Source organism: Pseudomonas sp. 14P5.3.2 (genome assembly GCF_057799175.1).
Genome location: NZ_JBYOKU010000011.1, coordinates 1 through 57671, shown reverse-complemented (window position 1 = coordinate 57671; position 57671 = coordinate 1). Strand labels below are relative to the sequence as shown.

General features: G+C 60.7%; 48 protein-coding genes, 4 tRNA genes and 1 pseudogene. 21 read left to right on the top strand and 32 right to left on the bottom strand.

Features of this window, described 5'->3' with window-relative positions; all coding sequences use genetic code 11:
* Positions 1-414 precede the first annotated feature (414 nt).
* Positions 415-2112, bottom strand: a complete 1698-nt coding sequence (locus AC27VU_RS11530; RefSeq protein WP_488724104.1) for an AMP-binding protein — start codon at positions 2110-2112, stop codon at positions 415-417.
* Between the two features lie 208 nt (positions 2113-2320).
* On the opposite strand from AC27VU_RS11530, the gene AC27VU_RS11525 reads away from it, so the two are divergent.
* The 4 genes from AC27VU_RS11525 (at position 2321) to AC27VU_RS11510 (ending at position 7989) form a co-directional block, all read left to right on the top strand.
* Positions 2321-3484, top strand: a complete 1164-nt coding sequence (locus AC27VU_RS11525; protein ID WP_003223703.1) for an isovaleryl-CoA dehydrogenase — start codon at positions 2321-2323, stop codon at positions 3482-3484.
* Positions 3485-3497: 13 nt separating this feature from the next.
* Positions 3498-5105 carry a carboxyl transferase domain-containing protein gene (locus AC27VU_RS11520; protein ID WP_103520333.1) on the top strand — a complete coding sequence of 536 codons (1608 nt, stop codon included), beginning with the start codon at positions 3498-3500 and terminating at the stop codon, positions 5103-5105.
* Positions 5106-5224: 119 nt separating this feature from the next.
* Positions 5225-6040 (top strand): gamma-carboxygeranoyl-CoA hydratase, encoded by an 816-nt coding sequence (locus AC27VU_RS11515; RefSeq protein WP_488724103.1) that lies wholly within the window; start codon positions 5225-5227, stop codon positions 6038-6040.
* Positions 6040-7989: an acetyl/propionyl/methylcrotonyl-CoA carboxylase subunit alpha gene (locus AC27VU_RS11510; RefSeq protein ID WP_488724102.1), complete on the top strand. Its 1950-nt coding sequence runs from the start codon at positions 6040-6042 to the stop codon at positions 7987-7989. The genes AC27VU_RS11515 and AC27VU_RS11510 overlap by 1 nt, the downstream gene beginning before the upstream one ends.
* 39 nt (positions 7990-8028) lie before the next feature.
* Here the strand turns inward: AC27VU_RS11510 and AC27VU_RS11505 are convergent, their stop codons facing one another.
* Positions 8029-8688 carry a LexA family protein gene (locus AC27VU_RS11505; RefSeq protein WP_488724101.1) on the bottom strand — a complete coding sequence of 220 codons (660 nt, stop codon included), beginning with the start codon at positions 8686-8688 and terminating at the stop codon, positions 8029-8031.
* A gap of 131 nt (positions 8689-8819) precedes the next feature.
* Between AC27VU_RS11505 and AC27VU_RS11500 the strand changes: the two genes are divergently transcribed.
* Positions 8820-9158 carry a DUF6124 family protein gene (locus tag AC27VU_RS11500; protein WP_003223691.1) on the top strand — a complete coding sequence of 113 codons (339 nt, stop codon included), beginning with the start codon at positions 8820-8822 and terminating at the stop codon, positions 9156-9158.
* 220 nt (positions 9159-9378) lie between these two features.
* Here the strand turns inward: AC27VU_RS11500 and AC27VU_RS11495 are convergent, their stop codons facing one another.
* A complete protein-coding gene (locus AC27VU_RS11495; protein WP_157160359.1) occupies positions 9379-9543 on the bottom strand; it encodes a hypothetical protein in 165 nt (54 codons plus the stop codon).
* A 96-nt stretch (positions 9544-9639) separates the two neighbouring features.
* Here AC27VU_RS11495 and AC27VU_RS11490 point away from each other — a divergent pair, with 96 nt between their 5' ends.
* Both AC27VU_RS11490 and AC27VU_RS11485 read left to right on the top strand, forming a co-directional pair.
* Positions 9640-10791: a M14 family metallopeptidase gene (locus tag AC27VU_RS11490; RefSeq protein WP_003223690.1), complete on the top strand. Its 1152-nt coding sequence runs from the start codon at positions 9640-9642 to the stop codon at positions 10789-10791.
* Positions 10792-10940: 149 nt separating this feature from the next.
* The gene (locus AC27VU_RS11485) at positions 10941-12140 is read left to right on the top strand and encodes an MFS transporter (RefSeq protein ID WP_488724100.1); all 1200 of its coding nucleotides are present in this window, start codon (positions 10941-10943) and stop codon (positions 12138-12140) included.
* On the opposite strand, the gene AC27VU_RS11480 is transcribed toward AC27VU_RS11485, so the two are convergent.
* Both AC27VU_RS11480 and AC27VU_RS11475 read right to left on the bottom strand, forming a co-directional pair.
* On the bottom strand, positions 12137-12682 hold the full coding sequence (locus tag AC27VU_RS11480) for a cytochrome b (protein ID WP_003223686.1): 546 nt from the start codon (positions 12680-12682) through the stop codon (positions 12137-12139). The genes AC27VU_RS11485 and AC27VU_RS11480 overlap by 4 nt on opposite strands.
* Positions 12679-13773, bottom strand: coding sequence for a catalase family peroxidase (locus tag AC27VU_RS11475; protein ID WP_488724099.1), 1095 nt, complete (start codon positions 13771-13773; stop codon positions 12679-12681). The genes AC27VU_RS11480 and AC27VU_RS11475 overlap by 4 nt, the downstream gene beginning before the upstream one ends.
* Positions 13774-13930: 157 nt before the next feature.
* On the opposite strand from AC27VU_RS11475, the gene AC27VU_RS11470 reads away from it, so the two are divergent.
* Both AC27VU_RS11470 and AC27VU_RS11465 read left to right on the top strand, forming a co-directional pair.
* Positions 13931-14437: an RNA polymerase sigma factor gene (locus tag AC27VU_RS11470; RefSeq protein ID WP_400496205.1), complete on the top strand. Its 507-nt coding sequence runs from the start codon at positions 13931-13933 to the stop codon at positions 14435-14437.
* Positions 14434-15189 (top strand): anti-sigma factor family protein, encoded by a 756-nt coding sequence (locus AC27VU_RS11465; RefSeq protein WP_488724098.1) that lies wholly within the window; start codon positions 14434-14436, stop codon positions 15187-15189. The genes AC27VU_RS11470 and AC27VU_RS11465 overlap by 4 nt, the downstream gene beginning before the upstream one ends.
* Positions 15190-15312: 123 nt before the next feature.
* Here AC27VU_RS11465 and AC27VU_RS11460 read toward each other — a convergent pair whose 3' ends face one another.
* The 7 genes from AC27VU_RS11460 to AC27VU_RS11430 all read right to left on the bottom strand — a co-directional run bounded on the left by AC27VU_RS11460 (position 15313) and on the right by AC27VU_RS11430 (position 21942).
* Positions 15313-16284, bottom strand: coding sequence for a Csu type fimbrial protein (locus tag AC27VU_RS11460; RefSeq protein ID WP_488724097.1), 972 nt, complete (start codon positions 16282-16284; stop codon positions 15313-15315).
* Positions 16281-18638, bottom strand: coding sequence for a fimbria/pilus outer membrane usher protein (locus tag AC27VU_RS11455; protein WP_488724096.1), 2358 nt, complete (start codon positions 18636-18638; stop codon positions 16281-16283). The genes AC27VU_RS11460 and AC27VU_RS11455 overlap by 4 nt, the downstream gene beginning before the upstream one ends.
* 259 nt (positions 18639-18897) lie before the next feature.
* Positions 18898-19686 (bottom strand): fimbrial biogenesis chaperone, encoded by a 789-nt coding sequence (locus AC27VU_RS11450; RefSeq protein ID WP_488724095.1) that lies wholly within the window; start codon positions 19684-19686, stop codon positions 18898-18900.
* 34 nt (positions 19687-19720) lie between these two features.
* Positions 19721-20221 carry a Csu type fimbrial protein gene (locus AC27VU_RS11445; RefSeq protein WP_003223672.1) on the bottom strand — a complete coding sequence of 167 codons (501 nt, stop codon included), beginning with the start codon at positions 20219-20221 and terminating at the stop codon, positions 19721-19723.
* 4 nt (positions 20222-20225) lie between these two features.
* On the bottom strand, positions 20226-20762 hold the full coding sequence (locus AC27VU_RS11440) for a Csu type fimbrial protein (protein ID WP_003223669.1): 537 nt from the start codon (positions 20760-20762) through the stop codon (positions 20226-20228).
* 20 nt (positions 20763-20782) lie between these two features.
* Positions 20783-21316: a Csu type fimbrial protein gene (locus AC27VU_RS11435; protein WP_488724094.1), complete on the bottom strand. Its 534-nt coding sequence runs from the start codon at positions 21314-21316 to the stop codon at positions 20783-20785.
* Between the two features lie 104 nt (positions 21317-21420).
* Complete coding sequence (locus AC27VU_RS11430) at positions 21421-21942, bottom strand: Csu type fimbrial protein (protein ID WP_473019285.1); 522 nt, start codon at positions 21940-21942, stop codon at positions 21421-21423.
* A 286-nt stretch (positions 21943-22228) separates the two neighbouring features.
* Between AC27VU_RS11430 and zapE the strand changes: the two genes are divergently transcribed.
* Both zapE and AC27VU_RS11420 read left to right on the top strand, forming a co-directional pair.
* Positions 22229-23350: a cell division protein ZapE gene (zapE, locus tag AC27VU_RS11425; RefSeq protein ID WP_003223664.1), complete on the top strand. Its 1122-nt coding sequence runs from the start codon at positions 22229-22231 to the stop codon at positions 23348-23350.
* A gap of 204 nt (positions 23351-23554) precedes the next feature.
* Positions 23555-24868 (top strand): protein kinase, encoded by a 1314-nt coding sequence (locus tag AC27VU_RS11420; RefSeq protein ID WP_488724093.1) that lies wholly within the window; start codon positions 23555-23557, stop codon positions 24866-24868.
* 123 nt (positions 24869-24991) lie between these two features.
* Here the strand turns inward: AC27VU_RS11420 and AC27VU_RS11415 are convergent, their stop codons facing one another.
* The gene (locus tag AC27VU_RS11415) at positions 24992-25696 is read right to left on the bottom strand and encodes a YebC/PmpR family DNA-binding transcriptional regulator (RefSeq protein WP_003223660.1); all 705 of its coding nucleotides are present in this window, start codon (positions 25694-25696) and stop codon (positions 24992-24994) included.
* 221 nt (positions 25697-25917) lie between these two features.
* Here AC27VU_RS11415 and AC27VU_RS11410 point away from each other — a divergent pair, with 221 nt between their 5' ends.
* Positions 25918-27303 (top strand): type VI secretion system Vgr family protein, encoded by a 1386-nt coding sequence (locus AC27VU_RS11410; protein ID WP_488724092.1) that lies wholly within the window; start codon positions 25918-25920, stop codon positions 27301-27303.
* Between the two features lie 538 nt (positions 27304-27841).
* Here AC27VU_RS11410 and AC27VU_RS11405 read toward each other — a convergent pair.
* The gene (locus AC27VU_RS11405) at positions 27842-29233 is read right to left on the bottom strand and encodes an FAD-dependent oxidoreductase (protein WP_488724091.1); all 1392 of its coding nucleotides are present in this window, start codon (positions 29231-29233) and stop codon (positions 27842-27844) included.
* 70 nt (positions 29234-29303) lie between these two features.
* Positions 29304-30629 (bottom strand): MFS transporter, encoded by a 1326-nt coding sequence (locus tag AC27VU_RS11400; protein WP_003223657.1) that lies wholly within the window; start codon positions 30627-30629, stop codon positions 29304-29306.
* Positions 30630-30898: 269 nt separating this feature from the next.
* Here AC27VU_RS11400 and AC27VU_RS11395 point away from each other — a divergent pair, with 269 nt between their 5' ends.
* Positions 30899-31771 carry a LysR family transcriptional regulator gene (locus tag AC27VU_RS11395; RefSeq protein ID WP_201138171.1) on the top strand — a complete coding sequence of 291 codons (873 nt, stop codon included), beginning with the start codon at positions 30899-30901 and terminating at the stop codon, positions 31769-31771.
* A gap of 121 nt (positions 31772-31892) precedes the next feature.
* On the opposite strand, the gene AC27VU_RS11390 is transcribed toward AC27VU_RS11395, so the two are convergent.
* Positions 31893-32753, bottom strand: a complete 861-nt coding sequence (locus AC27VU_RS11390; protein WP_338801383.1) for a LysR substrate-binding domain-containing protein — start codon at positions 32751-32753, stop codon at positions 31893-31895.
* Between the two features lie 113 nt (positions 32754-32866).
* Between AC27VU_RS11390 and AC27VU_RS11385 the strand changes: the two genes are divergently transcribed.
* From AC27VU_RS11385 to AC27VU_RS11375, 3 genes are all read left to right on the top strand, one after another.
* Positions 32867-33976, top strand: coding sequence for a 2-aminoethylphosphonate--pyruvate transaminase (locus AC27VU_RS11385; RefSeq protein ID WP_488724090.1), 1110 nt, complete (start codon positions 32867-32869; stop codon positions 33974-33976).
* Between the two features lie 145 nt (positions 33977-34121).
* A complete protein-coding gene (gene phnX, locus AC27VU_RS11380; protein ID WP_103486577.1) occupies positions 34122-34949 on the top strand; it encodes a phosphonoacetaldehyde hydrolase in 828 nt (275 codons plus the stop codon).
* Between the two features lie 197 nt (positions 34950-35146).
* Positions 35147-35695, top strand: a complete 549-nt coding sequence (locus AC27VU_RS11375) for a cytochrome b (RefSeq protein ID WP_103486576.1) — start codon at positions 35147-35149, stop codon at positions 35693-35695.
* A gap of 160 nt (positions 35696-35855) precedes the next feature.
* Here AC27VU_RS11375 and AC27VU_RS11370 read toward each other — a convergent pair whose 3' ends face one another.
* Both AC27VU_RS11370 and AC27VU_RS11365 read right to left on the bottom strand, forming a co-directional pair.
* Complete coding sequence (locus tag AC27VU_RS11370; protein ID WP_488724089.1) at positions 35856-36782, bottom strand: 1-aminocyclopropane-1-carboxylate deaminase/D-cysteine desulfhydrase; 927 nt, start codon at positions 36780-36782, stop codon at positions 35856-35858.
* A 227-nt stretch (positions 36783-37009) separates the two neighbouring features.
* A complete protein-coding gene (locus AC27VU_RS11365; RefSeq protein WP_488724088.1) occupies positions 37010-39049 on the bottom strand; it encodes an oxidoreductase in 2040 nt (679 codons plus the stop codon).
* A gap of 206 nt (positions 39050-39255) precedes the next feature.
* Between AC27VU_RS11365 and AC27VU_RS11360 the strand changes: the two genes are divergently transcribed.
* Together AC27VU_RS11360 and AC27VU_RS11355 are read left to right on the top strand one after the other, a co-directional pair.
* Positions 39256-40386 carry a nitrilase-related carbon-nitrogen hydrolase gene (locus AC27VU_RS11360; protein ID WP_488724087.1) on the top strand — a complete coding sequence of 377 codons (1131 nt, stop codon included), beginning with the start codon at positions 39256-39258 and terminating at the stop codon, positions 40384-40386.
* Positions 40387-40389: 3 nt separating this feature from the next.
* Positions 40390-41430 (top strand): AraC family transcriptional regulator, encoded by a 1041-nt coding sequence (locus tag AC27VU_RS11355; RefSeq protein ID WP_488724086.1) that lies wholly within the window; start codon positions 40390-40392, stop codon positions 41428-41430.
* Between the two features lie 387 nt (positions 41431-41817).
* Here the strand turns inward: AC27VU_RS11355 and AC27VU_RS11350 are convergent, their stop codons facing one another.
* Complete coding sequence (locus AC27VU_RS11350; protein ID WP_488724085.1) at positions 41818-42714, bottom strand: DUF2242 domain-containing protein; 897 nt, start codon at positions 42712-42714, stop codon at positions 41818-41820.
* Positions 42715-42806: 92 nt separating this feature from the next.
* The gene (locus AC27VU_RS11345) at positions 42807-43706 is read right to left on the bottom strand and encodes a LysR family transcriptional regulator (protein WP_262141573.1); all 900 of its coding nucleotides are present in this window, start codon (positions 43704-43706) and stop codon (positions 42807-42809) included.
* A gap of 120 nt (positions 43707-43826) precedes the next feature.
* Here AC27VU_RS11345 and AC27VU_RS11340 point away from each other — a divergent pair, with 120 nt between their 5' ends.
* The gene (locus AC27VU_RS11340; protein WP_488724084.1) at positions 43827-45023 is read left to right on the top strand and encodes an MFS transporter; all 1197 of its coding nucleotides are present in this window, start codon (positions 43827-43829) and stop codon (positions 45021-45023) included.
* Positions 45024-45583: 560 nt separating this feature from the next.
* Here the strand turns inward: AC27VU_RS11340 and AC27VU_RS11335 are convergent.
* The 10 genes from AC27VU_RS11335 to AC27VU_RS11290 all read right to left on the bottom strand — a co-directional run bounded on the left by AC27VU_RS11335 (position 45584) and on the right by AC27VU_RS11290 (position 54983).
* Positions 45584-47455, bottom strand: coding sequence for a SurA N-terminal domain-containing protein (locus tag AC27VU_RS11335; protein WP_488724083.1), 1872 nt, complete (start codon positions 47453-47455; stop codon positions 45584-45586).
* A 236-nt stretch (positions 47456-47691) separates the two neighbouring features.
* On the bottom strand, positions 47692-47964 hold the full coding sequence (locus AC27VU_RS11330) for an HU family DNA-binding protein (RefSeq protein WP_008077714.1): 273 nt from the start codon (positions 47962-47964) through the stop codon (positions 47692-47694).
* 147 nt (positions 47965-48111) lie between these two features.
* A complete protein-coding gene (lon, locus tag AC27VU_RS11325) occupies positions 48112-50508 on the bottom strand; it encodes an endopeptidase La (protein WP_003223634.1) in 2397 nt (798 codons plus the stop codon).
* A 162-nt stretch (positions 50509-50670) separates the two neighbouring features.
* Positions 50671-51954 carry an ATP-dependent Clp protease ATP-binding subunit ClpX gene (clpX, locus tag AC27VU_RS11320; protein ID WP_003223632.1) on the bottom strand — a complete coding sequence of 428 codons (1284 nt, stop codon included), beginning with the start codon at positions 51952-51954 and terminating at the stop codon, positions 50671-50673.
* 112 nt (positions 51955-52066) lie between these two features.
* On the bottom strand, positions 52067-52702 hold the full coding sequence (gene clpP, locus AC27VU_RS11315) for an ATP-dependent Clp endopeptidase proteolytic subunit ClpP (RefSeq protein ID WP_003223631.1): 636 nt from the start codon (positions 52700-52702) through the stop codon (positions 52067-52069).
* A gap of 92 nt (positions 52703-52794) precedes the next feature.
* Entirely contained in the window at positions 52795-54105 is a 1311-nt protein-coding gene (tig, locus tag AC27VU_RS11310; RefSeq protein WP_003223629.1) for a trigger factor, read from the bottom strand.
* Positions 54106-54503: 398 nt separating this feature from the next.
* Positions 54504-54579, bottom strand: a tRNA-His gene (locus AC27VU_RS11305).
* A 76-nt stretch (positions 54580-54655) separates the two neighbouring features.
* Positions 54656-54740 (bottom strand) — tRNA-Leu (locus AC27VU_RS11300).
* A gap of 58 nt (positions 54741-54798) precedes the next feature.
* Positions 54799-54874 (bottom strand) — tRNA-His (locus tag AC27VU_RS11295).
* Positions 54875-54906: 32 nt separating this feature from the next.
* A tRNA-Arg gene (locus AC27VU_RS11290) sits at positions 54907-54983 on the bottom strand.
* A 275-nt stretch (positions 54984-55258) separates the two neighbouring features.
* Between AC27VU_RS11290 and folD the strand changes: the two genes are divergently transcribed.
* Together folD and AC27VU_RS11280 are read left to right on the top strand one after the other, a co-directional pair.
* Positions 55259-56113, top strand: coding sequence for a bifunctional methylenetetrahydrofolate dehydrogenase/methenyltetrahydrofolate cyclohydrolase FolD (gene folD, locus AC27VU_RS11285; protein ID WP_003223627.1), 855 nt, complete (start codon positions 55259-55261; stop codon positions 56111-56113).
* Between the two features lie 414 nt (positions 56114-56527).
* A complete protein-coding gene (locus tag AC27VU_RS11280; RefSeq protein ID WP_488724082.1) occupies positions 56528-56908 on the top strand; it encodes a hypothetical protein in 381 nt (126 codons plus the stop codon).
* A gap of 7 nt (positions 56909-56915) precedes the next feature.
* Here the strand turns inward: AC27VU_RS11280 and AC27VU_RS11275 are convergent, their stop codons facing one another.
* Positions 56916-57434 carry a lysis system i-spanin subunit Rz gene (locus AC27VU_RS11275; protein WP_488724137.1) on the bottom strand — a complete coding sequence of 173 codons (519 nt, stop codon included), beginning with the start codon at positions 57432-57434 and terminating at the stop codon, positions 56916-56918.
* Positions 57434-57671, bottom strand: a pseudogene (locus AC27VU_RS11270) (glycoside hydrolase family 19 protein); the annotation flags it as partial. The gene AC27VU_RS11275 and the pseudogene AC27VU_RS11270, both read right to left, overlap by 1 nt.

Below are 57671 nucleotides of genomic sequence, written 5' to 3'. Positions count from 1 at the left end.
TTTTTGGAGAAGGTGTGCTTTTCAGGGTGCTCTCAGGAGTGACCCGCAACCGGGCAGAGAACAATAAAACTACCTTCAGGTAGCTCCCGAATCGGTTGGATCGTTTAACGAGAAAGCAGATCAGCGCTCAAAAAAATACGTTTGCTCTTGACCCCGGATGGGGGTCGCCAAAAACAGCGGTAAAGGGCCACGGTTGCCAAAAACAACAACAGACCGCCCCTCAATAATAAGAAAGAGCACGCGACGACAAAATTAAAGGGGAGCTTCGGCTCCCCTTTGTGCTGTCTGTGATTCCTGAAAATACTCTATCTCCATTGTGGGAGCGGGCTTGCTCGCGAATGCGGTGTATCAGGTACAAATTTGTCGCCTGACACTCCGCATTCGCGAGCAAGCCCGCTCCCACAGGGGTGGTGGTTACCGTTCGATTGTTTTTAACTCCTCGATACTGATCTCACGCATCCGAAATTTCTGGATCTTCCCCGTCACCGTCATCGGAAACTCTTCGACGAACTTGAAGTGCCGTGGCGTCTTGAAGTGCGCGATGCGCTCCTTGCACCAGGCTTGCAACTCCAGTTCGGAAGCATTGTGGCCGGGGTGGAATTTGATCCAGGCGACAATTTCCTCACCGTAACGCGAGCACGGAATGCCGATCACCTGCACATCCGCCACCGCCGGGTGGGTGAAGAAAAACTCCTCCAGCTCACGCGGATAAATGTTCTCGCCACCCCGGATGATCATGTCCTTATTGCGCCCGGCGATGTTCACGTACCCCTCATCGTTCATGCTCGCCAGGTCGCCGGTGTGCATCCAGCCTGCCTCATCGATGGCTTCGGCCGTGGCTTGCGAGTTGTTCCAGTAACCGAGCATCACGCTGTAACCGCGGGTGCAGAGCTCACCGATGGTGCCGCGCGGCACCAGGTTGCCGGCCTCGTCGATGATCTTGCTTTCCAGTTGCGGCTGGGTACGGCCGACGGTGGTCACGCGCAATTCCAGTTCGTCGTTTGGTCCGGTCTGCAGCGACACCGGGCTGGTTTCGGTCATGCCGTAGGCGATCTGCACTTCGCTCATGTGCATCTCGCTGATGACCCGACGCATGACTTCGATCGGGCAAGTCGCGCCAGCCATGATCCCGGTGCGCAGGCTCGACAGATCGAATTCGCCACGCAGCGGTTGATCGAGCATGGCGATGAACATGGTCGGCACGCCGTACAGGCCGGTGGCTTGTTCTTCGGCGACGGTTTGCAGGGTCAGTAACGGGTCGAACGCGTCGTTGGGATAAATCATGGTGCTGGCGTGGGTGATACAGCCGAGGTTGCCCATGACCATGCCGAAGCAGTGGTAGAGCGGCACCGGGATCACCAGGCGGTCGCTCGGGGTCAGGCCGATGCTTTCACCGACCATGTAACCGTTGTTGAGGATGTTGTAGTGACTGAGGGTCGCGCCCTTGGGGAAACCGGTGGTGCCGGAGGTGTACTGGATGTTCACCGGCTGATCGAAGTGCAGGCTGTCACTGCGTTCGCGCAACTGCTCGGGCGAAACACTGCTCGCCAGATCGGCCAGTTGCGACCACGGCAGGAAGCCTGATGGAGGCTGCGCATCGAGGCTGATCACCCTGCGCAAATCCGGCAGGCGTTCGCTACGCAACTGGCCGATGGATTGCTCTGCGAGTTCCGGCACCAGCCCTTGCAGCATGGCGTGGTAGTTGGAGGATTTGAAAGCGCCGGCGCAGACCAGCCACTGGCAACCGGACTGCTTGAGCACGTATTCCAGTTCGGAGCTGCGGTAGGCCGGATTGATGTTGACCAGAATCACGCCGATCTTCGCCGTGGCGATTTGCGTGATGCACCACTGCGCACAGTTCGGCGCCCAGATACCGAGCCGATCCCCCGCCTGCAAACCCAGCGCCAGCATGGCCCTGGCGTGCAGATCGACGCTATCGGCCAATTGCTGCCAGGAGTAGCGCAACTGCTGATGACGCACCACCAGCGCCTCGCCGTGGGGGTGTTGCGCGACAGTCTGGTCGAACTTCTGCCCGATGGTCATCGCCAGCAAGGCTTTGTCCTGGGAACCACGGGTGTAGCTGCGCTGCGGGTTTGCACTGGGTTGATCCATGACGACCCCTATTGTCTTTATTAGTGGGTTTACCGGAGCTCACTTCAACAAGTCTGTCCGCTTTCAATCTTGAACTGCCCCTACTCTCGCTCAAGTTGACGTTAACGTAAAGGGTGATTGACAGCCATTCACCACAGGCTTACGTTAACGTAAAGGTGAGAGCCATTGACCGCCCTCCCCACCCTACAAAAAAGCCAAAAGGTGACCCATGAGCTACCCATCCCTGAACTTCGCCCTCGGTGAAACCATCGACATGCTGCGCGATCAGGTTCAGTCCTTCGTCGCCGATCAGATCGCCCCACGCGCTGCGCAGATCGACCGCGACAACCTGTTCCCCGCCGACATGTGGCGCAAATTCGGTGACATGGGCCTGCTGGGTATCACCGTGCCGGAAGAGTACGGCGGTGCGGGTCTGGGTTACCTGGCGCATGTGGTGGCGATGGAAGAAATCAGCCGTGGCTCGGCGTCAGTGGCACTGTCCTACGGCGCGCACTCCAACCTCTGCGTCAACCAGATCAACCGCAACGGCAACCACGAACAGAAAAGCCAATACCTGCCGAAGCTGATCAGCGGCGAACACGTCGGCGCCCTCGCCATGAGCGAGCCGAACGCCGGTTCCGACGTGGTCTCGATGAAATTGCGCGCTGACAAGCGCGGCGACCGCTTCGTCCTCAACGGCAGCAAGACCTGGATCACCAACGGCCCTGACGCCAACACCTACGTGATCTACGCCAAGACCGACCTGGAAAAAGGCCCGCACGGCATCACCGCGTTCATCGTCGAACGCGACTGGAAAGGCTTCAGCCGCAGCAACAAGTTCGACAAGCTCGGCATGCGCGGCTCCAACACTTGCGAGCTGTTCTTCGATGACGTCGAAGTGCCGGAAGAAAACATCCTCGGCGTGCTCAACGGCGGCGTGAAGGTGTTGATGAGCGGCCTCGACTACGAGCGCGTCGTGCTCTCCGGCGGCCCGACCGGGATCATGCAGTCGTGCATGGACCTGATCGTGCCGTACATCCACGACCGCAAGCAGTTCGGCCAGAGCATCGGCGAATTCCAGCTGATCCAGGGCAAGGTCGCCGACATGTACACCCAGCTCAACGCCAGCCGCGCCTACCTGTATGCAGTCGCTCAGGCCTGCGAGCGTGGCGAAACCACGCGCAAGGACGCCGCCGGGGTGATCCTCTACACCGCCGAGCGCGCCACGCAAATGGCCCTCGACGCGATCCAGATTCTCGGCGGTAACGGCTACATCAACGAATTCCCGGCCGGGCGTCTGCTGCGTGACGCCAAGTTGTACGAAATCGGCGCGGGCACCAGTGAGATCCGGCGCATGCTGATCGGCCGCGAACTGTTCAACGAAACCCGCTAAAACGGAGCTGCACATGGCTATCCTGCATACCCAGCTCAATCCCCGTTCAGCGGAGTTCGCCGCCAACAGCGCGGCGATGCTTGAACAGGTCGACGCGCTGCACACCCTGCTCGCCCAAGTGGCGCAGGGCGGCGGCGCGAAAGCCCAGGAACGTCACACCTCGCGGGGCAAGTTGCTCCCGCGCGAACGCATCAACCGCCTGCTCGATCCGGGCTCGCCGTTTCTCGAGATCAGCCAGCTCGCCGCGCACGCGGTGTATGGCGAAGACGTTCCCGCCGCGGGCGTGATTGCCGGGATCGGCCGGGTCGAAGGTGTCGAGTGCATGATCGTCGCCAACGACGCGACGGTGAAAGGTGGCTCGTACTACCCGCTGACCGTGAAAAAACACCTGCGCGCGCAGACCATCGCCCAGCAGAACCGCCTGCCGTGCATCTATCTGGTGGACTCGGGCGGCGCCAACCTGCCGCGTCAGGACGAGGTGTTCCCGGATCGCGAGCACTTTGGCCGGATCTTCTTCAACCAGGCCAACATGAGCGCCATGGGCATTCCGCAGATCGCCGTGGTCATGGGCTCCTGCACCGCGGGCGGCGCGTATGTGCCGGCGATGGCTGACGAAGCGATCATGGTGCGCAATCAGGCAACGATTTTCCTCGCCGGCCCACCGCTGGTGAAAGCCGCGACCGGTGAGGTGGTCAGCGCTGAAGATCTTGGCGGTGCCGACGTGCACTGCAAGATTTCCGGGGTCGCCGATCATTACGCCGAGAGCGACGAGCACGCCCTCGCCCTCGCCCGCCGCAGCGTCGCCAACCTCAATTGGCGCAAGCTCGGCGAGGTGCAGCAGCGCACGCCGATTGCGCCGCTGTATGCCAGCGACGAGTTGTACGGTGTGGTTTCGGCCGATGCCAAGCAACCGTTCGATGTGCGCGAAGTGATTGCACGACTGGTCGACGGTTCGGTGTTTGATGAATTCAAGGCGCTGTTCGGCACCACGCTGGTCTGCGGTTTTGCGCACTTGCATGGCTACCCGATCGCGATCCTCGCCAACAACGGCATCCTCTTCGCCGAAGCCGCGCAGAAAGGCGCGCACTTCATCGAACTGGCCTGCCAGCGCGGCATTCCGCTGCTGTTCCTGCAGAACATCACCGGGTTCATGGTCGGCCAGAAGTACGAGGCCGGCGGCATCGCCAAGCACGGCGCGAAACTGGTGACCGCCGTGGCCTGCGCCAAAGTGCCGAAATTCACCGTGATCATCGGCGGTAGCTTCGGCGCCGGTAACTACGGCATGTGCGGGCGCGCTTACGATCCGCGTTTCCTGTGGATGTGGCCGAATGCGCGCATCGGCGTGATGGGCGCCGAGCAGGCCGCGGGCGTGTTGGTGCAAGTCAAGCGCGAGCAGGCCGAACGCAGCGGCCAGACCTTCAGCGCCGCGCAGGAAGCCGAGATCAAGCAACCGATCCTCGATCAGTACGAAGAGCAGGGTCACCCCTACTACTCCAGCGCACGGCTGTGGGACGACGGCGTTATCGACCCGGCGCAGACCCGCGACGTGCTGGGCCTGGCTTTGTCCGCGTCGTTGAACGCACCTATCGAACCGAGCCGCTTCGGCGTGTTCCGGATGTGATGCTTTTTTGTGGGAGCGAGCTCGCTCGCGAAAGCGGTGTATCAGTCGACGTATCCGCAACTGACAGACCGTCTTCGCGAGCAAGCCCGCTCCCACAGAAACCGTGGAGACGGATGAATATGAGCGACTTCAACACCCTCGAACTGCACAAAGATCCACGGGGTTTCGCCACCCTGTGGCTCAATCGTGCGGAAAAGAACAACGGGTTCAACGCCGAAATGATCCGCGAACTGATCCTCGCACTGGACAAGGTTGCCAGCGACGCCAGCCTGCGTTTCCTTCTGCTGCGCGGGCGTGGCCGGCACTTCAGCGCCGGCGCCGACCTGGCGTGGATGCAGCAATCGGCTGAACTCGATTACCACACCAATCTGGACGACGCCCGCGAGCTGGCGGAGCTGATGTACAACCTCGCCAAGCTGAAAATCCCGACCCTGGCCGTGGTGCAGGGTGCGGCGTTCGGCGGTGCGCTGGGGCTGATCAGTTGCTGCGACATGGCGATCGGCGCCGACGATGCGCAATTCTGTCTGTCGGAAGTGCGCATTGGTCTGGCGCCGGCGGTGATCAGTCCGTTCGTGGTGCAGGCCATCGGCGAACGCGCGGCGCGACGTTATGCCCTGACCGCCGAGCGTTTTGGCGGGCAGCGGGCGCGGGAAATCGGTTTGTTGTCCGAAAGCTACCCGGCCGCCGAGCTTGATCAAGCCGTCGAACAATGGATCGACAACCTGCTGCTCAACAGCCCCGCCGCGATGCGCGCCAGTAAAGATCTGCTGCGCGAAGTGGGCAACGGCGCGCTGACCCCGGCCCTGCGCCGTTACACCGAAAACGCCATCGCCCGGATCCGCGTCAGCCCCGAAGGCCAGGAAGGCCTGCGCGCCTTTCTGCAAAAACGTGCGCCGAGCTGGCAAGCCGCAACCACCACCAAGGAGCCGCGTTGATGAGCGCACCTGTTCTCACCACCCTGCTGGTGGCCAACCGTGGCGAAATCGCTTGCCGGGTCATGCGTACCGCCAAGGCGCTGGGCCTGACCACCGTCGCCGTGCACAGCGCCACCGACCGCGAAGCGCGGCACAGCCGCGAAGCGGATATCCGCGTTGATCTCGGCGGCAGCAAAGCCGCCGACAGCTACCTGCAAATCGACAAACTGATCGCGGCGGCCAAGGCCAGCGGCGCGCAGGCGATTCACCCGGGTTACGGCTTTCTGTCGGAGAACGCCGGATTTGCCCGCGCCATTGAACAGGCCGGGCTGATTTTCCTCGGCCCGCCCGCCTCGGCCATCGACGCGATGGGCAGTAAATCCGCGGCCAAAGCGCTGATGGAAACCGCCGGTGTACCGCTGGTGCCGGGCTATCACGGCGAGGCGCAGGATCTCGAAACCTTCCGCGAGGCCTGCGCACGCATTGGTTATCCGGTGCTGCTCAAGGCCACGGCCGGTGGCGGCGGCAAAGGCATGAAAGTCGTCGAGGACGTCAGCCAACTGGCCGAAGCCCTGGCCTCGGCACAGCGTGAAGCGCAGTCGTCGTTCGGCGATTCGCGGATGCTGGTGGAGAAATACCTGCTCAAGCCGCGTCACGTGGAAATCCAGGTGTTCGCTGACCAGCACGGCAACTGCCTGTACCTCAACGAACGTGATTGCTCGATCCAGCGCCGGCACCAGAAAGTCGTCGAAGAAGCCCCGGCCCCGGGCCTGACTTCGGAGCTGCGCCGGGCCATGGGCGAAGCGGCCGTGCGTTCGGCGCAGGCAATCGGTTATGTCGGTGCCGGCACCGTTGAATTTCTGCTCGATGCACGCGGCGAATTCTTCTTCATGGAGATGAACACGCGTCTGCAGGTCGAGCACCCGGTCACCGAAGCGATCACTGGCCTCGATCTGGTGGCGTGGCAGATTCGTGTGGCGCGTGGTGAAGCGTTGCCGATCACGCAGGATCAGGTGCCGCTCAATGGCCATGCGATTGAAGTGCGGCTGTATGCAGAGGATCCGTCGAATGATTTCCTGCCCGCCACCGGGCGTCTGGAGCTTTACCGCGAATCGGCTGCAGGGCCGGGGCGGCGGGTTGATAGCGGGGTTGAAGAAGGTGACGAGATTTCGCCATTCTACGACCCGATGCTCGGCAAGCTGATTGCCTGGGGCGAGGATCGCGAGCAGGCGCGGCTGCGCCTGTTGAGCATGCTCGATGAGTTCGCGATTGGCGGTTTGAAGACCAACATCAACTTCCTGCGGCGGATCATTGCGCATCCGGCATTTGCCGCTGCGGAGTTGGATACCGGGTTTATTCCGCGTTATCAGGAAACGCTGCTGCCGGCTCCGGGTGAACTGAGTGATGGGTTCTGGAATACGGCAGCGCAGGCTTTCGCGCAGAGTTTGCCGGGCACAGTTCGGGCGGATGATCCGGGATCGCCGTGGGCCTTGAACAGTGGTTTGCGCGCTGGTCTGCCGGCAGAAGTCACTTTGCATTTGAGCTGCGAGGGCCAGGATCGGGCGCTGACGCTGAATAGCTCAGGCAACGCCACACTGTCCGGTGAAGCACTGGAGGTCGAGCACGACGGCGTACGCCGTGTCCTGCGGGCAATTCGTCAGGGCGATTCGCTGTACCTGCAATGGGACGGCGAGTTGCGGCGCATTCAGGCGTATGACCCGATCAGCGCCGTCGACGCCAGCCACAGCCATCAGGGCGGTCTGACCGCGCCAATGAACGGCAGCATCGTGCGGGTATTGGTGGAGGCCGGGCAGTCGGTCGAAGCCGGTGCACAACTGGTGGTGCTGGAAGCGATGAAGATGGAGCACAGCATCCGCGCGCCGCATGCGGGAGTGGTCAAAGCGCTGTATTGCCAGGAAGGTGAAATGGTCGGCGAAGGCAGCGCTTTGGTTGAATTGGAAGCCGTGTAAATGGGAGATCGATCCTACGCAAAACGAGGATCGATCTGACTAGAAACGCGCCGTAGCCTGAACCACCACGCCGATGATTCGACACTCGTCGGTCAACAGGGCTTTGGGCCAGGTCGGATTGAGCGGTACCAGGTAACGCTGGCCGCCCTCTTCGTCCAGTTTGCGAAAGATCGCTTCATCGCAGCCTTGCCACTGGGCAATCACCAGTTTGCCGGGCACCGCTTCCACTTCCGGATCGATCAGGATCAACATGCCTTCGGCGATGCTCTGGCCCGAAGGTGCGGTCATCGAATTCCCCGTCACTGTCAGCCAGAACGCCGCGCCACGGGCGTGATAATCCGTCAGTTCGAAACGCTGCTTGTCAGGCGTCGCGGCGTAAGTCGTGGATGCACCCTCACGCACTTCGCACGGGGTGTGCCAGTCGCTGACCGGATAGCGGAAATACGGGTTGTACTTCTGCGCCAGTGGCATCTCGTCATCGTCGACTTCCTGCGGTTCGCGAATCACCAGCACCACTTCCAGGAAGTCCATGCCCAGCGCCTGCAACACGCGGTTCATTTCCGTGATGCCCGGCTCGCGACGTTTGTTCAGCCAATGGCCGATCCCGCCCTGGGACATGCCGACGCGCTCTCCGAGCTCTGTTTGAGTGATTTTGAGTTCACTCATCTTGGCCTTGACCAACTCAATCCATTTATCCATGTGCGGCACCTTACTCGGCCCGCCTTCGGCCGGCAAAACACATATTGTAGTATTTAAATTCTGGTCACAACTACGCATCGTACTATGCTGAAAGCACGGACTTTCAATCGAACAAGGAGTGACCCCTCACCATGAATATCAGCAGTAAAGACTTGCCCGACCTGCAAATGGACACCACGTTCACCTCCCCTCAGGGCAACGCAGCAGCGCAGCGAGCACTGGACTATTACTTGAAACCAGCTGTGTCAGAACCCGAAGTCGACGAGCGTTTTTTCGATGTGAAACGCCACCTCAGTGGCGAAGAGGCTCTGGTGCACGCCTCGGATCTGCTGCGCTGCGCAGCCGCCACCGCCTTCAAGGCAGCCGAAAACCTGCAAGGCGCAAGCCGTGACCTGGCATTTTCGGTGGTGCATATGGTGGATATGGCGCGAGCGATGGTCGACCATTCAATTGATGGCGAGCAGCTCTGACGAACACGGAAAAAGGAACGGACAGGAAAGAATTTTCCAATCGCGCAGATAAAAACATTTGACTTGCAAATGATAATGATTATTATTGCATGCAACTGGTCGCGAGATCAGTCGATGGAACAGAGACCTTAGGTCGGTCTCTGAACTATCTCCTCATCAGGCTAATCACGGTTTTTGACCCGGCTTTTTGCCGGGTCTTTTTTTTGCCCGTTTTTCGGGCTTATGGCTTCAGGCTAATGAAGTCTTTGGATGCTGCAAATTCGATGGCGCGGATAATATCAAAAGAATATCGCTTGGCAAGCTCAGCCCGGCCAGATTGGGGCAAACCAATGACAATTAGCACTTGAGAATCAATTGCACAGTCTCTAAGCTGCTTGCGCGTCATGGAAGACGCCCCCCACCGCAAGCCGCAATTTCCCTCGGTTTCCCTCCAGTCTTGCGTGTAAAGTAGCCGCCATAAAAATCATATTCAGGAATCGATATGACCGTGGCCAAATCTTCGTTCGACATCAGCGCCAATTTCGACAGCGGCAACATCCAAGTCATCGACATCTCCAATCCGCTCAACCCGGTTCTGGCCATTCGCCCCGATACCCGCAGCGCGCATTTTCAGTGGTTCCACTTCAAGGCCAGCGGCCTGCATGTTCATCAGGAACACTGGTTTCGCCTGGTCAACGCCAGCCAGTCCTCCTACAACAAAGCCTGGACCGGCTATCAGGCCGTCGCTTCCTACGATCACGTCAACTGGTTCCGCATTCCCACCAGTTTTGAAGGCGACAGCCTGCGCTTTTGCCTCGAAGCCGAGCAAACCCATGCCTGGTTCGCCTACTTCGAACCCTACAGCCGCGGTCGTCATGACTGGCTGATCGAGCAGGCGCTGACCAAGGCCGGCACCGAACTGCTGGCCACCGGCAAGAGCGTCGAGGGTCGTGACATTCAACTGCTACGCAAGGGCAGCGGTGCCGAAGGTCAGCGCAAAGTCTGGATCATCGCGCAACAGCACCCGGGCGAGCACATGGCCGAATGGTTCATGGAAGGCGTGATCGAGCGCCTGGAACGCCACGACGATCCCGTGCTGAACACGCTGCTCGCCAGTGCCGATCTGTATCTGGTGCCGAACATGAACCCGGACGGCGCCTTCCACGGTCACCTGCGCACCAACGCCATGGGCCAGGACTTGAACCGCGCCTGGCAGAGCGCCAGTCAGGACGTCAGCCCCGAAGTACTTTTCGTACAGCAGCAAATGGAAAAGTACGGCGTCGATCTGTTCCTCGACGTACACGGTGATGAGGAAATCCCCCACGTGTTCACCGCCGGTTGCGAAGGCAACCCGGGGTACACGCCGCGCATCGAGAAGCTCGAAGAGCATTTCCGCACCCACCTCAAACACACCACCAAAGATTTCCAGACCAAGTACGGCTACACCCGCGACGAACCGGGCCAGGCCAACATGACCCTGGCCTGCAACGCTGTCGGCCAGAAATACGACTGCCTGTCGCTGACCCTGGAAATGCCGTTCAAGGATCACGATGACCATCCGAACAAAGAAACGGGCTGGTCCGGCAAGCGCTCGAAACAGTTGGGCAAGGACGTGCTGACCACCATCGCCGACATGGTCGACACCCTGCGCTGATCCCTCCCCTGCTCCACCCAAAGATCGCAGCTTTGTCTGCGATCTTTTTTTTGCGCAATCAAACGCCACGACCAACAAGGTTGCAAATTAAAACCAGAATCCTTACCGTGATTCTGGTTTTAATTTGAAACCCAAAAAGGAATCAGGGCATGCAACCTCAACCCCTCAAAAGCAGCGTTGTGCTGCTGTTCGCCATCGCCTGTGGACTGGCCGTGGGCAACGTGTATTTCGCGCAGCCGCTGCTGGACGCCATGGCCGAGGCCTTCGCCATGTCGCCGGCAACCATCGGCATCGTCATCACTCTGACGCAGATCGGCTATGGCATCGGTCTGGTGTTGCTGGTGCCGCTCGGCGACCTGCTCAACCGACGGCGGCTGATCGTCACCCAGACCCTGCTCTCGGCCGCCGCGCTGTTGATGATCGCGCTGGCGCCCAGCAGCGCGTGGTTGTTGCTCGGCATGACCCTGACCGGTTTGCTCGCGGTGGTGACGCAAGTGCTGGTGGCGTACGCCGCGACACTGGCGATCCCGGCGCAGCGCGGTCGCGTGGTCGGCGTGGTCACCAGTGGCATCGTCGTCGGCATTCTGCTTGCTCGCACGATTGCCGGGGCCATGGCTGATCTGGCGGGTTGGCGCGCGATCTATCTGCTGTCTGCGGGTCTGACGCTGCTGATGGCGCTGCTGCTGTTGCGCGTATTGCCCAAGGATGAAGCCGCACAGCCCGCGAGCCGTTACGGCGCGCTGATCGCTTCGGTGTTCAGCCTGTTCCGGCAAGAACCGGTGCTGCGCCAACGGGCAATTCTCGCGTTGCTGACCTTCGCCAGCGCCATGGTCCTGTGGACGCCGATGGTACTGCCGCTGGCAGCCCCGCCGCTGTCGTTGTCGCACAGTGAAATCGGCCTGTTCGGCTTGGCCGGCGCCGCCGGTGCACTCGCCGCCGCGCGTGCCGGACATCTGGCTGATCGCGGCCTCGGCCAATGGGTCAGTGGTCTGTCGCTGCTGCTGATGCTCGCTTCGTGGCTGCCGATCGCCCTCACCCAGTCCTCGTTGTGGGCGCTGTTGCTGGGGGTGATCACCCTCGATCTGGGCTTGCAGGCCGTGCACGTCACCAGCCAGAGCATGATCTACAGCGTACGTCCCGAAGCGCAAAGCCGCCTCACCGCCGGCTACATGCTGTTCTATTCGATCGGCAGCGCATTGGGTTCGATTACCTCGACGGCGATGTACGCCTGGGCTGGATGGACCGGCGTGTGTCTGCTTGGCGCCGCTATCAATGCAGTGGCGCTGGGTTATTGGTGGCTGACCCTGAAAAGTGGCGCACCCCAGCGGTGCGCCACACAAGCGGGTTAATCGCGATCGCGACCGCGCAACATGCTGTCGAGCACCTCGTCGCGGCGCACCCAACCGTGGAACAGCGCCGCCGCCAGGTGCAACAGCACCGTCAGGAACAACAGGTACGCCAGATAGCCATGCGCCTTGCGCAGCAGGGCAAACACTTGCGCATCGGCCGGCAGGATCGACGGCAATTGCAGGGTATTGCTGAGCATCACCGGCTCACCCGACGCACTGATCATCGCCCAACCGAGCACCGGCAGCACCAGCATCAACGCGTACAACAACACATGCGAAGCCTTGGCCGCCATCACCTGCCAGCCCGGCAGATCGGCCGGCAGCGGCGGCTGTCGGGTAGAAAACCGTACCAACAGGCGCACGACCACCAGCAGCAGAATTGCGATCCCCAGCGGTTTATGCAGATGAATCAGCCATTCATGCCGCTGTGAAACCGAAGTGACCATGCCGGCGCCAATGAACAACATGGCGATGATCATCAGCGCCATCAGCCAGTGCAGCAGCCGCGCCAACAGCGCGAAATGAGTCGGTTGCGTGCTCATGGGCGAGCCTCCTGACGGGCGGCGGGCAATTGGCTGACTTCGCTGGTTCGCCGCAGATAGGAATCGGCGTAACCGGCGGAACGCGCGGCGAGCAGCGGGTCGTCAGAGCCTTCGATACCAGCCGGCAGCACCAGCGGATCGTAGTTGATGTCGCGGCATTCGCCGCTGAGCTGCGGCTGAGTCTTCTCCAGCACCAGCGTGCCGGCGTTGATCACCTTGCGGCCCTCGGGCCAGGCTTTGCTGGCATCGTTCACCGGATCACCGGGGTTGGCCAGGGTGATATTCAACTGCCAGCGCAACGGCCCTTCGGCCAGACGTTGCACCAGATCCTTCTCGAGAAAATCCGCACCCTCCGGCGCCGCTGCGCCAGCGGCATCACGCGCCAGTGGCGTGACACTCCAGCGCACCGCCTGCTTCTGCCCGCTGGCGTTGACCAGATAGAACGCATTCACACTGTTGTAGGTTTCAGTGGCATAGCTGGCCGACGGTTTGGCGGTCTTCACCCACGTCAGAAACGGCACGGCTTCCGGGTGGGCGGCGAAGAATGCCGGCACTTTCGACGGATCCGGTTTACCTGTGGCCGGATCCGGCGACTGTGCCTGCTGCAATTGGTAGAACGCCTCGGGAGTGCCGACCGGGAACACCGGCATGCTGTTCATCCCGGTGCGCCATTGCTGACCGTTGGCCTGGGTGAATCGCAACGCCAGACTGCGGATTGGCACACTGCTGTCCGGGGCGTAGGGATTCCCCGCCGGCAAGGCGAAGCGCCCGACTACCGGGGTCTGCGCCTCGTTGAACACATGCGCGACAGAAAACGCCCGCGCCTCGCCACTGCTCTCGAAATGCCCGATCACGCACACGCCCTTGGCGTGGTTGCGCCGAAACCCGGGATGCACACCGTTGTTTTTCTCCAGCACATCAACCAGCGCCTTGGGCGTCAGACGTTGTGGGTCAAGATTACCGTGCACGTAGGCAAACGCCCCGGCGACAGCGGCAACGACCACGGCAATCGCCGTCAGGCGCAACACTGTGCTCGCGGCACTTAAGGGCGGGCGCGGCGGCCTGCCCGGCGGTGAAGTGCGATCAACCATGAATAACTCCAGGGCCATCGGCCACAAGTAGGAAGAATCAGCAAGACGCACCCCATCGGGATTTATTCCATGGCCCGGTATTTATTTTTCCGAACGTGGAATAACCTCGAACGGCAGACGTCTCCCTAGTCCACAGCGTAGTGACTAGCAGAAATTCATGAGCGAATTCGACGAACAGTTGAGAGAAATCATTCCCAGATTGCGCCGCTTTGCCGTGTCACTGACCCGCAACAGCAGCAGCGCCGACGATCTGGTGCAGGCCAGCCTCGAGCGGGCCCTGTCCGGCTGGGGCGCAAAACGCGCCGAGGGTGACGTGCGCGCATGGCTGTTCGCGATCCTCTATCGGCAGTTTCTCGACGCCCACCGACGCTCCCGCCGTTATGCGCGGATGCTCGAATTCTTCACTGGTCGCGACGACGCCGAGCCCTCGACTGAACGCACAGTCCTCGCCCAATCCACCTTGCGAGCCTTCGATCATCTGCCCACCGAGCAACGCGCTTTGTTGCTGATGGTCTCGGTCGAAGGCCTGAGCTACAAGGAAGTCGCCGAAATCCTTAACGTCCCCACTGGCACCGTGATGTCGCGCCTGTCCCGCGCCCGCCAGGCCTTGCGCCAGCTCAGCGATGGCGAAATCAGCAGCCCTTCTTTGCGGATACTCAAATGATCAGCATGCCCCCCAGCGAGCGTGATCTGCACGCTTACGTCGACCATCAACTCAACGAGGCCGACCGACGGGTACTCGACGCCTGGCTGGTCAATCATCCGGAAGAGGCGGCGCAGGTTCGCGCCTGGCAGCACGACGCCCAGCTACTGCGCGCGGCACTCGGTGGTGCATTGCAGCAACCGGCCAATCCGGCGCTTGAACCGGCGCTGATCCGCCAGCGTCTCAAGCGTCAGTCGCGACGTCATCTGGCCAGCGCGGCGGTGTTGCTGATCGCGGTCGGCATCGGCGGTTTCAGTGGCTGGCAGGCGCGGGAAATGACCCTCGTACGCTCTTCCACGCTACCGATGACCGATGCCTTGCAGGCCTATCGATTGATTGCCCAGCAGGGAATTCTGCCAGCGGACTTCAAGGTTGCCAGTGACGGCGACATGCAGCATTGGCTCGACCGCTATTTCACCCGGGCCAGTCGCTTGCCGGATCTGAAATCCGCCGGCTTCGAGCCGGTCAGCGGTCGTCTGCTCAGCACCGATGAAGGCCCGGCGGCGATGGTGGTGTATGAGGATCGCAGCGGCAACAAGATCAGTTTCTACGTGCGACCACCGGGACCTGAAAACACCTTCCTGCCACGCGGCAGCCGCAGCGACGGCGATCTGCAGGCCGATTACTGGTCCGGTGGCGGATACAACTATGCGCTGGTCAGCCCGACGGACTCGCCGGCGGCGCAGGTGCTCAAGCAATCACAACCCTTCTGAATCTACTGCATACCCCTGTGGGAGCGGGCTTGCTCGCGAAAGCGGTGTGTCATCCAACAATGTTGTCGACTGATCTGCCGCTTTCGCGAGCAAGCCCGCTCCCACAGGGGGTCGTCGTATGATTCAGAAGCCTACATCGAGCACCACATTATCCAGATACGTCCCCGCCGGCGGCGTGGTCTGGTCGGTGTAGATCTTGGCGTTGTAATTGAAGATCTGACTTCCCGTGCCCAAGCCATTCCCCGGATTGACCTCGGCATCGGTACTGGAGCGGCGCGCACTGCCGACACTGCCCCAACGAGTGGTGCCGGCGCTTTTGAAGATGTCGTAGGCCAGATAATTGCTCCCGGAAATCATCCGTCGTCGCCCGCCGACACTGAGCGGATTCTGCCCGTCGCTCAAACCGACCGTGTAGGCACTGCCCTTGGTACAGGCCAGATTGATCGTCTGCCCGGTCACCGGGGTAAAGGCGCTGATCACCGGTGCGCTGCCGAAGGCAATGTTCGGCGCGGTAATCGTACAGTCGTTGGACACGGTCAGGTTCACGGTCAAGGTCGCGGTACCACTATTGATGTCGCGCCCCAGACAAACACTGCCGATACCGATCCCGGAGCAGTAATTCCAGTTCCAGAAAATGCTCAGGGTTTCCGTATAGACCCCGGCGGCGACATTGCTGCCAATGGTCGTACCCAGATACAGCGGCACGGTTTTTGGGGTCGTGCCAGTGAGCAGTCCCAAGGCGTCAATGATGCCGTTGCGCGCGAAGTCATAGGCGGTGCCGCGAGTCACCGGATAACTGGTGCTGTTGTTGGCGTAGATCGTGTAGCCGATGACGTCGCCGGTCGGCCCGAGCAAGCCGCTCTGGGTCGAAGTGATGGTGGCGTAGAAATGATCGTTGCTGGTCAGCAATGACAGCAGCGAACCGGTACAACTCAACCCGGCGTTGAGCGTGGAACTGGGCTGCGTCGTGGTGCGCACGGCAATCGAGCTGATCGAACCGAACGCTGCCGGCGTGGTGCTGACCACCGAGCACAGGGCCTGCGCCGCCCCCGGCAGCAGCAACGCCAGACAAAGGCAGACTCGGGCACCGATCATTGGCACACCAGCGGGCCGATCAGCGGCACTTGGCTTTGCTGGGTATCCACGTCGAATCGGGCCTTGCAGGTCTTGCCGTCGGCCAATGTCACCTGCAACGAATTCTGTGCCTGCAGGTTTTCCAGATAGACCAGACCATCCCAGCCCACCACCGTGCGCGTACCGCTCTGTTCGTGCAGCACACCCGCCCCCAAAGGCAGTTCGCGTTGCTGCGCATCCACCAGCACGATGCTCGCGGCAACCACCCGCGTCAGTGGAAACTCCAACAGATAGCCGCTGCCACGGCGAACGGCAATGCGCTGTTCGACATTGGGGCTGCGCACGTTGGCGGGCAAATTCAGCGGATCGATTTCGTATTTGCCACGGTAGTAGGCGCTACTCCACGGCACCAGCAAGTGACCGTTTTTATCGGTCTGACCGACCTGCTGGTTTTCGTAGCGCACCGGAATATCGGCGAAACCGTCGGTGCTGACCACTACAAACGCGTCATCGATGCGATTGGCGGCGAACACTTGCCGGTCCATCCACACCAGCGAGCCACTGGCGTCGGCCCAGCGGGTTTCAGCCTCAGAAGTGCCATAGACACCGGCCTGCAATTGCACCGATTGCAGACGCCAGGTCACGTCGGCCTGACGATAATCCGCGCCATCACCCTTGGCGTAACCCAGATTGAAGCCGACTCCGCCCTCAGTCGGCACCGAGCGGCTGTAGTTGACCCGCTGCTGACTCTGCCCGGTCTTGCTGCGCTCGCTGCTGATCGCCAGGCTGCCGCGCAGATCGAACGGAATCACCAGTTGCGCCTGCACCGCCCAATTGCTGTCGCCAATCTCGCGGTTGGCCGACAGATAGACGCTGCTGTTGCGCCACAGTGCTTTGCTCCAGCTCAGGTTGAGCAACCGCGTGCGTGAATCGTCCGCCGCGCGCACATCGAAATAACCGGCGCCCAGGCTCCCCCAGCGGTCGAGACTGACACTCAGGGTCGCCTGCTCGCTGCGCCGACTGAGGCTGATGTAAGGGCTGTCGATCACGCTCAGGTCGGCGTATTGGTCGCGACGTTGCAGGCGTTGATAGGAAAAGCTGTAGCGTTGGCTGCTGTACTGATAACCGAGGCTCAATTGCTGGCCGCCGTCGCCGTCGAAGCGGCTTTGGCTGACCGCGCTGTTGAGTACACCGAAATTGCCCAGGCGCAAGTTGCCGCCAATCCCGCCGAGGGTCAGCGAGTCAGCCGCTTCGGCGTGGCTTTCCAGGGTGAAGCTGTCACTGACGCCGTAACGCAGGCTGCCGGAAGATACCCCGGTGCCGTAGCTGAAATCTTTCAAGCCGTAGTCGCGGCGCAAGGTACCGGCGGCCACCGAGAAATCGCTCAGGCCTTTTTGCAGCAGGCTGCTGGTGACGTAGAACGGCACCGTGGTCGAGACCTGCCGACCCAGCGCGTCGGTGGTCACCACCACAGCTTCGCCGGCACCGTTGATGAACGGAATGTTGGTCAACGTGTACGGCCCCGGTTGCAGATCGGTACTGCTGGACTTGTAGCCGTTGATGAAAAGGTCCACGGAGGATGGCACCGCCGCTTCACCGGCAAATTGCGGCAGCGGATAGGTCACCAGGTCCGGGCGCACGGCAAAATCCCGGGAAAACTGCACACCACCCAGACGCACCGAATTGCTCCAGGGCAAAGCGCCGCTGATCACGTCACCTGCCTCGTAGGTGAGCATGCGTTCGTCATCGGAATAGCGCCAGGTGCTGTCATAGCGCAGATACCCGTTGTTCAGCGTGCTGGCGGCATCGCCGGACAAGGTGCGTCGGTATTGCCCGGTGTTGGACAAGGTGCCCCAGCTGTCGAACAGCCGTACCTCGTTCCACGCCGCCAGATAGGTGCCGCCATCGTCGGTGTCATTGAGGTACAGGTCATAGTTGAGCAGCGCGCCAAAACTGCTCAGGGCCGGGGTGCGCGGGTAGTTCTGCCGATTGCCGATCAATTGCTCTGGCAGCCACTGCGGCGGCACATCGAGCAGCAGGCGCTGGCCGACGCTGTCGTAATCACTGTGCAAGCCCGGCAGACTGTCGAGATCGACTTCAGCCCCCACATTGTCCGGCAGCTTCATGCCGGTTTCCTGCAGCGCACTGGTCGGCAGGAACAGCCGCCCGTCGCGCTGCTGCACCGCCACCACCCGCCCGGTATTCATCTGATTGACCACCAACTCCAGAAACAGCTGTGCATCACTCACGGCCTCCATGCCGCTGGGAGGCGGCGGCAATTCACCGGCCCCGGATGGTTGAACGAACATCAGGCAACAGGCGCCGCCGATGAGCCACAACGGACGCTGAATACGACGAACCCATCCCGGGCTCATACACGCTTTACGTCCGTCAATGGACTTGATCCTCCTGATGCCACTCTTGCCTGAGCCAGTTATCTTTCTCTGGTTTATTGACGACACGATGCAATTCATTGTGGCGAGGGAGCTTGCTCCCGCTCGGCGGCGCAGCCGTCGTCAGAAGTGTTTATGCGGACTACCTGACACTGCGCGCTCGCCTGACTTGGGGGTGCTTCGCAACCCAGCGGGAGCAAGCTCCCTCGCCACAAAAGTCTACTCGGCATTGGCTCCTTGTTCAGCGTCCCGGCGCAATGCTCTGCACCTGCGCCCCGCCATTGACCCGCACCTGCAACGCCGACTCGCTCGCCAACGGCCCCGGTGCCGGCCAGCGCATCACCGCGCCCGGCAGGACATACCCCAGCAGCCCCTCGGCCAATGGCTTGCTTTGCCCACCTTGTTTGATTGCCACGTCGGTCAGCCGCGCGTGTACCGCGCCCTGGTTGCGCACCTCGACGTACGGCCGACCGTCCACCGCCACCGTGCGCCAGCTCAGCTGCGGCACACCGATACCTTTGGGATCACGCGGGCGCGTGCTGTCCTCCTTGCTCCACAGCCCCGCGCCGTAAACAAACAACGGCACCGAATAGCGCATCTGGAAGCGGATCGCCGCCGCAGTTTTGCCGCCCTCGGCAGCCGGCGGCTGAGCGGAAGGGATTTCGTCGATGATGATCCGGTAGGCCAGTTCCTGCCCCGGTGGCACATCCTTGGTTCGGGTCAGACGCACCAGTTGTTTCTGCCCCGGTTCGATCTTCGCCACCGGTGGGCTGCCGATCACGTCGCGCTGGTTCTGGTATTGCTCCTCAAAGCCGGTCTGGCTCCAGCCGAACACACGGATCTGCAGGTTGGCGGTTTCCGTGCCACGGTTTTCCAGCCACAACGCACTGGCCTGTTGATCGGCTTCCAGCACCGGATCGATCGGCCAGATCAACACCGAACTGGCGGCCTGCGCACTGCCGCCCCCGAGCATGACCAGTGCCAGCATCGCGCACCGTACAACCCAATGCCGTGACGTAACTGCCCCCATGAACCTGCTCCTTGTCGGCCATCCAAACGTCTACTCACCACGACAGCTGCACCTGCAACACGTCGCTATACGTCCCCCCAGGCTGATTGCCCGGCAATTGCACCTGACCGTAAATCGGCAGGCTGATGTTGTTCGCATCGCTGTAGGCCACCGCCACGCTCTGACCGATGCCCAGGCTCTGGCTGTAAGCCGCATCACGAAACAGCGCGTAAGCCACCCGCGCACTGCCGCTGTTGATCTGCATATGGCGGCCGCTGCTGTTGTACTGGCCGCCATCGACGCTCATGTTCAATGTCACTCCGGGCGTGCATTGCAGCTGCACGCCCCCGGTCAGTGCGACTTGCACCGTGCCAGTGGCCAGGGCCGAGTGCGAACCGAAATTCAGCCCGCCGTAATTCGACACTCCGCCGACCACCAGGCACCCCGGCGTGATGGTGGCGCTGACCTGAAAGCTCTGGCTGGTCGCCGCCCCCAGCGGCAGCGGCACACTGCCCGCACAGAGCAGGAGCAGCGCGGCGCAGAGCTGACGGCGCATGGCATCAGAACGTCAGTTGCACGGCGATGGTGTCGGTGTAGGTTCCGGCCGGCAAACCAGCCTTGCCTTTGGCCTGACCGTAGATATTCACCGTCTGCGCCGTACCGGTGCTGGGAGCCAGATTGATCGTGCCGTTGACGGGCAGCAGCGTCGAGAACCCGGAGTCGGTGTACAAGTCGTACGGCACGTAATTGGCGACGCCGTCGTACAGTGCCCGGGCGCCCCCCGTCGATTTTCCGTCATTGGCACCCGCGCCTACCGTGACCGTAGGTGTGGTGCCACTGGAACACAGAATCGACAGCGCTCCGCCGCCACCGCCCAACACCTGTCCGGTGGCGGTGGTGAACAGGCTGTTGGCGGTACCGAAGTTCAACGCACCGAAGTTCAGCCCGGTGGTGCCCCCGGCTCCGTTGACCTGACAACTGCTGGTCAGGATCAGGCTGGAAGTGATCTGGCCAGTAACGGTGGTGGCGGCATTGGCACTGGAAACCAGCGTCAGGCCGAGCAATGACAAACCTATCCTTGATGCAAACTTGCGCATGGTGTCCGTCCTCTACGGGGTTACCAGTCGAGCGTCACCGTCAGGGTGTCGGTATAGACCCCTGCCGGAACCGCGCGGGTATTCGCCACCACCGAGCCAAATACCGGGATGGGTATCTGCGCACCGCTGGTGACAGCGAAATTGTGCTGTTGGCCAATGCTGTAGCTCTGGCTGCCGGAAGCATCCAGATAGAGTTGATAAGGGATGGTCTGGCGACCATTGCTCAGGCGCCGGGTATTGCCATCACCGTGGGTACCACCGTTGATGGTGACGGTGAAACCGGTGACCGATGGGTTGCAGGCAACATTGAGTCTGCCGCTGCTGTCAGCGTCGAGACTGGCCTTGATCGGCGCAGTCCAGGTCGGCCCCTGCAGCCCGAAATCGAGGGAGCCGAGATTGCCGACCGGGGTTCCAGGATTGGATCCGTTGGTGACTTCGCACCCGGCAATCAGGATCAGCCGCGCATGTATCTGCCCACTCACCGCCGCCTGTGCGTCGTCAGCGAGCAACAGCAGCGTAGCCGTGGCGATGACCATCCAGTGTTTGCCTGTCATTGCGCCCTTCCTACTCCTTCAGGATGCCTGCGAAACTCGCGTTCATCATTGAACGCCCCTTCCCTGCGCAACCCGCCTCCAGCGGATTGCCTGAAATCGTGTCATCACCACGTCACGGTGACTTTGACCAGATCCGAATACCGACTGACCTGTGGCACCTGCGCCAGGCGCTCGATTCGCCCATACAGCGGCAACTCCACCGTTCCGGTGTCCGGCACCCGACCGCTGACCGGCACGTCCACCACCAGCGGCACCCGCCGCGCCGCGTCCTGATACAGCCGGTAAGGAATCGGTTGGCTCCCCGCCGCCCCCACCAGATAGCGAACCTCGCCGACCCCGCCATGCAGACCGCCGTCGACACGCAGTTGATACGGCGTGTCGGGGTTGCACTCCAGGCGCGGCAAGCGCTGGTTGGTCAGCGCCGCACCCAGTGGACCGGCCGGATCATCGAGGCGCGCCGCGCTGCCGAAATCCAGTACGCCCAGTTGTTCGATACCCGCCTCGCGCTGCTGGCCGATCAACTGGCAACCGCGCTGCACATCAACGCGAACCTCGACCTGAAGCTCCGCCGCGTACACCGAGCCCCCAAGCCACCCGAGCAGGGCCACCACCACACGTGTAATCACTGCCTCATTCCTTGTGAGGGACCACCCGGATGACGTTACTGTGTTTCAGGTTAGCAACGGTCGACGAATCCGCCAGTCGATTGGATCCATGGATCTGCCGGGATATGTTTCGAAAGTTTGGCAACACGGCGAATTACATCGCTGAAAAAAGCTATACGCCCCGCACAAAGTTGTTCAGTTATCGCCCACAGTCGACGAACCGCGATGGAAGCTCGGCGCAGCCTCTGGTTACACTACGTCGCCGCGCTCCCGGGCGCCGGTCTGATGAACACGGAGTGACTGCACAGTGCCCTCTCGAGCGCCCAAACGATCGCCACTGGCCCCGCGCTGGTCGGCGTTGCGCCGCTGGTTCGCCAAAGGCAGGCCAGCCAACGCCGGGCATGACGCCATTGCCCGCTCGATCCACGAATACTTCCGGCAAAAGGCCCATGGTCAGGGTTACACCCTCAGCCACAGCCAGCAGCGGGTGATTGATTGCATGGCACAGCAGGCCAGCCTGTTGTTCGGCGCCAGCGCGCAAACGCCGCCGAGCCTGTACCTGCATGGTGCGGTCGGACGCGGCAAGAGCTGGCTGCTCGACGGTTTTTTCCAGGCACTGCCGACCGCGCAGAAGCAGCGTGTGCATTTCCATGCGTTCTTCGCCCGGCTGCATCAGGGCATGTTCGACCATCGCGAACAGGACGATGCCCTCGCCGTCACCCTCGACGAGCTGTTGGACGATTGCCGGGTTCTGTGTTTCGACGAATTTCATGTGCATGACATCGGCGATGCGATGCTCATTACCCGCCTGTTCAAGGCCTTGTTCCAGCGCGGCATTCTGTTGCTGGTAACCTCCAACTATCCGCCGGAAGGCTTGCTGCCCAACCCGCTCTATCACGCGCGTTTCAAACCGGTGATCGATTTGATCAACGCGCGAATGCAGGTCATGGAAGTCGGCGGTCCCCACGATTACCGCAGTCAGGCGAGCAATCATGCGCATCAGTTGTTCACTCAAGGCCACTATGTGTGGCCGGCCACCGCGACCCAGCGCCAGGCCTTGAACCTGCCGCCGCAGGGTGCGCCGGCCATTGCCTTGCCGGTGGGCACCCGGCACTTTCAGGCACGTCTGTGCGAGGGCCGCACCGTCGGCTTCACGTTCAACGATGTGTGTGAGCAAGCGACGGCGGTGATGGATTATCTGGAACTGTGTCGGCGCTTCGACCGCTGGATCATCGACGACCTGCCGGAACTGGATGAGTGCTCGATCGCCGCGCAACAACGCTTCATCAACCTGATCGACGTGCTCTACGACCAGGACAAACACCTGACTCTGCTCAGCCGCCTGCCACTGCGCGAGGCGCTCGGCGGCAATGCCATCGACCTGGCCCGGACCCGCAGCCGTTTGGGGCAGTTGCAGGAAATCCACTGAGCCCATTGATCACCATTGTGGGAGCGGGCTTGCTCGCGAAAGCGGAGTGTCAGTGACAAATCACTAACTGACAGGACGCCTTCGCGAGCAAGCTCGCTCCCACAGAGGATCAGAGTGTTCTTCAGTGCAAATCCAGCCATTGCCGTTATCATGTCGCCCATTCCGAGCGCTCGGCGCTTCTTTCCCTGGACAGTGAACACCTACATGCACACCCTTGCTCAATTGCGCGCCGGCGAGTTGTCGGGCATTACCCGGCTTGATCTGTCCTGCGGTCTGACCGAGTTTCCCCGCGAAATTTTCGAGCTGGCCGACACGCTGGAGGTACTCAACCTCAGCGGCAATGCCTTGAGCAGCCTGCCCGACGACCTGCATCGCCTGACCCGAATGCGCATTCTGTTTTGCTCGGATAACCACTTCACCGAGGTACCAGCCTGTGTCGGCCAATGTACGACGCTGACGATGATCGGCTTCAAGGCCAACCGCATCAGCCACGTGCCGGGCGCAGCACTGCCGCCGCTGCTGCGCTGGTTGATCCTGACCGACAACTGCATCGAAACCCTGCCGACCGAGCTGGGTGAGCGTCCTTACCTGCAAAAACTGCTGCTGGCCGGCAATCGCCTGCAAACGCTGCCAGCGTCGATGAGCCAATGTCACCGTCTGGAGCTGATCCGCATCGCCGCCAACCGCTTGCGCGAACTGCCGCAATGGTTGCTGACCCTGCCAAGCCTGACCTGGCTGGCCTATGCCGGTAATCCGCTGGAAACCGAAGCCGACGCCGCCGCGCTGGAAGCCACGCCGCTGATCGACTGGTCGGCGCTGCGTCTGGAGCAACGCTTGGGCGAAGGCGCTTCGGGGGTGATTTCCCGGGCATTGTGGCAGCGGGCCGACGGCTCGCAGGTGCCGGTCGCGGTGAAGCTCTATAAAGGTGAAATGACCAGCGACGGGTCGCCGCTGCACGAGATGAACGCCTGCATCACCGCCGGCCTGCACCCGAACCTGATTCGCGTGGAGGGCCGCATTCACGATCATCCTGACGGCCAACATGGCCTGGTGATGCAACTGATCGATCCGAGCTTCCGTAACCTCGCGGCATTGCCAAGCCTGGCCAGTTGCTCGCGGGATGTGTATGCCGAGGATTGCCGGTTCAGTGCAGAGGTGGCGTTGAACATTGCCCAAGGCATCGCTTCGGCGGCTGAACACCTGCATCAACAGGGCATCACCCACGGCGATCTCTACGGCCACAACATTCTGTTGAACGATCAGGGCGATTGCTTGCTGGGGGATTTCGGCGCGGCGTCGTTCCATGCCACCACCGACAACCTGGAAACCCGGGCGCTGCAACGCATCGAAGTGCGGGCGTTCGGGATTCTGCTCGGGGAATTGCTGGCGCGCATCGACTCGGGGCTGAGCGATGAGCGGCGCGAGCGGCTGCAAGCGCTGGAACAGCGTTGCTGTCAGCCGGATGTGCTGGCGCGACCGGGGTTCAGCGAAGTGATCGGGGTGCTGGAAAAGCTGTAACTGACGCAAATCCTGTGGCGAGGGCACTTGCTCCCGCTGGACGGCAAAGCCGTCCCAAAAACAACGACTGCTGGGCAGCCGAGCGGGAGCAAGCTCCCTCGCCACAGTTATCTTTGCAACAGATCAGCCCGCCAGACCAACAAACATGTCCTGCACATCGTCATGGTTGTCGAGGCCTTCGAGGAACGCTTCGACTTCAGCCATCTGCTCGGCACTCAGGCCGCTGACCGGGTTCTTCGGCTGGTAGCCGAGTTTGGCCGACAGCACAGTGAAACCTTGCTCAGGCAGGGCCTTCTGTACGGCGTCGAGGTCGGTCGGATCGGTCAGGAACAGGGTCGCGCCCTCTTCACCCGGTTCGAAGTCCTGGGCACCGGCCTCGATCGCGGCCATTTCCGGATCGGCGTCCGGGGTGTCCGGCGCAGCTTCGATCATGCCGACGTGGTTGAAATCCCAGGCCACCGAACCGGAAGCACCCAGTTGGCCCTTACGGAAGGCCACGCGAATTTCTGCGACGGTGCGGTTGATGTTGTCGGTGACGCACTCGACGATCAACGGAACCTGATGCGGCGCGAAACCTTCGTACGTCACGCGGTGGTACTGCACGGTTTCGCCCAGCAGGCCGGCGCCTTTCTTGATGGCGCGGTCCAGGGTTTCCTTGGGCATCGAAGCTTTCTTGGCCTGTTCGACCACCAGACGCAGGTGTGCGTTGGTGGCGGTATCGGCACCGTTGCGGGCAGCGATGGTGATTTCTTTCACCAGTTTGCCGAAGATCTTGCCCTTGGCGTTGGCTGCCGCTTCTTTGTGTTTAACCTTCCACTGTGCGCCCATTACTCACTCTCTTGATCTGTGGCGCCGAGACATCTATTGGCCGACGCGTGGCGCCAAGTTTATACGGCCTAAAGTTGGCAATCGACCAAAAATATTCATTGTTGAATCGACATCTTCACCACACCTTGTAGGGCGATTCTGAAAACCACACTAGCCATGACCATTCGTGCTCGCGTTTTCGTACCCTCTGCCGTCCGTATTGCCCCACAGAGCCCGTACGAATGCTCAATGACAAGGAAAGCCCTTTCACCCTGACCCTGAGTGACGGCCAACTGTGCCTGCCGGTGCTGCGTTTCAGCGGCAAGGAAGCACTGAATCAGCCTTTTCGTTTCGAGATTGACGTGATCGGTCTGGCCCCCGCCCTGCCGCCGGGAAGCCTGCTGCGCCAACCAGCGTTCCTGCGTCTGGGCGTCGATCACGGGATTCATGGCCTGATCCACAGTGTCAGTTGCGAACATCGCGCCAGCCACCGTATCGGCTACCGGCTGACGCTGGTCCCGCCTCTGCTGAGTCTGGAGCAGTCGCCGCGGCGCCGGGTCTTCGTGCAAGCGAGTGTGCCGGCGATCCTCGCGCAATTGCTCGGCGAACATGAACTGCCGGCGGACAGTTACCGGATCGAGATGAGCGTCGGCCAATACCCACCAAGGGAATTTTGCCTTCAGTTCGAGGAAAGCGACCTGGCCTTCATGCAACGACTGTGTGAGGAGGAAGGCATTCACTATCACTTCGAACATCGCCCGCAGGGGCATGTCGTGGTGTTTGCCGATGACAACCTGAGCCTGCCGCAGGAACCATTGCCCGTGCCGTTTGCCGTGACCGACGACACGCCGTCGCCGCGCATCAGCACCCTGTTGCAACGCCATGACGCGACCCCCGTCATGGCCGCGCACAGCATTCGCAACCGGGGCCAGGAGATCAGCGCCGCAGACGCGGCCAACCACCCCGTGCCCGCGCTCACACCGTTGAACCTGTCGGGCGAACAGCGCCACGCCGAACAACGCAGCCGTCGTCACCTGCAGCGCCAGCGCTGCCAGTCGCGCACGATCCGGGGCTGCTGCGATTGCAGCGCACTGCGCAGCGGCCATCTGTTGCAGATCAGCGGACACCCGATCAATGCCTTCAACGAACAATGGCTGATCACCGAACTGCACCATCAAGGCCAGCACCCTTCGATTCTTGATCCAACAACGGGTGTGCATCGCTACCAAAACGACTTTACTGCCCTGCCTTGGTCGAGCGATTTCCGCCCGCCTCTGGCACAGCCACGTCCGAACATCGGCGGCTATCACCTGGCGCAAGTGCTGGGATCGCCCGGCCAGCCAGCGCCACTGGACGATCGCGGGCGCATCGGCGTCAGCCTCTGGCCGGCGCAGACCACTGAGTCTGCATGCCTGTGGCTGCCGATCGCGCTAACCGGCGCCGGCCAACTCGCCGCCCACCAATTGCCCCGCGCCGGCAGTGAGGTGTGGGTGAGCTTCCTCGACAGCGACCCGGATCGACCGATCCTCTGCCTCGCCAACCCGCGGCCCGCGCCACCGACCCAAACGCCGCCACCGCGCGACAGCAGCCTGTTGCTCGATTGGCTGCTCCATGGCGCCGATCCGTAAGCGCTGCAGAGATTGAAATGAGTACAGCGGCCGGAACCTGGTTGGCTGGGAGGGCGCTATCGCGAGCAGGCTCACTCCTACAGTTGGATTGGGTGCGGGCAGTTAGAGATTGGTCGGCTCGTAGGCCGCCATCGCTGGCAAGCCAGCTCCCACAGAAGAGCTAAAGCCAAGCGCATGCTTTTCACCACTCATGGCCGAGTGTCAGCTCGCCGAAAGCCCTTGATCTTGCCGTGCCGGCCCCTTCGGCAGGCTGAGTGGAGGGGTTTATCCGGGGGTGGGAGCGCAGCGACGTTTGGCGCAGCCAAACACATCGAGAGGAGGTGCAGCGAAGCAAACCGGAGGCGATGCCCCCGGATGAACCCCGCAACGAAGGAACCCGAGCCTAAGCGAGGGCCGTACGCCGGGGCCAAGCCTTTTGCTTACTTTTCGGCGTCTGGAAAAGTGAGTCGCTGTAAGAGCGAAACCATAAGAAGCCGTTACCGCAGAAACGGATATGTACTCGGTAACCCAAAAGAACGCAGCGCTCGCCACCCCCCAATCACCCCTTGTCAGCCTTCCCCGCCGCCGCCGCAAACCTCGCCAACCGCACATCCAGATGCCGCGGCCGCCGCCCATGATCCTCAGCCCGCTCCTTGCGCCGAATCGCATTACGCACCATCAACGACCCCAGATACCGAATCGGCTCCGGCGGAAAATACCCCAACGGCCCATTCACCAATGGCGAACGGGTCCAAGGGTTATCGAGCCCCTGAACCAACGAAGCAAGAATCTGCCCGCCCATGTGACACGGCCCGACACCACTGCCGGAATATCCAAAGCCATAAAACACATTGCCACTGGCACTCATCTGCCCAAAAAACGGCAACCCGGTCACCGAGCGATCCGACGGCCCATTCCAGGTCGCATCGACCTTGACCTCGGCAAACGCCGGAAAAAAATCCCCAAGACTGCGCTTGAGCAAATCCGCATAAGGCGACGGCTGATCAAACACCGGCAACATCCGCCCACCAAAAGCGAACGTGTTGCCACCCTTGCCGAGCATGATCCGGCCGTCCGGCGTGTTGTGGTAGTAGTGCACGAAAATCCGCGAATCGAGCACCGTAACGCCGCTGGTCAATCCGATGTCCTGCAGCAGATCGGGGCGCGGCTCGGTGATCAGCATGTCGCTGGAAACAATCGCCACGCTACGCTCGAACTGCGGAAACGCCCGGGCCATCCACGCGTTCATCGCCAACACCACGCGGTCGGCAATCACCCTGCCGTTAGCGGTATGAATCCGCGCCGGGCAGCCTTCTTCCAGGCCGGTCATCGCAGTGTTTTCATGGATCTTCACGCCCAGTTGCAACGCCACCCGGCGCAGGCCGCGCACCAGTTTACCCGGTTGCACACTGGCAGCTGCCGGCGAGAACCAGCCCTCCAGATGCTTGCCGGAACCGGCCATGCGCTGCACATCGGCCACCGGCCGCTGGGTGAATGAGTTGATGCCCTGCCGCTCCAGCGCCGCGATCACTGCGTCAGTCGAGCCGACCTGCGCCTTGTTTGTAGCGGTGTACAGCGTGCCGTCGAGGCGATAATCGGCCTCGACGCCGTACTGTTCGCAGAACGCGCCGATGGCGTGGATGCTGCGCTCGGATTCCTTGACCAGACGTACCGCCTCCTCGACGCCGAACAGCCGCTCGAGGGTGAAATACTTGGCTGACCACGACAACGCACAACCGCCGTTGCGCCCACTGGCACCGGCGCCGCAGATGTCGGCTTCGATCAGCAGCACGTCGAGTTCCGGGTTCTGCTGCTTGAGCATGATCGCCGTCCACAACCCGGTGTAGCCGCCGCCGACGATGCACACGTCAGTGCGTACTTCGCCTTGCAGCGGTGGGCACGTTGCGGATGGATCGGCCTGCAAGGCCTGTTCGAGCCAAAACGGTCGCATGGGATTCTCCAGTCAGATGGCCACGACACAGCCTGCCGCGAGCGCCGCAGCAGGCCGCGAGGCAAGGGTTTCAGTTACGCAGGGGTTTGATGGTCAGCGGGCAATTGGGGATGGACGCGCGCGGTTCCATCACCCCGACCGGGCGGCTGTTCCAGTGCGGAATCAGCACCAGCGCCGAGAACAATGCGCAGCCGGCGAAGACGATGAACACCGTCACCGAATCGAAGTAACCCGGCAGCAATCCGCCGAGCACCGCGCCGACCGAGCCGCAACCGTTGACGAAACCGGCCGCAGTGGCACCGGCCTTGGCCTTGCCGAAGTCGATCGCCGCCGCGCCGCTGATCATCGAGTCCGGCCCGTACAGGGTCAGGCCCATGACAAACAGCAGCGCCACCACCAGCATCACGCTGCCGGTGTGCAACGCGCCCATGAACAGCGCCAACGTCACGGTCAGCGCCAGCAGGCTGAGGACGCAGGCCGGCATGCGCCGGGCGCCGAACAGTTTGTCCGAGGCCATGCCGATCATGATCGGCCCGAGTAAACCGGCCAGTTCGAACGAGGTGGGAATGATCGCCGCGCCGACCTTGCCGACACTGGGCATCTGTTCGAAGACGATCACCGGGCCCCACAGCAGAATCGCGTAGCGCGCCGGTTTCAGCATGAAATACGCCAGGCCCAGCACCAGCACCGTGCGGTTGCGCAGGATTTCCTTCAACGGCTCCCAGACGCTGAGTTTGCTGTTGGCTTCGGTCTCTGCCGCACTCAATTCCGGCTCCGGCTCCACCGCTGGCAAGCCGACGTCTTCCGGTTTGTTGCGCTGGAATATAAAGAACAGCACCGCCACCGCCGCCACTACCGCAGCGCTGGAAATGAACGCCGCGTGCCAGGTGCCCATCAGCGTATACGCCCACCAGCCGGCAAACGGCGAGGCCACCAGACCGCCAAACGCGTAGCAGGAACTCCACAGACCGAGTACCCGCCCACGCTGTTCGGCCGGGAAGAAACTGCCGAGGTTCTTGCACAGCCCCGACCAGCCGGTGGATTGCGCCAGGCCCTGAATCAGCATGCAAGTGGCGAAGATCGGCAGCGTGGCGAAGCTGCCCATCACCAGTGCCGCACCCGCGGAAATCAACAGCCCGCCGAGCACCACAACCCTTGGGCCAAAGCGGTCGGCGAGCATGCCCCAGGTGAATTGGCCGATGGCGTAGGCCGCCAGATAGATTGCATCGAGGTTGGCCATGGCCATCTTGTCGAGCATGAAGGTCGGGTCTTCGGCGATGCCCAGTTTGGCCACCGAAAACGCTTTGCGGGTGAAATAGAAAGCGGCGTACGCGAGCCAGGTGACAGCGAAAATCTGCATGCGCCAACGCGCAATGGTGCCGATGTGCTTGTTCATTGTGGTTCTGACCTCAGGGTGTGAGTGTGCCGGCAGAATCGTTAAGTAAACGCCTGTGTTTTTTATTGTTGAGCACTGCGCCAGCGCCCATCCCTGATGGCGATAGCGGTCAGATGAGTCCTGTTGTTGCACGCACAGGCTCATCGCCAACCCTGCTGTCCGAACAGACAGGCAGCGATGGCGTGAGCGGATCAAAGCAATTACTGTTTAATAAATAAAATCGATTTATCGTATTTCACACATAAGCTCAGCTTGTTACTGGAGGCTGCATGTCGGTGTCCCACGCCCAGCTCAAAGCCTTTCACGCCGTGGCTGTCCACGGAAGCTTCACCAAAGCCGCCGAACGGCTTTTTCTCACACAACCGGCGATTTCCGACCAGGTGCGCAAACTCGAGGAACGCTTTGGCGTGTTGCTGTTTCACCGCAACAAGCGTTCGGTGCGCCTGACCGATCTCGGTGAGCGTCTGCTGGCGATTACCCAACGGCTGTTTGTGATCGAGGCTGAAGCACAGGAGTTGCTGCAGGATTCCCGGGCCTTGCAAACCGGCAGCCTGATTCTGGCAGTGGATGCGCCGGTGCATGTGCTGCCGCAGATCGCGCGGTTTTGCGAGCGCTACCCGGGGATCAGCGTGAAGATCGAAACCGGCAACACCGATGAATCGCTGTTTCGCCTGTTCAACTATCAGGCCGATCTGGCGCTGCTCGGGCGCGATGTCAGCGATGAACGTCTGCTGTGCGTGCCGCTGCGCAACGACCCGATGGTGGCGTTCGTCTCACGCCATCACCCCTGGGCCGAGCGTGAGTCGATCTGCCTGGCCGATCTTGACGACACGCCGCTGGTGCTGCGCGAACACGGCTCGGTGACCCGGCAGACCCTGGAAGAAGAAATGGCCCGCGCCGGGTTCCGTATTCGCCCGGCGATTCAGGTCGAGGGCCGGGAAGCCGCGCGTGAGGCGGTGGTGGTGGGAATTGGTGTGGGGGTGGTGTCGGCGGCGGAGTTTGGCGCGGATTCGCGAGTCTGCGCGTTGCCGATTACCGATTGCACCCGGCGATTGACCGAGACGCTGGTGTGCTTGCGTGAGCAGAGTTCGCGGCGGGTGGTGGCGACGTTTCTCGATATGGTACGCGAGAGCCTTGCGTAAACAGGTCTGGCCCCTTCGCGAGCAAGCTCGCTCCCACAGGGTTCTCGGTCGTTCACACATTATGTACACGCCACAATACCTGTGGGAGCGAGCTTGCTCGCGAATGACGCGCCGCGAATTGTCAGACTGTCGTCAGACCAAAGAACGCCTGAATCAAGCGCAACTCCCGCCGCCGCTCCATGCACCCGATCATGTGCCGATTGACCAACCCGTCCCCGACAATCGGAATCGCCACTACCCGCGGGTCATGGCTGACCTCCACCGAAGACACCACACCTACCCCCAGCTCCGCCGCCACCGCTTCGGTCACCGCCTCGCGACTGTCCAGCTCCAGCAACACTCGCGGATGCACCGCCGCCTGCATGCAGGCCTGATCAAAGGTGCGCCGGGTGATCGAACTCGGCTCGCGCAGCACCATGATCACCTGATCAAGCTCCTTGAGTTTTAGTTCGCCAGCACGCTGCGCCCACGTATGCCCGGCGGGCACCAGCGCGCAGATCCGCGATTCGCTCAAGGCTTGCAGGTGCAGGCCCTTGCGCGGTTCGACCTCGGTCAACACCGCCACGTCCGCATGCTCGGATAGCAGCGCGGCGAGGGTTTCCTGCGCATTGCCCAGACGCAGATTCACCGTGATCCCCGGATAACGTGCGCGCAGGCTGGCGAGCATCGGCATGACCATGTGCGGCCCGTCCGCCGCCACCTCCAGACGCCCGGTGAGCAACTGGCGGTTGGCCTCAAGCATGGTCTGCGCCTCCTCGGCCAGACCGAACATGGCGCGGGTGATCGCCGCCAGTTTGGTGCCTTCCTCGGTCAGTTCCACCCGGCGTGCCGTTCGGCGCAACAAGGTGATCTGGTAGTGTTCCTCCAGCGCTTTGATATGCCCGGTGACCGCCGGCTGGCTGATAAACAGGCGCGCGGCGGCGCGGGTGAAGCTGCCTTCCCGGGCCACGGCGTCGAAGGCACGCAGCTGGAACAGATTCATGAATAACCCTCACTGATGGCTGGCATAACAACAAACAATTTGATTGATGCAACGGCGAATTGCAACGTATGCCCCGTAGCTTCATCCCACAGCGCTTTCGCGAGGACACACGAATGAGTACTGCCGCCCCCATCCTGCTCACTCCCGGCCCGTTGACCACCTCGGCGCGCACCCGCCAGGCAATGATGGTCGACTGGGGGTCATGGGATGACCGCTTCAATCAACTGACCGCCAGCCTCTGCGAGCAACTGCTGGCGATCCTCAACGGCGCCGCCACTCACCACTGCGTGCCGTTGCAGGGCAGCGGCACCTTCGCCGTCGAAGCTGCCATCGGTACCCTGGTGCCGCGTGACGGTAAAGTCCTGGTGCTGATCAACGGCGCCTACGGCAAGCGTCTGGCGAAGATCTGCGAAGTGCTCGGCCGCTCGTTCAGCACCTTTGAGACTGCCGAAGACGAACCGACTACCGCCGCCGACGTCGATCGTCTGCTGCGCGCCGACGGCGACATCACCCATGTTGCGCTGATTCACTGCGAAACCAGCACCGGCATCCTCAACCCGTTGCCGGAGATCGCTGACGTCGTTGCGCAACACGGCAAGCGCTTGATCATCGACGCCATGAGCTCGTTCGGCGCACTGCCGGTGGACGCGCAAAAAGTGCCGTTCGACGCGCTGATCGCCGCCTCCGGCAAGTGTCTGGAGGGCGTGCCGGGAATGGGTTTCGTCTTTGCTCGCAAAGAATCACTGGCCGCAGCCGCCGGCAACTCGCACTCGCTGGCGATGGACCTGTACGACCAGCACAGCTACATGCAGAAGACCGGTCAGTGGCGGTTCACCCCGCCGACCCATGTGGTCGCGGCGCTGCACGAAGCGCTGCTGCAATACAACGAAGAAGGTGGCCTCCCCGCTCGCCATGCGCGCTACGCCGCCAACTGCCAGGCGCTGATGGAAGAGATGGGCAAGCTCGGGCTGCGCAGCTTTCTGCCGGCGGCGATCCAGGCGCCGATCATCGCCACCTTCCATGCCCCGAAGGACCCGCGCTACCAGTTCAAGGACTTCTACGAACGGGTCAAGGCCAAGGGTTACATCCTCTACCCCGGCAAACTGACTCAGGTCGAAACCTTCCGCGTCGGCTGCATCGGCCACGTCAGCCCGGACGAAATGCGCCAGGCCGTCGCGGCAGTGGGTGAAGTGCTGCGCGAGATGGAAGTCCTCGAGATCTGAACAACACCCCAATCCCCCTGTGGGAGCGGGCTTGCTCGCGAAAGCGGTTGAACATTCAACATTAATGTCGACTGACACAACGCCTTCGCGAGCAAGCCCGCTCCCACAGTTTTGAACCGTATTGCCAACTCAGGAATTGATTGCCATGAACTACACCAACCCAAGCAAGCTGCAAGCCGCCATCCTCGACTGGGCCGGTACCGTGGTCGATTTCGGCTCGTTCGCGCCAACGCAGATCTTCGTCGAAGCCTTCGCCGAATTCGACGTGCAGGTGTCCATCGAAGAGGCCCGTGGCCCGATGGGCATGGGCAAGTGGGACCACATCCGCACCCTGTGCGATCAGCCGCAAGTGGCCGAGCGTTATCGCAAAGCGTTCGGCCGCACCCCGACCGATGACGACGTCACCGCCATCTACAACCGCTTCATGCCGTTGCAGATCGAAAAGATCGCCGAACACTCGGCGCTGATTCCCGGCGCACTGGAAACCATCGCCAACCTGCGCCAGCAAGGGATCAAGATCGGCTCCTGCTCCGGCTATCCGAAACAGGTGATGGACAAGGTCGTGGCGCTGGCCGCCAGCAACGGCTACGTCGCCGATCATGTGGTGGCCACCGACGAAGTGCCGAACGGCCGTCCATGGCCTGCTCAGGCGCTGGCCAACGTGATCGCCCTGGGCATCGACGACGTCGGCGCCTGCGTGAAGATCGACGACACCGTGCCGGGCATCCTCGAAGGCCGTCGCGCCGGGATGTGGACTGTGGCGCTGATCTGCTCGGGCAACGCGCTGGGCCTGGATTACGCCGGCTACCGTGCGCTGGGCAGCGACGAACTGGCCAGTGAACGCAAACGCATCCACGCGCTGTTCGCCGATTCGCGTCCGCACTACATGATCGACACCATCAGCGACCTGCCGGAAGTGATTGCCGATATCAACAAGCGCCTGGCCAACGGTGAAATGCCACAATCGAGCTGATCGCCGCTGCGTTAAAAGAAAAAACGCCAGTGTCTTCGTGACACTGGCGTTTTTTTATGAAAAAGCAGCACAACACCTGATTCAGCGCATTAAAAGACCGATCAGCATCAGGCAAATCCGTCAAAGCGGATTACAGTTAAAGCATGCCGTCGCACAAGAACGGCACGCAGCGACCCTGATCCGTGAGGAAATACCGTATGCCGTGGACAAGTTCCGAATCCCGCTACAGCACCGTGTCCGTGCTGCTGCACTGGCTGATGCTGGTCCTGTTGATCCTGGTGTATGCCAGCATGGAGTTGCGCGGGATCTTTCCCAAGGGCAGTGGCGGCCGCTCGCTGATTCGCGAAGTGCATTACATGCTCGGCCTGACCGTGTTCGTGCTGGTGTGGTTTCGTCTGGTGGCCCGCAGCATCGGCCCGGCACCGAAAATCTTCCCGGCGTCCCCCCAATGGCAGACCTTGCTGGCGCGGGTGATGCACTGGCTGTTGTACCTGTTCATGATCAGCATGCCGATCCTCGGCTGGCTGATCACCAGCGCCGAGGGGCATCAGGTGATGTTCTACGGCTTCGATCTGCCACTGCTGGTCAATGAAGACAAGGCTTTCGCCAAGCAGGTGGAACACTGGCACGTGTTGATCGGCAACATCGGCTACTGGCTGATCGGCCTGCATGCGCTGGCGGGGCTGTATCACCATTATGTGGTCGGCGATAACACCCTGTTGCGGATGATGCCCAAGCGCAATTGAACATTGGTTCAGTGACATGCCCTGTGGCGAGGGAGCTTGCTCCCGCTGGGCTGCGCAGCAGACCCAAATTCTGAAAATGCGGACATTCAGGCAGAGCGCTGTCGCTGGACTTGCGACGGCTGCGCCGCCGAGCGGGAGCAAGCTCCCTCGCCACATAAGTTCAACTGCAGGAACTGAATCCGCGGCGCCCCTGCAAGCCACCGGTATGCACGAAGATCAGCCGCGTGCCGTGCTCGAACCTGCCCGCTTCAACCTGCTGCTTCAGCGCCAATAACGCCTTGCCGGTGTACAGCGGCTCCAGCGGAACGCCGCTACTGCGCTCAGTGCTGTCGATGAATTCAAGCAACTGTGCATCAACCTTGGCGAAACCACCCCGGCTCGCGTCGAACAGCGCGTAGTCCACCGCAACCCGCCCCGCCTCCTGAACAATCGCCTCAACCTGCGGCGCCACGCCATGGTCCTCCGGCACCGCCAGCGCACCGTACACCGGATGCTCTCCCGCCTCGGCGAGCACCAGCCCTGCCAGGGTCGTCCCGGTGCCGCAGGCCAGCCACCAGCCGTGATAATCGCTCCAGCCCAATCCGGCCAATTGCGCGTTGACCTGCGCCTTCAGCGCCGCACAACCGAGCGCCCCGGGCAATCCGCCGCCGCCCTCCGGCACCGCATGAAAGTCCGGATACTGTGTCTGCCACGGCTGCCAGAACCCCGGCGCATGCCGATCCCGATAGCCGCCAAACCCCAGCCAGTGCAGTTGCATGCCGAACGCCTGCAAATCCACAACCGTGGGCGTCTGCTGCGGATGCCCGCGCAACAGGCCGACTGTTTTGAAGCCCAGACGTTTGCCCGCCGCTGCGAGCGCATGCAGATGATTGGAATGTGCGCCACCAAGACTGATGATGCCTCGCGCCCCGGCGCGATCGGCGGCCTTGAGGTGCTCAACGAGTTTGAACCACTTGTTGCCACTGATCAGCGGGTCGATCCGGTCCAGACGCAGGATGGCGACCTCGATACCGGCGGTGCTGAGCCAGTCGAGCTGAAGTCGTTCGAGGGGGGCTTGGGGTAGCCAGTTGGCGGGAGGAAGAAGCATGGCCGAATGATCATTCTGGACTGAGCCGGCATTCTAATCGCTCACAGGACGCCATCGCGAGCAGGCTCACTCCTACAGGATTCGCGCCATCCATAAATTCTGCGAACACCACAAATCTACTGTGGGAGCGGGCTTGCTCGCGAAGGCGTCGTGTCAGTCGACATGTGTATTGGCTGACACTCCGCTTTCGCGAGCAAGCCCGCTCCCACATTGGAGATTTGTGGGGCTTAGAGTTCAGCAGCCAGACGCGACCCCTGATTGATCGCGCGCTTGGCATCCAGCTCCGCCGCCACATCGGCGCCGCCGATCAGGTGCACGTTCTGCCCCGCCGCCACCAGACCGTCCTGCAGCTCACGCAGCGGATCCTGGCCGGCGCAGATCACGATGTTGTCCACCGCCAGCACTTGCGGCTCGCCGGTTTCGCCGATGCGGATGTGCAGGCCTTCGTCGTCGATCTTCAGGTATTCGACGCTGTTGAGCATCTGCACCTGCTTGTTCTTCAGGCCAGTGCGGTGAATCCAGCCGGTGGTCTTGCCCAGACCGTCGCCGACCTTGGTTTTCTTGCGCTGCAACAGGAACACTTCACGGGCCGGTGCATGCGGCGCCGGTTTGATCCCGGCCACGCCACCACGGGCTTCCAGATGGGTGTCGATGCCCCACTCTTTCCAGAACGCGGTGCGATCCAGACTGGTGGCCACGCCTTGGTGCACAAGGAATTCCGATACGTCGAAACCGATACCGCCCGCGCCAATCACCGCCACGCGTTTGCCCACCGGTTTGCGCTCGAGGATCACGTCCAGGTAGCTCAGCACCTTGGCATTTTCGACGCCCGGAATCGCCGGCACTCGCGGCGCAATGCCGGTGGCGAGGATGATTTCGTCGTAACCGCCCTCGACCAGCTTCGCCACGTCGACGCGAGTATTCAGGCACACCTCGACATTCGTGGTCTGCAGCTTGCGCTTGAAGTAGCGCAGGGTTTCGAAGAATTCTTCCTTCCCCGGCACACGCTTGGCGATGTTGAACTGGCCACCGATTTCGCTGGCCGAATCAAACAACGTCACCTGGTGCCCGCGCTCGGCGGCCACGGTCGCGGCGGACAGACCGGCAGGGCCGGCACCGACCACCGCGATCTTCTTGATCTGCTGCACCGGCAGATAGTTGAGCTCGGTTTCGTGGCAGGCACGGGGGTTGACCAGGCAACTGGTGAGTTTGCCGCCGAAGGTGTGATCGAGACACGCCTGGTTGCAACCGATGCAGGTGTTGATTTCATCGGCGCGACCTTCCGCGGCCTTGTTGACGAAGTCCGGATCGGCGAGGAACGGCCGGGCCATCGAGACCATGTCAGCATCGCCTTCAGCAAGGATCTGCTCGGCGATTTCCGGGGTGTTGATGCGGTTGGTGGTGATCAACGGAATGCTCACCGATCCACGCAACTTGGCGGTGACCTTGCTGAACGCGGCGCGCGGCACTTTGGTGGCGATGGTCGGAATCCGCGCTTCGTGCCAGCCGATGCCGGTGTTGATGATGGTCGCGCCGGCCTGCTCGATGGCTTTGGCCAGGGTCACGATTTCTTCCCAGCTGCTGCCGCCCTCGACCAGATCGAGCATCGACAGGCGGAAAATGATGATGAAGTTCGGGCCCACCGCTTCACGTACACGACGGACGATTTCCACCGGCAGGCGCATGCGGTTTTCGTAGCTGCCACCCCAGCGGTCGGTACGGTGGTTGGTGTGCGCGGCGAGGAACTGGTTAATGAAATAACCTTCCGAGCCCATGATTTCCACGCCGTCGTACTCGGCGCTCTGCGCCAGTACCGAACAGGTGACGAAATCGCTGATCTGTTTCTCGATGCCTTCCTCGTCCAGCTCTTTGGGCTTGAACGGGTTGATCGGTGCCTGAATCGCACTCGGCGCGACCTGTTTCGGGCTGTAGGCATAACGCCCGGCGTGGAGGATCTGCATGCAGATCTTGCCGCCCGCCTCATGCACCGCGCGGGTGACGATGCGGTGCTTGAGCGCTTCTTCCTCGGTGGTCAGTTTGGCTGCGCCGGAGTACACGCCGCCCTCGTCGTTCGGGCCGATACCGCCGGTGACCATCAGGCCGACACCACCCCGGGCGCGCTCGGCGAAGTACGCCGCCATGCGTTCGAAACCGCCCGGTTTTTCTTCGAGGCCAGTGTGCATCGAACCCATCAGGGTGCGGTTGCGCAGCGTGGTGAATCCCAGGTCCAGCGGGGCCAACAGGTGCGGGTAATGAGCGGCGGTCATCGGTAACTCCACAACGAGCGATCACGGAAATTGCGGGAGCTCTGCGTCCCCCGTCAGTCATGTTCGACAGACTAAGAGTCGCACTGCTGTCACTCAATGACCGAAACTGACAACTTATTGATCCAAATGCGCAGCGCCCCTTGGCAAGCGCCAGCATGCGCCCTACCCTAGGTGCCACACCCTGTACCCGGCTGTTGTTGGTTTTCATGCGCAAACTTCTGTACCTGTTTTTCTCCATGGCCATCGTTGCCGCCCTGACCACCTACGCCATGTGGGCGGCGGACCGGCCGGCGGGCCATTACCTGTCGGACCTGCGCATCAAACTGGCGGTCGATCAGGGCACCCCAGCTGATCGAGGCAACCTGCTGGGCATCCAGCCGGAACTGTTCCCTACCGACTACCAGAGCCCCGAGCGCCTGCACCGCAAATTCGCAGCCTATCTGCAGCAGGCGCAGGATCAAGGATTGCTCAACGAAAAAACCGTAGTCGTCCTGCCCGAGCATGTCGGCACCTGGCTGATGATCAGCGGTGAGAAAGACGAGCTGTACCAGGCCCCGACTCTCGTCGAAGCGATGAACTGGCTGGCGGCGAGCAATCCGTTGCTGTTCGCCCGCGCCTGGCTCACTGCCAAAGGCGAAAATCGCCTCGACGACGCGCACCTGCGCATGAAGTCCAAAGTCATGGCCAAGGATTACCAGGCGCTGTTCGGCGGGCTGGCCAAGGAATTCCACGTGACCTTGGTGGCCGGTTCTATCGTCTTGCCCGAACCGAGCATCCGCGACGGCCAGCTCAAACCCGGCAGCGGCGCGCTGTTCAACAGTAGCGTGGTGTTCGGCCGTGATGGTGTGCCGCTGGGTCAGCCGCAGCGGCAGATGCACCCGATCTTCGAACAGCGCGACGTGATCAATAGCGAAGACGGGCATGCGATCAACGTGATCGAGACCCCGGCCGGGCGTCTGGGTGTGCTAATCGGCAGCGACAGCTGGTACCCCGACAACTATCGCCGACTCGACGAGCAAGGCGCGCAACTGGTGGCGGTGCCCGCTTTCGTCGTCGGTCACGACGCCTGGAATCAGCCGTGGGCCGGCTACAAGGGTTCGAGCACACCGGGTTCGGTCAGCCTCAAGCCCGGGGAAATCAGTGAGGGTCAGGCCTGGCATCGCCTGACGCTGACCGCGCAACCGCCGAGCAGTCGCGCGATTGCTGGGATGAGTGTGTTCCTGCGCGGGCAGTTCTGGGACAAGCCCAGTTCGGGACAAAGCTTCCTCAGCAGCAACGGCCAGCAATTCGCCGATGGCGAAGCCCGTGGCGCGCGTCTGCTGAACATCTGGTTGTAAACCATGAAACCAATGCCGATGCGCCTTGGGGATCTGTCGGTTGGCTTCGTCCACAGCCTTGCCGATGCCGTGCGCAGCCATGGCGTCGACTCGCAACCGCTGCTGGAACAATACGGGCTGGACGCCGCTCGACTGGCCGAAGCCGGCGCGCGGCTGTCGATCCCGCGCTACATGCGTCTGGGGCACAGCGCGATTCAGTTGACCGGCGACCCGGCTCTGGGCCTGCGCATGGGCCAGCTCAGTCGTTTGAGTCAGGCCGGGCTCGCCGGGGTCACCGCCGCTCAGGCGCCGACCGTGCGCGAGGCCGCCCGTTGCCTGATCCGCTTCGAGCCGTTGTACGGTTCCAACTATCGCGGCCAGTCGAGTTTTCATGAAGACGCGAATGGCGCCTGGCTGCGCTTCTATTCGATCAGTCCGTACAACGCCTATAACCGCTTTGTGGTGGATTCAATCATCGCTGGCTGGCTGCATCAGCTGTCCAGCGTCGGCCGCGAGCAACTGCGAGCGGAACGCATCGAAATCGAATTTGACGAGCCAACCTATCGCGACGCCTACAGCGTGCTGGGCGACTGCCCGCTGCAGTTCGGCGCCGAACGCAATCAACTGCGCTTAAGCCTCACCAGCCTCGCTCAGCGCAACCCGGAGCACTGCCCGAGCACCTGGAAGCATTTGCTCGCGTTGTGCGAACGGGAACTGGAGCAATTGACCCGCACCCGCAGTCTGCGTGAACGCATCATTCAGCTGTTGGGGCCGTTGCTCAATGGTGGCCGGGAACCCGACCTGGAAGAAGTGGCGGCGCGTCTGAAGCTGCCGACCTGGACGTTGCGGCGCAAACTGGCCGAGGAAGGCACGCAGTTTCGCGCGATCCTCAATGACACCCGCCGTGATCTGGCGATGACCTACATCCGCGACACCGAACTGGCGTTCGGCGAAATTGCCTACCTGCTGGGCTTTGCTTCAGCCGAGGCGTTTCAGCGCGCTTTCAAACGCTGGAGCGGTCAGACCCCTGGCGAGTTTCGCCGCAGTCACCGCAAAACCGCCTGACGCCTTACAGCTCGGTGGCGTCTTCTGCCGGTTCTGGCTGATCGAGTTCAAAGGCCTGGTATTCGAGCAGTTCTTCTTGATAGTCATCCATCGTGTCATCCCCCTGCTGCTCGCTTGAAAAATAGCCCGGTCAAATAACCAATGCTTCGAGCCTATCGTGCCCGTATGAAGGAAAAGTGACATCCCGCCTTCATGAATAAAACGTAGCAGGTGGTCAGGAATTTATCGCGGGATTTTTGTCGGGGGAATGTAACGAGATTTGAGTACACCACAAAACAAATGTGGGAGCGGGCTTGCTCGCGAAAGCGCAGTGTCAATCAACATATACATTGACTGACACTCCGCTTTCGCGAGCAAGCCCGCTCCCACAGGAGGGCTGCGCGCAGCTTATTGCATCGCCGGAATCGGCTCGGACGGCGGCGGGATATTGGTGGGGTTGGCCGGCGGCGTGATCGTTTCGGTAGCCGGAGCAGGTTCAGCAGTCGGTGCCGGGGTGATCGGCGCGGGCTCGGCAGGCGGCACCACAGGTTCGGAACCCACTGGCGTCGGTGCAACCGGGGCCGGCGCTGGGGTCGCTGCTGGGGCTGCCGGCGCCGTGGTCTGGGCTGGCTCGACAATCCCGGCTGGCGGCGGCGCAGGCGTTGTTTCTACCGTCGGTGCCGGGGTAGCCGGGGTTGTCGGCGCTACAGCGGCAGGCTTCGGCTCCGGCACACCGAGGTCGGTCTTGGGTTTTTCTTCGATGTGCGCCGCTTTCTTCGCATCCGCCGGCAGGAACAGTTCGACCAGGGTGAAGAATCGCTCGTAGAACTTCTGCGAGGTCACGGTCTCACTGGCGACCTTGACCATCGAATCATCGGAGGAACCGATCGGCATCGACACCGAACCCAACACGCCGACTCCGAGACTGGCGGAGTTGTTGGTCTTCTTCAGCGCGTAGCGATCCTGCAAGGCGTTGGCGAACACCGTGGCATGGTGCTTGGCACTGCCATCTTCGGCGCAGACCACGTTGAAGCTGATCTCCAGGTGAGTTTCACCGGTCTGCTGGAAGCTCTTGTGGCCACTGACCAGTTTCGGGTCGCTGCTGGTGATGATGTAGCCCTGGCTGAGCAGCGCACGACGGGCCGCCTCACAACTGGCGACATCGGCAACCGGGTAATTGCGAGAATACGTACCGGAATCGTCGAAATTCTCATGCTCATAGATCGGCTTGTCTTTCGAACAGCCGGCCACAGCGGTCAACAACAGCGCCAACCCAACGACACGCATGGGAGTTGAAATCAACATTAAACATCCTGAGGGAAAACGGTCCGGGGCGTATTGTGCAACAGATCGCGGCCCCGCGGCGCACGGATTAGTGTCTTAAAACAGTTACAACTTTACCGAGGATGAGCGTCGGGAAAAAGCCGCGTCGATAAATGATCGATAAATACCCGCAATTTGGCGGTTGCATGGCGGCTCGACGGCCACAACACCCAGAACTGACCGACGTGTTGCAGATGAGCATCCAGCACCCGTTGCAAGCGCCCCTGCGCCACCGCCTCATGGGTCATGAAGTCCGGCAGGCAGGCGATGCCCATGCCGGCAATGGCTGCATGGCTGACGGCTTCGATAGAGGTGCTGACCAGTCGGGTCGGCAGACGCGCTTCAGGTGCGCTTTCCTCGCGGATCAACGGCCACGGTTCCAGTTTGCCGGTGGCGTGAAAGGTATGCCGCAAACAGGCGTGATCCGCCAGATCGGCTGGGATCTGCGGCATGCCACGTTGCTGCAGATACAGCGGGCTCGCCACCAGCACCATGTGAAAATCACCCAAGGGCCGCGCCATCAGCCGTGAATCCCGAGGCTTGCCGGTGCGAATCACTGCATCGAAGCCCTCCTCGACCACATCGACCATGCGATCGGTCAGGTCCAGATCCAGCTCGATCTGCGGGTACAGCGCCATGAACTCGTTCATCACCGGCATCACTAGTCCATGCACCTGCGGCAGGCTGATACGCAACTTGCCATGGGGTTGCGACGCGGAATTGCACAGTTCGAACTCGGCGGCTTCCACCTCGGCGAGAATCTTGCGACAGCGCTCGAGGAACAGCGCACCCTCGCTGGTCAGGGTGATGCTGCGAGTCGTGCGATGAAACAGCCGCACGCCAAGTCGCGCCTCCAGCCGCGCGATACTTTTGCCGACCGCCGAAGACGACACGCCCTGCAGCCGCCCCGCTTCGGTAAAACTGCGGGTCTCGGCAACCTGCACAAACACCGAAATACTGCCCAGGCTGTCCATTCCACTCCTCCCATTCACGACATCCGTGTCCGATATGTTCGGAACCGTAACCCATTTTTCTCCAATGCGCAGCGCCCTAGCCTATGGCCTTCATCCCCTTCGGCACATGGACGCTGAATCATGAACGACGCACAACTCACCTCACCAAACCTCGGCACTGCACTTGAAGAACCCGAACGCTTGCCCCTCGGCGCCCTGCTGGCCCTGGCCACCGCCGGCTTCATCACCGTGCTGACCGAAGCCATGCCCGCCGGCCTGCTCCCGCAGATGAGCGCGGGGCTGAATGTCTCGCAAGCGCTGATCGGCCAACTGGTCACGCTGTACGCCATTGGTTCGATGCTCGCCGCCATTCCGCTGACCATCGCCACCCGCAGCTGGCGCCGGCGCCCATTGCTACTGTCAGCCATCGGCGGCTTCGCCATCGCCAACAGCATCACCGCCCTGTCAGAGCTGTACTGGCTGACCTTGATCGCACGACTGCTGGCCGGGGTCTTCGCCGGGCTACTCTGGGCATTGCTGGCAGGCTATGCCAGCCGCATGGTTGCGCCCCATCTGCAAGGCCGGGCCATCACCGTCGCCATGCTGGGCGCGCCGCTTGCCCTGTCGTTGGGCATCCCGGCGGGAACGTTGCTCGGCACGATCGTCGGCTGGCGCCTGAGCTTCGCGATCATGACCGCACTGACGCTGCTGCTGGTGATCTGGGTGCGCTGGCAAGTGCCGGACTTCCCCGGCGAGCGCGTGGGAAAACAGCTGCCTCTGCGTCAGGTCTTCACTCTGCCCGGCGTGCGACCGGTACTGTTCGTGACCCTGTCCTACGTGGTTGCTCATAACCTGCTGTACACCTACATCGCACCGTTCCTGCAACCGTCGGGACTGGCCAGCGATATCGACCGGGTGCTGCTGGTATTTGGCCTGGCGTCGGTGCTGAGCCTGTGGATCGTCGGCAGCCTGATCGACCACTGGCTACGCGAGCTGGTGCTGATCAGCACGCTGCTGTTCATGCTCTCCGCCATCGCCTTGGGCCTGTGGCGAGAATCGGCGACCGTGGTGTACATCGCCGTCGCCGTGTGGGGCCTGGCGTTCGGTGCGATGCCTTCGCTGCTGCAGACAGCTTCGGCGAAAACCGCTGGAGAGGCTGCTGATACGGCGCAGTCGATGCTGGTAACGCTGTGGAATGTCGGGATCGCCGGCGGCGGACTGGTGGGGGGATTACTGCTGGGGAATCTGGGGGTTGGCGCGTTTCCATGGATTGTTGTGGGGTTGCTGGTTTTGACTTTGTATGCGGCGCTCAGGGCGCGGGGGAATGGGTTGGCTTGATTGGGACTGTGAGGGAGTGGGTGGCTGCTAGGCTGCCTTCGCGAGCAAGCCCGCTCCCACAGTGGGGCCGAGTACATCAGTAAGAGGTTGGTCGGCTGTCAGGCCGCCTTCGCCAGCAGGCTGGCTGGCTCCTACAGTTTAGAAAGCGTGCCCCGCATGCGGCGAAGCCGCCCCACTCAAATGGCCGAGTGTCAGCTCGCCGAAAGCTCTTGATCTTGCCGTGCCGGCCCCATCGGCAGGCTGAGTGGAGGGATTTATCCGGGGGTGGGAGCGCAGCGACCGTTCGACGCAGTCGAACACATCGAGAGGAGGTGCAGCGAAGCAAACCGGAGGCGATGCCCCCGGATGAATCCCGGAGCGAAGGAACCCGAGCCTAAGCGAGGGCCGAACGCAGGGGCCCAGACTTTTGGTTACTTTGGGGCGTTTGCCAAAGTGACTCGCCGTAAGGGCGAAACCGCCAGCCGCAGCACCCGAAGCAACGGATATACACCCAAATCCCAACCATAAAAAAAAGCCCCGACCATAAGGTCAGGGCTTTCCTGCTACCACTCAGTCAAACATCAATACCGCTTGATATCAGCCTGGCTTTCCAACTGCTTACGGAACGCCGCAAAGTCCTGCTGGCCTTCACGCGACGCGAGGAAGCGACGGTACTGAGCCTTCTCTTCTTCAGTCGGCGCCACCGCCTCGTTGACACCATTCAGACGCACAATCATCAGACTGCCGTCCTGCAAGGTCACGCTGGTGAACGTCGGTTTGTCCTTGGCCGCCGGTTTCGGCATGCGGAACAACGCCTGCAGCACAGTCGGATCAATGCCTTCCTGAGCACGGGCCGCCGCCGTCACAACCTTCCAGCTCTGGCCATCAACCGCCTTGTCCAGCGGAGTCTTGCCATCACGCAGACTGGCGATCAACTGTTCAGCCTTGGTCTTGGCCGCAGCGCTGGCATGCTCTTTGGTCAGTTGGGCACGAATAGCAGTGTTGACAGCTTCCAGCGGCAGTTGCTCAGGCTTCAGGTGCTCCTTGGCGCGCAGCACGACCACGGTTTCCGGATCCAGCTCAATGCCGGTGCTGTTGGCATTTTCTTCCAGCACTTCCTGGCTGAATGCAGCGGCCACCACAGCACGGTTGGCCGCGATGCCTTCGCCACCTTCGCGGCCGAATGGCTTGGAGGTGTGCACGGTCAGTTTCAGATCTGCCGCAGGCTGGGCCAGGTCAGACGCTTCGAACGCCGAGTCTTCCAGTTGCTTGGTCGCCTCGACGAAACGCTGCTCGACCTGTTGGGTCTTCAGTTCGCGGGTCAGCTTGTCTTTCAGGCTGGCCAGGGTCGGAACTTCCGGCGCTTCAACACCCAGCAGCTTGATCAGGTGGTAACCGAAATCGGTACGCACCGGCTCGGACACCTGGTCCTTGTTCAGCGAGTACAGGGCTTTTTCGAAGGCTGGGTCATAGACGCCAGGACCTGCGAAACCGAGGTCACCGCCATTGTTGGCCGACCCCGGATCCTGCGAGAACTCCTTGGCCAGCGCTTCGAATTTCTCGCCCTTGGCCAGACGCGCCTGGACTTCTTCGATCTTCGCCTTGGCCTGAGCGTCGGTCGTCTTGTCGTTGACTTCGATCAGGATATGCGCCGCACGACGCTGCTCCGACAGGTTGGCGATCTCTTTCTGATACGCCGCCTGCAGGTCTTCGTCCTTGACCGCAACCTGGTCAAAGAACGAGGACTTCTTCAGCTCGACGTAGTCGACAACCACCTGCTCAGGGGTCATGAACTCCTTGGCGTGCTCGTCGTAGTAGGCCTTGACCTCATCGTCGGTCAACTTGACTGCGGCCGGATCGGCCTTGACGTTCAGCGAAGCGAAGTCGCGGGTCTGTTTTTCCAGACGGGCGAATGCCAGCACTTCGGCGTCGGTGACGAAGCCGCTGCCGGCAACACCGGCGCGCAACTGACCAATCAGCATTTCTTGAGCCAGCATCTGGCGGAATTGCATACGGGAGTAGCCCAGTTGACGGATCACCTGGTCGAAGCGCTCGGAGCTGAACTTGCCGTCCACCTGGAATTCAGGGGTCTGCAGGATCACCTGATCCAGTGCGCCTTCGGAGAAAGCGAATTTCGATTGTTCTGCGCCTTGCAGCAGCAGCTTGCGATCGATCAGGCCCTTGAGGGCCGACTCGCGAAGCATTTTTTCGTCAAGCAAGGAAGCATCGAAGTCCTTGCCCAGCTGTTGCATCAACTGGCGACGTTGCATGTCAACGGCCTGGCTCAGCTCGTTCTGGCTGATTTCTTCACCATTGACCTTGGCCGCATCGTTGGAGTGCGTAGTGGCCTTGAAAATGGCATCGAAACCGGTCAAAGCCATCAGTGCAACGATGACCCCGATAATGGTCTTGGCAATCCAGCCTTGTGAATTGTCCCTGATATTCTGCAGCATGCGTCCCCCAGAAACGGTTGAACTTCAAAAATTAGGCAACCGTGGAGCGTGGGTAGAATCCGGATAGAAGAAAGGCGCATCCGAGGATGCGCCTTCTCGTAACTGGCGGAGCGGACAGGGCTCGAACCCTCGATCCCGGCGTAACAGGCGGCTGTTCCAGCGACCTGCTCTACCGCTCCGCTGCCAAGTCAGGCTTGACCCCGACCCGGATGGGTAAAAACCTGAAACAAACTAACTTAGTTGACAGCTTCTTTCAGTGCTTTACCGGCTTTGAAACCTGGCTTTTTAGCAGCAGCGATTTGCAGCGTCTTGCCGGTCTGTGGGTTACGACCAACGCGAGCTGGACGATCAGTCACGGAGAAAGTGCCGAAACCAACCAGAACAACGGAGTCGCCAGCCTTGAGAGCGCCAGTGACGGATTCGATTACAGCGTCCAGCGCACGGCCAGCAGCAGCTTTCGGGATATCAGCGGATGCAGCGATAGCATCAATCAGTTCCGACTTGTTCACTCTAAGTCCCCTTATATCTATTTTGAGATGATTCTAAGTTTTTTGGTGAAAGCAAAAACAGTGCTGAATGGCCTACAGACACTTAAGAGCCGCTTTATAACAAGGGCTCTAAAAAGCTGTCAAGGAAGCCCCCCAGGCAAAAACGGATTAATGCGTGCTAATTCTTTCCTTTGAATCAGACTCACGTTTTTCGTCCTTGGAAACTATCTCCGGAGCCACATCCGGCAAGGGCTCCGGCGCGTATTGCAGCGCAATTTGCAGGACCTCGTCAATCCATTTAACCGGTTTAATCTGCAGATCCTGCTTGATATTGTCAGGAATCTCCTTCAGATCGCGCACGTTCTCTTCCGGAATAATCACAATCTTGATTCCGCCGCGATGAGCCGCGAGCAGTTTTTCCTTCAGACCACCAATTGCCAGCACTTGACCACGCAGAGTGATTTCGCCGGTCATGGCGACATCGGCGCGTACCGGGATCCCGGTCAATGCCGACACCAGTGCCGTGCACATGCCCACACCAGCGCTAGGGCCGTCCTTCGGGGTCGCCCCTTCTGGCATGTGAATGTGGGTGTCGCGCTTCTCGTGGAAGTCCAGAGGAATGCCCAGGCTCTTGGCACGGCTGCGTACAACAGTCAGCGCGGCAGTGATCGATTCGACCATTACATCGCCCAGCGAACCGGTCTTGATCAATTGACCTTTACCCGGCACCACGGCCGCTTCGATGGTCAGCAGTTCGCCGCCCACCTGCGTCCACGCCAGGCCAGTCACCTGACCGATCTGGTCCTGTTGCTCTGCCAGACCGTAACGGAATTTGCGCACGCCGAGGAAATGCTCCAGCAGATCAGCTGTCACTTTTACCGAGAAGCGTTTTTCCAGCGCGTGCTCTTTGACGGCCTTGCGGCAGACCTTGGCAATCTGACGTTCGAGGCCACGCACACCGGCTTCGCGGGTGTAGTAACGGATGATGTCGCGGATCGCTTCTTCGTCGAACTCCAGCTCGCCCTTCTTCAGACCGTTGGCAGCAATCTGCTTCGGCGACAGGTACTTGACGGCGATGTTGATCTTTTCGTCTTCGGTGTAGCCCGGCAGGCGAATGACTTCCATCCGGTCCAGCAGTGCCGGCGGGATGTTCATCGAGTTCGAGGTGCACAGGAACATCACATCGGACAGGTCGTAATCGACTTCCAGATAGTGATCGTTGAAGTTGTGGTTCTGCTCCGGATCGAGCACTTCCAGCAACGCCGACGCCGGGTCGCCACGCATGTCGCTGCCCATTTTGTCGATTTCATCGAGCAGGAACAGCGGGTTGCGCACACCCACTTTTGTCATCTTTTGAATCAATCTTCCCGGCATCGAACCGATGTAGGTCCGGCGGTGACCACGTATTTCCGCCTCGTCACGCACGCCACCAAGGGCCATGCGCACGAATTTACGGTTGGTGGCGTGGGCAATCGACTCCGCCAGCGAGGTTTTACCCACGCCAGGAGGACCGACCAGGCACAACACCGGGCCACGAATCTTCTTCACGCGCTTCTGCACGGCGAGGTATTCAAGGATGCGTTCCTTGACCTCTTCAAGGCCATAGTGATCGGCGTCGAGAATGTCTTCAGCACGCGCCAGGTCGAGGCGGACCTTGCTCTGTGCCTTCCACGGCACCTGCACCAGCCAGTCGATGTAGGAGCGCACCACGGTGGCTTCAGCGGACATCGGCGACATCTGCTTGAGTTTGTTCAGCTCGGCGGTGGCCTTGGCCAGGGCATCTTTTGGCAGACCGGCAGCGTCGATGCGCTTTTTCAGCTCTTCGATTTCGTTGTGACCTTCGTCACCGTCGCCAAGCTCTTTCTGAATGGCCTTCATCTGCTCATTCAGGTAGTACTCGCGCTGGCTGCGCTCCATTTGCTTTTTGACGCGGCCGCGAATGCGTTTTTCGACTTGCAGCAGATCGATCTCGGCATCCAGCAACGCGAGCACGTGCTCGACCCGGGCCGACAGATCGATGATTTCGAGAATTTCCTGCTTCTGCTCGATTTTCAGCGCCATGTGCGCGGCCATGGTGTCGACCAGGCGGCCAGGCTCATCGATGCTGTTGAGCGATGACAGGACTTCAGCCGGGACTTTCTTGCCCAGCTGCACATATTGTTCGAACTGCGACAGCAGGCTGCGCACGAAAACTTCCGATTCGCGCTCGGCGGCATCGACTTCATCGATCAGCGAGACCTCGGCGCGGCAATGCCCGTCGACTTCACTGAAGCGCTCTACAGCGCCGCGCTGCTCACCTTCGACCAGAACCTTGACCGTGCCATCCGGCAGCTTCAGCAGCTGCAGCACAGTAGCAATCGTACCTACGCGATAGAGAGCGTCTTCACCGGGATCATCGTCAGCCGGGTTTCTCTGGGCCAGCAGCAGGATCTGCTTGTCGCCCGTCATCGCGGCCTCGAGGGCTTCGATGGATTTCTCGCGCCCCACGAACAGCGGGATAACCATGTGCGGATAAACCACGACATCGCGCAATGGCAGGAGAGGCAATTCGATGGTTGTCTTCATGATTTCGCCTCTACGGCGGCCATATGGCCGTAATCAGATGGAATTAAGCTTGAAACCAAGATGGGGGCTGCCTCGAAAAAAAACAAGCGCTAAGCGGATGTAAAAAACGACATAAAAAAAAGAGGCCCGAAGGCCCCTTCTTTGTTCCGGCAGTGTGGACGCTTACGCGTCCGGCGCTGCCTTGGCCGTCGGCTCACTGTTTTCATAGATATACAGTGGCTTGGACTTGCCTTCAATCACGCTTTCATCGATGACGACTTTGCTCACCTCGGACTGCGAGGGGATTTCGTACATCGTGTCGAGCAGCACACCTTCGAGAATCGAGCGCAGGCCACGAGCACCGGTTTTACGTTCCAGGGCACGCTTGGCGACCGATTTCAGGGCGTCGGTCCGGAACTCCAGATCCACGCCTTCCATCTCGAACAGCTTGGCATACTGTTTGGTCAGAGCATTTTTCGGCTCGGTGAGGATTTGCATCAGCGCAGCCTCGTCGAGCTCGTCCAGCGTCGCAAGCACCGGCAGACGACCGACGAATTCCGGGATCAGACCGAACTTGACCAGATCGTCAGGCTCGACTTCACGCAGGGATTCACCGACTTTCTTGCCTTCTTCCTTGCTGCGTACTTCTGCGTTGAAACCGATGCCGCCCTTGGTGGAACGGTTTTGAATAACCTTTTCCAGACCGGAGAACGCACCACCACAGATGAACAGGATGTTACGGGTGTCGACCTGCAGGAATTCCTGCTGCGGATGCTTGCGGCCACCTTGCGGCGGAACGGAAGCGACCGTGCCTTCGATCAACTTGAGCAAGGCCTGCTGCACGCCTTCACCGGAAACATCGCGGGTGATCGACGGGTTGTCGGACTTGCGGGAAATCTTGTCGATTTCGTCGATGTAGACAATGCCCATCTGGGCCTTTTCCACGTCGTAATCGCACTTTTGCAGCAATTTCTGAATGATGTTCTCGACATCTTCACCTACGTAACCGGCCTCGGTGAGGGTGGTTGCGTCGGCGATGGTGAACGGAACGTTCAGCAGGCGGGCCAGTGTTTCGGCCAGCAGGGTTTTACCGGAGCCTGTCGGGCCGATCAGCAGGATGTTGCTCTTGCCGAGTTCGACGTCGTCAGCCTTCTTGTCACGCTGATTCAGGCGCTTGTAGTGGTTGTACACCGCTACGGCCAGAACCTTTTTCGCACGCTCCTGACCGATTACATACTGATCAAGGATGCCGCTGATTTCTTTAGGCGAAGGCAATTTATGCGCGCTGCTTTCGGCCTGGGCTTCCTGCACCTCCTCACGGATGATGTCATTGCACAGGTCGACGCACTCGTCGCAGATAAAGACCGAGGGGCCGGCAATCAATTTGCGTACTTCATGCTGGCTTTTGCCACAGAAGGAGCAATAGAGCAGCTTGCCGTTGTCCTCGCCGTTGCGGGTGTCAGTCATTCGTTCGATCCAAATCCGATAGGCTTGCAACACAAGATGAAGGCTATTGCGGGCTTTTTCAAGCCCGCTGGTGGTCGGACCTGCCGACCAACCTTATTTTGAGCTGCTTATTTTACGCAGGACGCTGGCTGATGACTTCGTCGATCAGGCCGTATTCCTTCGCAGCTTCTGCACTCATGAAGTTGTCGCGATTGGTGTCGCGCTCGATTTCTTCAAGGGTACGACCGCTGTGCTTGGCCATCAGCGTGTTCAGACGCTCGCGAATGAAGAGGATTTCCTTGGCATGGATTTCGATATCCGAAGCCTGACCCTGGAAACCGCCCAGTGGCTGGTGAATCATCACACGCGAGTTCGGCAGGCAGAAACGCTTGCCAGGAGCACCGGCCGTCAGCAGGAATGCACCCATGCTGCACGCCTGACCAATGCAGGTCGTCGATACGTTTGGCTTGATGAACTGCATGGTGTCGTAGATCGACATGCCCGCTGTCACCGAACCGCCCGGGGAGTTGATATAGAGATGGATGTCCTTGTCCGGGTTTTCCGCTTCAAGGAACAGCAATTGCGCACAGATCAGGTTGGCCATGTAGTCCTCTACAGGACCCACCAGAAAGATTACACGCTCCTTCAGAAGGCGCGAGTAGATGTCATAGGCGCGCTCGCCACGAGCAGATTGCTCGACAACCATCGGGACCAGGCCGCCGGCGGCCTGGATATCAGAGTTCTGCTGAATATACGAATTACGGAACATGCTCTGCAGTCACTCCCAAATAGTTATGTCTTGAATACGCATAAGCCAGCTCGAAGGCTGGCTTATGTGTGTACTTCTTAACGCAAAAACAATCAGTCGGCTTTTGGAGCTTCTACCGGCTTGACCGCTTCTTCGTAAGAGACCGATTTGTCGGTCACGCTAGCTTTCTGCAGAACAGTATCCACAACTTGTTCTTCCAGCACAACCGAACGGACTTCGTTCAGTTGCTGCTCGTTCTTGTAGTACCAGGACACAACCTGCTCAGGTTCCTGGTAAGCAGAAGCCATTTCCTGAATCATTTCGCGAACGCGGGCTTCGTCAGGCTTCAGGTCGAATTGCTTGACCACTTCAGCTACGATCAGACCCAGCACTACGCGGCGCTTGGCTTGCTCTTCGAACAGCTCGGCCGGCAGTTGGTCAGGCTTGATGTTGCCACCGAACTGCTGAACAGCCTGCACGCGCAGACGGTCAACTTCGTTGGACAGCAGAGCCTTAGGCACTTCGATCGGGTTGGTGGCCAGCAGACCGTCCATAACCTGATTTTTTACCTTGGACTTGATGGCCTGACGCAGCTCACGCTCCATGTTCTTGCGAACTTCGGTGCGGAAGCCTTCCAGACCGGTTTCCTTGATGCCGAATTGAGCGAAGAACTCTTCGTTCAGCTCTGGCAGCTTTGGCTCGGAAACGGTGTTTACTGTCACGGTGAACTCGGCGGTTTTGCCGGCCAGGTCCAGGTTCTGATAGTCCTCTGGGAAGGTCAGGTTCAGAACGCGCTCTTCGCCCGCTTTAGCGCCCACCAGGCCTTCTTCGAAGCCCGGGATCATGCGACCGGAACCCAGCACCAGCTGAGTACCTTTGGCCGAGCCGCCAGCGAATGCTTCGCCGTCAACCTTGCCAACGAAATCGATGTTCAACTGGTCTTCGTTCTGAGCGGCACGATCGGCCACTTCGAAACGGGTGTTCTGCTTGCGCAGGATGTCCAGCATTTTGTCCAGATCAGCGTCAGCCACTTCAGCGCTCAGGCGCTCGACAGTGATGCCGTCGAAACCGGCAACGGTGAACTCAGGGAACACTTCGAATACGGCTACGTATTCCAGGTCCTTGCCAGCTTCCAGCGACTTAGGCTCGATCGAAGGCGAACCGGCAGGGTTCAGCTTCTGCTCAACCACAGCTTCGTAGAAGGAGGACTGGATGACATCACCAACAGCTTCCTGACGAGCGTCAGCACCGAAACGGCGCTTGATTTCGCTCATTGGCACTTTGCCTGGACGGAAGCCAGCAATCTTGGCCTTTTGGGCAGTCTGCTGCAGACGCTTGTTGACCTGGCTCTCAATGCGCTCAGCCGGCACGGTGACGCTCATGCGGCGCTCAAGAGCAGTAGTATTTTCAACAGAAACTTGCATGGATATTCCTCGTTGCACAGACGTTAGCCGGCCGTTTCCGACCCCAGAATCAAGGGCATGCATTCTAGTGGGTCAAACTCAAGAAGTCACCCTACTGAAAACGGGTAAAAAAACAGCAGGCCATTTATAGGTGTGAATGCATCAATGCACTCCACCCCGAAGATGAATAAAGACCATCACGCCAGGGCTCTGCTTCAACCGCTTCTATATATAGAAGAGACCGCGAGCCATCTCCCTGACGGCCGATCCTGCGAACATGGCCGGTGGTCGGCACGCAGGCCGCAAGCCCATGAACACGACGAAACGCCTTGCCCTTCGAGCCGAAAACCAGCGCAACAAACCACAAGCCGTAAAACAAAAAAGGCGCCAGACTGTTAAATCTGGCGCCTTTCGAAATATGGGGTGGACGATGGGGATCGAACCCACGACAACGGGAGTCACAATCCCGTGCTCTACCAACTGAGCTACGCCCACCATATTGCGTCACAAAAAAGCCATTCAACTTCTTTGCTGAACTTCATCAGGCCTGCGGCATGAATGAAGCTTTAATTGGTGCGGATGAAGAGACTCGAACTCTTACGCCTCGCGGCGCTGGAACCTAAATCCAGTGTGTCTACCAATTCCACCACATCCGCAGATGAAGCTTTTTAAAGCAAAGGCGCCAGACTGTTACATCTGGCGCCTTTCGAAATATGGGGTGGACGATGGGGATCGAACCCACGACAACGGGAGTCACAATCCCGTGCTCTACCAACTGAGCTACGCCCACCATATCGCGTTACTTGTGCCAAAGCTGCCTAATGGCGCACCCGGCAGGACTCGAACCTGCGACCATCCGCTTAGAAGGCGGATGCTCTATCCAGCTGAGCTACGGGCGCCTTGTTAATCTGTACCCTTGGAGGACTACAAACTAAGTGCTTTCCAGCTTCGCAGAACCGTAATTCCGCTCGACCTTCTTAACCAGTGCTAGGCTGTGCCCGACAAGTGCGACGAATAGTATAGAGCGACCTTTAGGTCGTCAAATCTTTTTTGAAAAAAATTCATTTAATTAAAGGAGTTAGGGGAATTTGCTGACCAAGCGCCTTTGCCCTCACCGCCTGACATGCGAGAATGCGTTCTCTTTTTTTCCCCTCTCGATGGTTAATCACGCGCAATGACTGCACAACTAATCGACGGCAAATCGATCGCCGCCAGCCTGCGCCAGCAGATCGCCCAACGAGTTGCCGAGCGTCGCCAGCAAGGCCTGCGCACTCCCGGCCTCGCGGTGATCCTGGTCGGCAGCGATCCTGCCTCTCAGGTTTATGTCTCGCACAAGCGTAAAGACTGTGAAGAGGTCGGCTTCCTCTCTCAAGCCTACGACCTGCCTTCCGAAACCACTCAAGAAGCACTGACCGATCTGATCGATCGCCTCAACGACGACCCGGCCATCGACGGCGTATTGCTGCAATTGCCGCTGCCGGAGCACCTGGATGCCTCCAAACTGCTGGAGCGCATCCGCCCGGACAAAGACGTCGATGGTTTCCATCCTTATAACGTCGGCCGCCTGGCCCAGCGCATTCCGCTGCTGCGCCCGTGCACTCCGAAAGGCATCATGACCTTGCTGGAAAGCACCGGCGTTGACCTTTATGGTCTGGATGCGGTGGTGGTTGGCGCGTCCAACATCGTCGGTCGCCCGATGGCGATGGAACTGCTGCTGGCCGGCTGCACCGTGACCGTCACGCACCGCTTCACCAAGGATCTGGCCGGCCACGTTGGTCGTGCCGATCTGGTAGTGGTAGCCGCCGGCAAGCCAGGTCTGGTCAAGGGCGAGTGGATCAAGGAAGGCGCGATCGTGATCGACGTCGGCATCAACCGTCAGGACGACGGCAAGCTGGTCGGTGACGTGGTGTACGAAACCGCCCTGCCCCGCGCCGGCTGGATCACTCCGGTACCGGGCGGCGTTGGCCCGATGACCCGTGCCTGCCTGCTGGAAAACACCCTCTACGCGGCAGAAACCCTGCACGCCTGAGACGTTTTTTCGCAATAAAAGAACCCCGCCCTGTGCGGGGTTTTTTGTTCCTGAGAAAAAACTCTAACCGTTCGACGGAAACCCCTCTTTTCACAGGCCTTTTCACGAGATTTTCAGGTCATTCAAACAACCATCGACAGTTCTTCAGCCATACTCCTAATATTATTTTTGGGTTTTGCTATGGGTCTCAGTGTAGAGAGCCCCAATGTTTATTGGGGTTCGACTACCCTGTGCCACACACCGAACTACTGCGAAACACACGCAGTGGTACAAAAATTGGTACGAGCTTTATCCCCACCACGGCGTCCTGCCGATCGAACACCAATCCAAACTCCTACAGCTCGTCGCCTCACCCTCGCCCACCTGCAGCGCCTCGATTACTGTATATGCAACCAGTAATCAGCAGGCATACCCGTGGATTCCCTCTATATAGAAGATACCGACGATTGGCTCGGCAACCCGACCCCGCTCGAAACCTGCCGGCATCAGCTCCGGATGTATGAGAACGAATTCGAAGCGCTTACCCTCAAGCTCGAGCGCGCGCTGGAAAATGTTCAGGGTTTGGTGCGTGACAATGATGCGCTCACGCTCGAGAGGAGTTCTCTCAGGGTAGAGTTAATCGCAGCCAAGGCTGAAGCCGCGGAAGCGAACAGTCGCGCCAGCAACATCGAAACTTGCAGCAACTGGGAGCTGATGGCGAAGAACAGGCACATCAGCGAACTGAACGCGAATATCTTGGCCTTACAGGGCAAGAGCATATTTACAAAATCCCCTGATCCAATACCGCTGGACTGAGCGAGCCTTATTCGAGACGAATCGGCGTCAACGTCCGTATGTAGGCCTGACACGCCTGCAGCGCGATCAGTCCCCGGTCGCCGGTGTCGGTGATGGCGATAATTCGTTGAGCATGCGCCGGGTCAAGTCGGGCGCGTACGGCTGCATGATCCACGCTGCCGGTGCCGGCGGTGGCTGGCACACCACAGCCTTTGGCAGCGTCGGTTGCGTCGAGGAGGACTGACAGCCGCAAATCAGAAGTGGCAAGGCGATCGCGCATGCGATCTTGGTCACGTTGGGCATCGGTCATTTCCCTGAAGTGGGTTCGCTCGCTGGCCGCCAGCCGCTGCTCGAGCGCCAGACGCTTGTCCTGCTCGGCCTGCTGTGCAGTGGCCGCGGCCCGGGTCAGTTGATTGAGGGTTTCGGCGTGCTGCTGGGACTGCTCGGCCAACTGCTTGCCGTAGCGCCAGTCCTGAAACTGCCAGGCGCTGCCAGCGCCGATCAGCACCAGCGCCAGCGCGCCCACCGCTTTCCACGGAACGGCAATCACGCCAACACCTTCAGCGCCTTGGCGTACAGCGAAGAGCGATCCTCGGCACCGTTCGGCGTCCGCCCACGCCGACCGGTGTTGATGATGCTGCCGATGTTTGCATTGTCGCCGGCATCCGCCAGGTCATTCAGGCCGTTCTTTTTCCAGAACCACCCCGCCGACATCGCGGCATGCTGTGGAAGCTCAAGCTGTTCGGGATGATTGATCAGATCCAAGCCCAGAGCTTCGCCGCAA

Bases quoted from the DNA above. Each gene is read 5' to 3' on its own strand.
- AC27VU_RS11530 (WP_488724104.1), bottom strand. From the start codon at position 2,112: ATGGATCAACCCAGTGCAAACCCGCAGCGCAGCTACACCCGTGGTTCC.
- AC27VU_RS11525 (WP_003223703.1), top strand. From the start codon at position 2,321: ATGAGCTACCCATCCCTGAACTTCGCCCTCGGTGAAACCATCGACATG.
- AC27VU_RS11520 (WP_103520333.1), top strand. From the start codon at position 3,498: ATGGCTATCCTGCATACCCAGCTCAATCCCCGTTCAGCGGAGTTCGCC.
- AC27VU_RS11515 (WP_488724103.1), top strand. From the start codon at position 5,225: ATGAGCGACTTCAACACCCTCGAACTGCACAAAGATCCACGGGGTTTC.
- AC27VU_RS11510 (WP_488724102.1), top strand. From the start codon at position 6,040: ATGAGCGCACCTGTTCTCACCACCCTGCTGGTGGCCAACCGTGGCGAA.
- AC27VU_RS11505 (WP_488724101.1), bottom strand. From the start codon at position 8,688: ATGGATAAATGGATTGAGTTGGTCAAGGCCAAGATGAGTGAACTCAAA.
- AC27VU_RS11500 (WP_003223691.1), top strand. From the start codon at position 8,820: ATGAATATCAGCAGTAAAGACTTGCCCGACCTGCAAATGGACACCACG.
- AC27VU_RS11495 (WP_157160359.1), bottom strand. From the start codon at position 9,543: ATGACGCGCAAGCAGCTTAGAGACTGTGCAATTGATTCTCAAGTGCTA.
- AC27VU_RS11490 (WP_003223690.1), top strand. From the start codon at position 9,640: ATGACCGTGGCCAAATCTTCGTTCGACATCAGCGCCAATTTCGACAGC.
- AC27VU_RS11485 (WP_488724100.1), top strand. From the start codon at position 10,941: ATGCAACCTCAACCCCTCAAAAGCAGCGTTGTGCTGCTGTTCGCCATC.
- AC27VU_RS11480 (WP_003223686.1), bottom strand. From the start codon at position 12,682: ATGAGCACGCAACCGACTCATTTCGCGCTGTTGGCGCGGCTGCTGCAC.
- AC27VU_RS11475 (WP_488724099.1), bottom strand. From the start codon at position 13,773: ATGGTTGATCGCACTTCACCGCCGGGCAGGCCGCCGCGCCCGCCCTTA.
- AC27VU_RS11470 (WP_400496205.1), top strand. From the start codon at position 13,931: ATGAGCGAATTCGACGAACAGTTGAGAGAAATCATTCCCAGATTGCGC.
- AC27VU_RS11465 (WP_488724098.1), top strand. From the start codon at position 14,434: ATGATCAGCATGCCCCCCAGCGAGCGTGATCTGCACGCTTACGTCGAC.
- AC27VU_RS11460 (WP_488724097.1), bottom strand. From the start codon at position 16,284: ATGATCGGTGCCCGAGTCTGCCTTTGTCTGGCGTTGCTGCTGCCGGGG.
- AC27VU_RS11455 (WP_488724096.1), bottom strand. From the start codon at position 18,638: ATGAGCCCGGGATGGGTTCGTCGTATTCAGCGTCCGTTGTGGCTCATC.
- AC27VU_RS11450 (WP_488724095.1), bottom strand. From the start codon at position 19,686: ATGGGGGCAGTTACGTCACGGCATTGGGTTGTACGGTGCGCGATGCTG.
- AC27VU_RS11445 (WP_003223672.1), bottom strand. From the start codon at position 20,221: ATGCGCCGTCAGCTCTGCGCCGCGCTGCTCCTGCTCTGTGCGGGCAGT.
- AC27VU_RS11440 (WP_003223669.1), bottom strand. From the start codon at position 20,762: ATGCGCAAGTTTGCATCAAGGATAGGTTTGTCATTGCTCGGCCTGACG.
- AC27VU_RS11435 (WP_488724094.1), bottom strand. From the start codon at position 21,316: ATGACAGGCAAACACTGGATGGTCATCGCCACGGCTACGCTGCTGTTG.
- AC27VU_RS11420 (WP_488724093.1), top strand. From the start codon at position 23,555: ATGCACACCCTTGCTCAATTGCGCGCCGGCGAGTTGTCGGGCATTACC.
- AC27VU_RS11415 (WP_003223660.1), bottom strand. From the start codon at position 25,696: ATGGGCGCACAGTGGAAGGTTAAACACAAAGAAGCGGCAGCCAACGCC.
- AC27VU_RS11410 (WP_488724092.1), top strand. From the start codon at position 25,918: ATGCTCAATGACAAGGAAAGCCCTTTCACCCTGACCCTGAGTGACGGC.
- AC27VU_RS11405 (WP_488724091.1), bottom strand. From the start codon at position 29,233: ATGCGACCGTTTTGGCTCGAACAGGCCTTGCAGGCCGATCCATCCGCA.
- AC27VU_RS11400 (WP_003223657.1), bottom strand. From the start codon at position 30,629: ATGAACAAGCACATCGGCACCATTGCGCGTTGGCGCATGCAGATTTTC.
- AC27VU_RS11395 (WP_201138171.1), top strand. From the start codon at position 30,899: ATGTCGGTGTCCCACGCCCAGCTCAAAGCCTTTCACGCCGTGGCTGTC.
- AC27VU_RS11390 (WP_338801383.1), bottom strand. From the start codon at position 32,753: ATGAATCTGTTCCAGCTGCGTGCCTTCGACGCCGTGGCCCGGGAAGGC.
- AC27VU_RS11385 (WP_488724090.1), top strand. From the start codon at position 32,867: ATGAGTACTGCCGCCCCCATCCTGCTCACTCCCGGCCCGTTGACCACC.
- phnX (WP_103486577.1), top strand. From the start codon at position 34,122: ATGAACTACACCAACCCAAGCAAGCTGCAAGCCGCCATCCTCGACTGG.
- AC27VU_RS11375 (WP_103486576.1), top strand. From the start codon at position 35,147: ATGCCGTGGACAAGTTCCGAATCCCGCTACAGCACCGTGTCCGTGCTG.
- AC27VU_RS11370 (WP_488724089.1), bottom strand. From the start codon at position 36,782: ATGCTTCTTCCTCCCGCCAACTGGCTACCCCAAGCCCCCCTCGAACGA.
- AC27VU_RS11365 (WP_488724088.1), bottom strand. From the start codon at position 39,049: ATGACCGCCGCTCATTACCCGCACCTGTTGGCCCCGCTGGACCTGGGA.
- AC27VU_RS11360 (WP_488724087.1), top strand. From the start codon at position 39,256: ATGCGCAAACTTCTGTACCTGTTTTTCTCCATGGCCATCGTTGCCGCC.
- AC27VU_RS11355 (WP_488724086.1), top strand. From the start codon at position 40,390: ATGAAACCAATGCCGATGCGCCTTGGGGATCTGTCGGTTGGCTTCGTC.
- AC27VU_RS11350 (WP_488724085.1), bottom strand. From the start codon at position 42,714: ATGTTGATTTCAACTCCCATGCGTGTCGTTGGGTTGGCGCTGTTGTTG.
- AC27VU_RS11345 (WP_262141573.1), bottom strand. From the start codon at position 43,706: ATGGACAGCCTGGGCAGTATTTCGGTGTTTGTGCAGGTTGCCGAGACC.
- AC27VU_RS11340 (WP_488724084.1), top strand. From the start codon at position 43,827: ATGAACGACGCACAACTCACCTCACCAAACCTCGGCACTGCACTTGAA.
- AC27VU_RS11335 (WP_488724083.1), bottom strand. From the start codon at position 47,455: ATGCTGCAGAATATCAGGGACAATTCACAAGGCTGGATTGCCAAGACC.
- lon (WP_003223634.1), bottom strand. From the start codon at position 50,508: ATGAAGACAACCATCGAATTGCCTCTCCTGCCATTGCGCGATGTCGTG.
- clpX (WP_003223632.1), bottom strand. From the start codon at position 51,954: ATGACTGACACCCGCAACGGCGAGGACAACGGCAAGCTGCTCTATTGC.
- clpP (WP_003223631.1), bottom strand. From the start codon at position 52,702: ATGTTCCGTAATTCGTATATTCAGCAGAACTCTGATATCCAGGCCGCC.
- tig (WP_003223629.1), bottom strand. From the start codon at position 54,105: ATGCAAGTTTCTGTTGAAAATACTACTGCTCTTGAGCGCCGCATGAGC.
- folD (WP_003223627.1), top strand. From the start codon at position 55,259: ATGACTGCACAACTAATCGACGGCAAATCGATCGCCGCCAGCCTGCGC.